We start from the raw sequence: 57671 nt of genomic DNA on the forward strand, positions 1-57671 counted from the left end.
ATAAAAGTGGCTTTTAGCAAGCCACCAACACTAAAAGGTACATCGCTCATTAGAGCAGTTAAAGTATAAACGGTAGCAGAAACAGCTGCGCCAATAGCAACTGCAACCAAAAAAGGAATTATTTCCCCACTAGGATCGGTATACATTAGTGGGTTGTTCAACACATACGCATAGCGGTTGTAGTTTTGGGTATTCTCCGGTTGCTGGATAAAATTATCGGGCATTAAGAAAGAACGTAAAACAGGATCATATAAACGACCGTTCATATGAATTAAGCCTACCTCAGAAAGGTGTTCATGACTCGTATAACCACGATCTAAGAAAAGCAATTTTGCAGCGGTACCATCTGTAGGTAAAACTATTGCTACTCCATTTTGTTGCAATTTAGCTAAATTTCCCCAAGCATCAAAATGACGGCGTTCTATGGCTAGTCCATTTTCATCAGAAATGGCAATAATACTGCCTAAATAATCGCGATGTAAGTAGTACTTTTTATCGACTATAGTTCCTGTCGCTAGGTTTTTTATTTTTTCTACATACAGTGGGGCACCATAGGCATCTCCTGCAATATAGGTACGAATGGTAATAGTTGTAGGGGTTTTAATAATCTCTACCGTACCATCATCAGTATAATCCTTAGTTTTAGTATATACTCCGGTAGTAGCTGGTGGTGTAATGGTAAAACCATAATTCATAGTTTGACGGGACAAATGCGAATTGTAAGCAAAAGTAGTACTTCCTTTATCACTCTCATTTATACTTATCGGGCTTTTGAACATGGTATAACTCACTACTTGTTTGGGTAATGTGTTGTAATAATTCTTCCCTTCGGGAGTAAGGACAATAGCACTCTTTCTGTAAATACCAGTTGCTACGTCTGTGTTATAATTTACTGAACCTAATTTATTGTTGGTGGTAATACGTCCTTTGTTATCATAGCTGTTAGAATCGCTAGTACCATTCAATGGATTCGTCCATTGCGTCAATCGATCCAAGTTGTCATAGATAAAACTTTCACTAGTGCCTAGTGTTAGGTTCTGGCGACTGTTTAATGTACCTTTTATTCCATTAAAATCATACGTATTATGCAAAATAGCTGTACTGGATAGCAGGTGTTTTTGTGAACTAAAATACCCATCAATTGTGTAGGCATTGGTAATGGCAATACCATTCCCTAGTGTCTCTGTCAACGATTGCATTTTTTCATTGGCGGTATTCCACTGCCACAATACGGCATCATTACCATCGGTAATTTTGTCCATAATGCCATTATAGGTGTTATAGTTATTCTTTGTCACCACAGTAGCCACCATCCCAGTAATCAATTCTTGAGTGGTACTGGTACTGGTAACAGGTCTGCTAAACGAATCGAATGTGATCGATTTAGATTGTGTAAATCGGCTGTTGGATTCACTGGTTGTTAACAAGCGATGCAAACTATCATAGCCATACGTGAACACATCAATACTAACTCCATTAGATTTTTTACTAGTCTCACTAGTAAGTTGATTTAATGAATTATAAACATAATCTGTTTCTATATCAGTGCCATCGCCAATTAATTTTTTCTTTATCAATTTACCATAAGCGTCATAGGTATTGGTTGTACTTCCTTTCGGAGTCGTTTCTGTCAAGGATTGACCAAAAGCGTCATAAGTATAGGAATAATTTCCAGCATTAGGATCATTCATAGCAATTTTATTACCCCATCCGTCAATACTAATTGTTACTTTATGTCCCTCATAATTAGATTGTTTTAATTGACCGTTAGCGTAGTACGTGAATGCAATTACACCACCTGGATCAGTAGTTTCTATTTTATTCCCCAAAGCATCAAGCGCTGCAGTGGTGGTTTTTCCATCATCAATACTTGCAGTTGTCAATCCTGAATAGGATAATGTTTGTATACGACCAGTAGGTGCAGTTACTTTTACGGGACGTTGTAAATAATCATATTCATAATTAGTAAATCTATTAGGGAATGAAAAATAGGGTTCACTTACCCATGATTTCCTTCCTAAAGCGTCATAAGAAACCATGGTTGAGATCATAGATCCAGCTGCCAATCCTTTTGTTGAGTTGCGCACTTCACGACCTAAAACATCATATTCTACAACAGATAATCCATTTAAATTATTGGTAGTGGTTGTAGTATATCCACCAGAACTTAATTTGTTATAGACTGTTGTTGTTGTAAGGGGTGTTGCTGAAGCATTTGATACCGATGAATTAATTAGTTTGCCCCAACTATCATAGCCATTAGTACTAACTACACCCATATAATTTGTTGATGATAGTACTTGGCCCAAAGTATTATAGGTAAACTGATTAATAAATCCTTGATGATCTGTTTTCTTTATAACGAATCGTTTAGAGTTGTCGTATTCATCAGTAATTGTTCTTGAAGCAACAGGACTTGGAGCGCCCGGAGCACTAATAGTTTTTGTTAGTAAATTCCCTAATGTATCATACGTCATATCTTCGACGAGAGCATAACCGGTATTATGACCCGTTTTTTCAGATTTGGATAATGTCGTTCCAGAATAGGTATACGTTTCACTAGTTGTTCTCGTATCGCCGGTGCTATTTGATGTTGAAGTAGCAATAGTTTTAGGACGTCCTACATAATAATTTGCCCCTACACCTGATGGGTTATTTTCATAGGTTGAGGTGGTGGTTGCTGTTCCCTGCAGGGCAGTGCCAATACTTTTTTTAGAAACTCGTTGTGTTTCTAGTCCATAATACGAACTAGAGTTGACTGAGCCGTCATAAGTAAAAGTATCTTCAGTTGTTACTCCAGTTAAATGATCAATTGTCGATTGTTTGTTCAATAAAACATTGTAAACTTTTGAGGCTGGATGTATATAAGTATCAAAAGTGTTCGTTTTGGTATTTAATAAATCTGTAGGTACTGCATCAAAAACAGTATTGGAATTAGTACTTGACCAAGAAAGAGTAGTTGCTCCTTTTAGTGTTATATCATTGTGTTGTGTTGACCAAATTTTTGAATCCGAATCTGATAAATACCAGCTGCTTCTAGAAGTCCGAATGAAACCAACAGTTCCGAAATTGAAGTTAGAAACATACCCTCTATATCTAAAATCCTGATATTTAGAAATCCCATTGATTGTAGCAGTTAATTTAGAGACCAAAAAACTGGTAGGGTTACGGATAATTTCAATGTTGGGATAGGTTACCGAATCACTTGAAGAATAAAAATCGGATGTCGCATTACCATAACTAGTATCACTTGCTTCCATTGGTTTATAATCAATAGTTTGCTTTATATTTCCACTAGCTGCAGTTACCGATATTAATCTATTTTCTTTTTCTACATTTTTATAGAATTGGTAATACTCAATTTTATTATGATGTCCTCTTACAAGTACAAGATCAGTATTGGCTCCATTGTATCTGAAATTTGAGGTTACTGGAATAGGTATATCTGGAGAGTCATTATCAAACAGTCCTGAATCATAATCATAATTGAACCCTGGATAATCTAGTTTCCCTAAATTATTTACATAGCTGGTTACGCGCCATTGTGTGTTATGATCATTTATCGTCCATTTTGGTTTGTAATATTTTCTCCAAACTCGTACAATGTCTGATTTACCATCTTTATTTACATCAATTGCATAATAACTACTAAAATCAGTTTGAGTACTATATGTTGTTCCTGTATTAGGCCAGTATTCAACTATATTGTGACTTTCTTTTGTGAAAAAATCACCACCAGATGTTTTTGGATTACTGTAATAAATATGCCACAAAGTATGCCCACTTCCTCCTTCTGAATGGGGAATCATAATATCCGTTTTCCCATCTCCATTATAATCTCCAAAAAGGATTTGTTTTGTGTCTGAATAACTGTCAATAATACCAAAACCTAGCAGTTCCAATTCGACCCATGGCGCAGCATTGAGCTGTTTAAAGCCTATTACTTTATAATTCCTGTTATAATCTATAAGTAAAATATCCGATTTGCCATCTGAATTAAAATCCATGACAAACTTTTTTCCACCCTCTAAAAGATTTCCATTAGGTATTAAAGCAAAATCTTTTTGTCCAATTGACGTGTTTGCATTAGGGTCCAAGTTAACTAGGTGAAAATCCAGTCCGTCATAATCAAAAGTTTCTGTACAATATTCATTTATTGGATAACCAGTATTATGGTCATACTCTGTATATTCGTATGTAGTGCTTCTCTGATTTCTTAAGCTTTCAATAAGAAATTCACTTATCCCATCTCCATTAAAATCACCCTCGAGGTAAGTATTGATTTTTTGTAAATTGGCTTGTTCTGCACAATAACCCTCTGAACTTGGATCTAAGAGCATTGTGTTATTGAAATTTAGACTTTTTGTATAATTCAAAGTTAAACCAGTAGCATTTAAATTATACGCTTTAAACTCAATACTATTCAGCGATTCTTTAACATAAAAAATGGACTGAAATTGATTCATTTTATTGTTTGTAAGAGTAGTTCCTATAAATATTTGGCCATCTTTGGCAGGCATATCAATAGGAGTATTTCCACTGTTTCCCAAGAAAAGGTTCGTGTACATTTTATCTTTTGCCGTAAAATCCAGTCTACCATCACCATCAAAATCACCTGCTAAATCTATTTTGTCAAAAGCTAAGTTGTTTACGTATGATTTTTCCTTTCTTTCTAAAAATCTAGGGCTAATGTCATATTCAAATTCAACTGGGTTTGATTCTTCATTTTGAGCATTAAGTTCTTTAATACTTTGTACCCTTTCGTATCCTAAAAAGTAATCTTCTATATGAGACAATTGATATTTTCTAAAAATAGTGTTGTTAGTTCGTACTTCAATATTATCTAAAATCTTAGAAGCATAAGAAGGGTTTCCACCAATAAAATCGCGCTCCACACGTTGTGAATTTTTAAAATTGAATACAATTGAATTTTGAAATGCAATTCCCGCACTGGGATTCCCGCTAAATGAAATACTTGAAATGTAAAGTTGATTAGTAGCATTATACACCACATTCATATAGTTATAATCAATTCTATTGCCATTCACATCCTCATAGCGCACAATATGCCAAGCTGTTACTGAAACTGCATTTTGATAAGTGCCATTTCCAGTACTCCCATACCATGACCTAGAGCCATCCGGTGCCGTAACGACAAAGAAAGCCATATTACCCTGAACAACATACTCAATTTTAGTATTGCTTTTGTATTCCGTTTCATAGGTAGATCCGCTTCCCCAATAAGCACCTGTTTTTATAAGTAAACGCTGACCATCTAAGGCTAATTTATCATCACTATCAAAATCTACCCCATCAACAAATCCATCAATGTCTCTTCTTGTAGCCATTCGAGTTATAGATGAAATACTATTGATACTCCACCCTTGTCCAGCAATACCTCCCCGAGCTCCACTAGAATAGGTAAGATTAATTACTGGAGCGACATTCATAATACTTGGGGGTACTGCGATGGGCAAATTAAAGGAAGCTGTTCCAGAATTAGAAATTTGTAATTCTCCCTTGGTATCTGTGAAATTCTGAGCCAAACAAAATTGTCCAAACAAGAAGAGTAAAAAATAAAGTTTTTTCATATTAAATTCTATTGGATATGTAAAATATTGTAAATTGTTTTTTTTGAAATATATAAAGAGTAAACGGTACTGAAGGATAGTAACTATTTCTTAATAATTTTAATACTCTTTTGTTCATCAGTATTATAACTAAACTGAACTACATAAAGTCCACTTGGATAACCTTGAAAACTGATTGACATTTGTTTGTCGGCAGGAACATACCTTTGTAGTAACGTGCCATTTATTGAAATTAATTTAATTTCAACTACTTTTTTATCTGGCACCAATTCCCAATTAAGATAGAGTTCCTCTGATACAGGATTTGGATAATAAGAAATCTGATCAATTTTTTGTAAGTCCTCTTTTTTTAATTCTTTTACTGGTTTAGCTGTAGTTCTAGCATTACAATTAATACATATTTCCCGCAAAACTTGATTCCCAGCCTGGTCGTAACTGAATAGTATTTTATCTTGTGCGAATGATAATAGTGGAAATAATAGCATTACTAATATGTAGTGTTTTCTCATAAAATTCATTTTGATTAGTTAAAAATGAACAAAAATAAAAAACTTCTAAAATAAAAAAGGGTAGTAAAACTACCCAAAATGTTAAATTTACAATTGTACTTTAAATCAACCCACGTTTTTTGGCTTCCTTTATAATTGCTTCATTAGAACCATTCTCAATATTCAAAATAACTTTTATTTTAGCTTTTCTTTTATTAACAGCACTTAGTGAAATCGGTAAATGCATTGGCAAATTCTTGGTAGCTATACCTTTACAAATCAATTGAATAATCATTAAATTCAGATAATCTAAAAATATATAATTGGATTTATTATGCTTTATTCTTTGTAAAATATGACTACTGTAAAATACTCCTCCATTAAGCACCTTTTGGAAAATAATACTCAGATCACTATAGTTTATATCTGCTTTTTCAACAATAGCATCAGGTTTAATATTTTTTAATAGACTTTCTAATTCTAAACTGTGAAGTTGTCCTGAGATAAATATAATTTTCGCATCAGGAAATTTTGACCGTATAATCAAAGCAATATCTTCACCATTTTTTAAATTAAGAGGCTCATACTCGGCCATACTGAAATCTAAAATAGCTAACCTCAAAATATTAAAATTTGGATCTGTTAAAGTAGTATAAGCATGATGCAAAGAATGAGATACAATAATATCGGTATATAGATTTAAACTATGTAATGCCATAATGTAACAATCCGTTACCAATTTATGGTCTTCTAAAAGTAAAATAGGTTTTGCCATGTGAGTAGTGAAGATTATCGTGTTAAAAAAAATTAAGTATTAGCGGATTAGATATGTTTAAATATTCAAATCAAAAATACTAATTTGAAATAAATCCCAATTGAAATTTGTAATAAATATTATATTTTGACACTGACTAATCTGTAAAATCTATTGTAGTACTGCGACATAATCTTAAATATCAACTAGTTGTTGAATGAAATAATTGAAAAGCCGTAACTATTCAGCCTGTTCTAAAAAAAACATAGTTATAAACAATTTTAACTTTTTGCTTTTAAAAAAACAGCTTTATTTTAAGTAATTGTTTATTACTTCTTAACAAGTATTCGCCTGATTTTAGTTGCTTTTTGTAGGTGTTTGTTTCCCTTGTGTCAAACAAATAGAAATAGAACACAGATAAAAAACGTATTGCTGAATTAGAGGTCAAAGTTACCCGATTAGAATCATTAGTTGAAAAATTACTTGATAAAATCGATGACCTAACGCATCGCAAAAAACAGTCGTAATAGTTCAGTTTCATCATCAAAAGACGAACTGCGAAGCACATCACGAAAGCCAAAATTAAATAGACCTTTAAAACCAAAAAAAATAGGCAGACAACCAGGTCACCAAGGCAATACTTTGGAAATGATTGCCAACCCAGATGTTGTCATTGAGCACCAACTAGAATTTTGCAATCATTGTGGTGATGATTTGTTTGATCAACTAGCACTATTTATGCTACGCAGACAAGTTGTTGACATACCACCGATTATTCCTGAATTTACTGAACACGGTATATTTCAAAAAACTTGTCCTTGTGGCTATCATACCAAAGCTTTGTTCCCTAGCCGAGTTAACTCGCCTACCAGTTATGAATCTAATATTCAAGCTACTATTGCTTATATGCATACTAGACAATACTTGTCATTTGAGAGAATGAGCGAGCTCTTCAGGGATGTTTGTAATATCCATTTTGGAATCATCAACAACGCACTTAAGATTACGGAAGAGCCCAATTACTTAACAGAACCGTAACCACAATAGTCAATAAGGCAAATAGATAGAATCGTCTTAGATTTTTGAAGGTGTCTTTGTCAACAGATGCTGTGGCTCTGTTTTTCATAAGCATGTCGATTTACAAACCAAGCGCTTCTTTTATCAAATCGAAATTTTCAGCGCTAAATTTTATTTTTAGGGCTTCCTGTTGTCCTTTTTCAGACATTTTATTCCAGGTTTTCAAGATAATATTTTTCATTTTCTCTCGGTCGTGTTTTTGAACAAAAGGATCCAAATAAAATTCCATAAACACCAAACAAATTACATCTTCAAGGAGTTGTGTTTCGATATCTTTTTTGAGTAATTTTTTTTCGATAAGGAAAGAAACCCGTGCAATAAATGCTGTGGAATATCCTGCTTTTTCTAAAATTTCAGCAGTGGTTTCAGCGTGAAATTTTTTCAAATCTTCGCGCCATTTTAAATAGCCCACTCGATCCATTGGGTAGGATTCTCGGGGCATTTTCCATCGGCAAATGTGTTGTGCTTTGGCCGAAATTTGAACAGCTTCGGATGCATTTGGATAAAAATCCATCAGCCTTTCGTACATTCGATTAGAGTACAATAGTTCCTTTGGCTGCGAAACAGAGTGGTCTGTTTCATGATTTGGATCTTGTGCATTTTCTGCATCAATCCATGCGCTGGCATTTTGGAATTGTAAGATTGTCATTTGAAAGGTTTAAAATCAAAGATACATAATTAATCCAAAAAGCCAACGAATACCTCGTCACCTACAATTTTTACAGAATAAGTCGCAATTTTTAGATCGTCTCCATTTAAATTGGTACCGTCCACAAGTGAAAAAGTTCTTTTGTACAAGTGGCAGGCTGTTTTGGGAATATCTCCCATAGAACCCAACATTCCTCTGGAAAGAGCCATTTTCATTTTATGAGGGCAGGCGTTCTGACGGGCATACCATTCTTTTTTGCGTTCAAAGTTGATGATGGCAATTTGCTTGTCTTTGTATTTGAGGCAACCGCCTCTATTGCTTGGAAAACCGCTTGTTTTTCTGGCCTTGAACCAAGTTTTTACATAAGTGAACGCTATCATAAGTGCGTCTGGACTCTTCTCCAAATACGGTAATTTGATGTTTTTCCTGTCCGGGTTTTGCAATAAATTTTTCGAAAAACTTGTATCCTAGCATGCCGTTTCCGACTACTGTTACTTTAATCATAATCCAATTAATTAAGTATTGTTACGTAAATACAAGTATTAATACTTATATAAATGTACTTAATTTAATTTTTTTATTCTACGTAATTTTAAAATTGAGTTTTTTATTTTTTAGCAATCCATCTTTCAAAGAATTCATAGGTTCGCAACATTTGATCCATTCGCTGTCTGTTGTCGCCATTGCGAGTGATTTCGTGTGTTGCTCCCGGATGGACTACATATTCAACAGGACGCCCCAGAACCTTGAGACTGCGATACATCATTTCTCCCTGAACGAATCCCGTACGACGGTCATTGCCCCCGTGAAAAATAATAAAAGGGGTCTTGATGTTTTCAACGTATGTCAAAGGGGATTCTCTCGCCAGAATTTCTTTCACTTTGGTTTCCCACGGATAGCCACCAAAATAATTAGGAACCAGTCTCCAGGCATTCCCTTCGCCAAAAAAGGTGTTCAGGTCGTATACGCCACGTTGTGCGCAGGCGGCTTTGAATCGATTGTCATGGCTGATAATCCAAGCCGTCAGGTAACCAGCATAAGAACCTCCGGTTATCAATAGTTTATCGGGATCAGCCCAGCCTTGATCGATAGTTTTATCTAAAGCGGTCAGCACATCGCTTGCAGGACCTTTGCCCCAGTCATTGATGTTACCCCGTAAAAAATCTAAACCATAACCGCCGGAACCCCTAGGATTGCTATATACGACACCATATCCTTTGCTACAAAAATATTGGTATTCGTGCCACATGCTTTCTTCACCTGGTCCCCACATAGCAGATGGCCCTCCATGAATTTCCAGCAACAAAGGGTATTTTTCTCCTGCTTGGTAGTTGGCAGGCTTCATTACCCAATACTCAATGGTCATCCCTAAATCGTTGACAAACGTTTTCTTTTCAGGGAAGGATAATTTTTTAGTTTGCACCCAATCATTAAAAGTACTGGCTTTTCTTTCTTTTTTGAAATCCGTAGTGGAAAAATACAGTTCGGATGGATTTGAAATCGCTGTTTTAGAATAAACAAGAGTTTTGTTAGCAATGTCAAAACTGCTAATGCCAATCTCACTGCTCGATAAAGAATCTACTTTTCTTGTGGCAATAGTGACTTTGTTCAGGACATTTCCACCATTGCTTTGTCCAGTGAAGTAGAGGTGTTTGTCATCAGTACTCCAAATGAGATTTGTTTTATTGCGATCAAATGGGATCGTTATAATGTCTTTTTCGGTTCCGTTTATTGGCATTATTGCTAAGGTAGGGACTGAGACGAAAGAAGTAGAACTAAAAAGAAAGGCAAGCCATTTTCCGGAATGCGATACGGAGGCATTGCTGTATCTTTTGTCCTTTTCGCCTAAGATCATTTTTAAATTAGTCCCATCACTATCCGCTAAATAAATTTCGCTTTCTAAAGAGCGATCCGGATTTTCTGCGGTGTCCATATCGCCCGAGAAAATGAGTTGTTTGCCGTCTGGAGTATAGTCAGCATTGGTAAAACTATAAAATCCTTTTGTGAGCAGTCGTGGCGCAGCATCTTTAGTCACATTGATATCAAAGAAATGGTTATAAGTCATTTCGGATGAGATAGCCGACTCACTTTGAAAGTTTAATTTGTTTAGGACGATTGCTTTTTTATCCATGGCATTTTTTTCAAGATAGGCTCTTATCTGGGATAAGCTCCCATTTGGGTTTGGTTTGTCGCTATTGGGTAACAAATGTTCATTATTGGTAAAACCAGGTTTTTCCATGGCCCAAGTTGGTATGTCATGTGATTTGTTTAGGGTAGAGTCTGCAATTAATTCTTGTAGAGAAAGACTTGATGAAAAAAGTATTTTTTTGCCATCTGGAGACCATTTTGGGTTGTTTGCGCCGTACTTATGGCTGGTCAATTGCATGGATTCTCCTCCATCTAGGGATAAAATAAAAACTTGAGATTTGTCTTCTACGGAGCGCGTAAAAGCAAGCTGCTTTCCGTCTGGACTCCATGCGGGTTTTGCAGCACCTTCTTTGCTAGTGGTCAACTGCAACGGAGTGGCTGTGTTTGCCGTGGATGCGCTATATATCTGGGTTCGATACTTATAATCCAGCGTACTAGTCTGGTCAGGCTCGATAGTGGTCAGGGTAAAGGCCACTTTTGTTCCGTCTTTAGTTAGTGTGACGTTGTTGATGGTTTTAATTTTTAGCAGATCTGTAAGGTGTACGGGTTCTGTTCCGTTTTGAGCAATAGTGGCTTGCAGCGTGGCAATAAAAAGCAGTAACAGGGAAATTTTTTTCATAGTGTAATGGTATCGCTAATTTTTATTTAATTCAAGAGAAAAGGCATACAGGCAACTAATTCTTGGTGTTACAATTTATCATAATTTGCTTGTTCCGGTAAAAAAGGAAGTTTGGTTTTTAGTAAATATAGGAAAAAAGAACAGTGTAGTCCGATAAAAACATCAAAATAAGAGTATTCTTCTCCTTGTTGTCATTACTCTTTGATAATTCTGAGAACCTTTTTTGTAAGGAAAGCAAGAAATAAATCTTTACAAGACGCCAAGATCAGTTGTAGTTGTATCATGGCCGCTGGGCGATGCTCGGTATGATTTTTGAAATCCGTATTGGAATACCTGTTTTTTCTTTCAATACAAATGTGGGCGAGAAAGCGACTGTGGGAGATGTTGCTGCCGGAAAAAAAATGCAAAGCTAAATTGTAAAAGGACCTCTTTTTACTCGGTCTTTATTTTTCAGGGGTATGTGTTATTCCTTTTATAAGCCTGGTTTTCCTACTTATTTAAAAAGTGTTTTTTGCAAACATAGAAGTGGAATATTTTTGTAAGAAAATTATTAAAAAGACAGGAAAGGGTTTGTGTGCGATTGTTTTTTTTGCAATTAGGCCTATTTGTTTTTAATTATAAAGAATATGGAGGCAATGCATTAAACGAGAGTGCGGGCTGTTTTTTATGGAGTTTGTACACGGAATAAAATATTTTTTTGGGAACAAGAGGGAACTACTGATTCCAGAAACGAAGGCGCTTTTTGAGGTCTTTTGAAGGGGGTTTTATTGCTGTACGAGTATTTTGTTTCTTGCAATACTGCTTTGAGCAAGGACGAAAGGAATGTGTTTTAGATCAAGTCTTGAACAAAGTTGTTTTTGATTTTGTATAAAAACAAAAAACCCACTCGTTTGAGTGGGTTTTGTGGTACCTCCAGTACCAATATTATGTAATTTTATAATCCTGTGTAGGATGGATGTTTTCGACAAATATACTAATAAATATAAGACTTAACGAAATATAATAAGGCTTAAATAATTACATACATTTACAATAATTTACAATTAATTACATTTTATAATACAGGTTTACTATATTTGTATTATGAAATTGTAAATTCGTATTATGGCGACCGTTCACTTTTTATATCGTTCAGTTAGAAATAAAGCAAGTCTTGAAGTTAGGCTTCAGCATACCCAAAGGAAAGATGATAATGTAAAAAACTTTCTTTGGAATGCAAAAACACAAATTGAAGTAACTCAAGATTTTTGGGAGAATCAATACAAAGCCAATAGCCGAGATATTGATATTAAAAACGAACAAAAAAGGATTAAGGGTTTATGTACCGAAATTGATAATTATATCATTGACAGCTTTAAAACTATCAATCCTGATACGGTTACAAATGATTGGTTTAAAACTATTATTCACAATTACTACAATCCTCCAATTGAAGAAATAAAAGAGCAAATTCCAGTTGAGTTAGTTCCTTACATAGATTTCTATATTAAACGCAAAACAGATATTTCTGTTAACACAGTAAGAAAATTAAAAGTTATCCAAAAATTAGTAAGCAGGTATCAAAGCACCTTAAAAAATTCTGTGTTAATTGAAAATGTTAACGAAGACTTTAAAAGCGATTTCGAAGTTTATTGCGTTTTAAATAAATATGCTCCCAACACTATAGCAACAGCCTTTAAATTTATCAAAGCGGTATGCAATCACGCAGGATATAACGGAAATAAAATAAGTCCACAACTCAAAGGAGTAAGTAAATCCTTTGTTTCGAAAGACGTTTTGCATTTGAATTTTGCCGAATTGGAAATAATAGAAAAAATTCCTAATGAAAAACTAACGGATAGTTTAGACAATACTAGGGATTGGCTTTCGATTTCCTGCTACACAGGACAAAGATTAAGCGATTTTATGCGTTTTGTTCCTGAAATGATAACAGGGAACAATATTAATTTTACGCAAAAGAAAACAGGTAAAAATATGACTATTGCATTACACCCAAAAGTTATTGGGATACTTGCTAAAAGAAACGGACAATTTCCTCTTGCTATTTCAGACCAAAAATACAATGATTATATTAAAGATGTTTGCGAGATAGCAGAATTTACCCAAAAAATAAAAGGGACAATGAAACTAGAAACGGCGCCAAAATCAAAAATATACAGGAACAAAACGGGAATGTTTAGAAAGTGCGATTTAGTGACCAGCCACATAGGACGCAGGAGTTATGCTACTAATTTTTATGAAATAATGCCAGCCTATTTAGTAATGAACAACACAGGACACACCACTGAACAACAACTACTTACATATTTGAAAGTAGATAGTAAGGCAAAAGCAAATGAAACACATCGATTTTACAAAAGCATTGATTAAAGAAGAGTAGTTACAAAAAGTAAATATAAACGCAGACAACCACCACAAGGCAAGACAATTTTATAAATTGAGTTACTGATTTTAATACTGTCACAGCCTACAATTAAATTTAAATAATCTATGTGTTTTTACTTTGATTGTCAAACGAAACAAATTAATTAGATTTGAATAGTAGATTTAGATAGCCCTATGAGGTAACGCAAGAGCAACAGGGCAAAGTTTAAAAAGATTTCGGAATCGGAATCGAAATCTAGACCCACCCTTCTCTAATTTTACGTTTCCATTTGTTGAAAGATGGACGTAAAATGATAGATAACCTCCCCCCTGAATATTACTCTATAAATAATTTATAAAGCAAAAACAGCATGGAATATACCGTTAAACTTAATGAGCAACAAGTAGAGCTTCTGAAATCGATTTTGGCTCAAATTGGACCAACACCGTTTATTGTTGCTCCGGCAAAGAAACCGAAGAAACTTTCTGAAGTAGAACAGACCATACAGAAAATGAGGGAATACCGAGCCAATAAAGCATCTAGAAAAAAGAAATAACAATAATAATTCATAACCTAAAAAACACAAAACCTTGAGAAATCTAAACCAAATTCAAAAAGAGTATTTAAAAACACAAAACCTTGAGAAATCTAAACCAAATTCAAAAAGAGTATTTAAAAACAGTAACCAACGTTGAGCAATGGAAAAAATTAAAAAAGCAGTTTAAAATAGTAAATAAAGAGATTGCCGGTTTAACGGATGATCAAATTTATTGCCTTGATAATACGGTTTATACCGATAGTGCTAGAAAGAAATTAATCAAAATATTTAGAGATGAAAACTTAATTATTAATCTTAATCAGTCGGTTAATTAGTATTTGACAAACCACACAATATAAAATCATCAGATGAATAATTATAAAAAAGAGCAAATTAATATTGATACAGTTTGTAAATATTCAAATGATGGTATTTTTAATGTTTTGAAAAATTACATTGATTATGAAGAAAAGATTTACGATGATGACGGCGACGAAGTTCCTTTATATCATAGACTTACTGTTGTATGCGCATTTACGGAGTATCTGACTAACGAAAAATTATTAAATCATACTCTTGATTTTTTAAAAACACACGATTTGATCAATGATATTGAAAATACTGGAATTGATTTAAGTTTATATTCTGAAAATGACAAAACAAAAATAAAGGCGATATATTACTCTTTAACTTCTTTGTACAAATTAAATATGAAAAATATAAAGTTTCCAAACTCTAAAAAGCCAAAACAATTAGATATAAAATTAAAAGAAAATCGGGTTATTGAACACAATCTACAAGAAGTACTAAATTCGATACGAATGAATAACGTATATCAATTTGAAGAAAGTATTTCAAAATACCCAATAAATACCCAAAAAAATGAAATTAACAAATGGATTAGGAGTGCTTTAAAAGTTGGTCGTTCTAAAGAAACAAAAATGTTTGATGAGGAAATAGATTATTTAAAAGATATAAGCGATCACTTAATAGAACCTAAAGCACATCAACAACAAGTACCTATCAATGAAAAAGAGCCAATGAAAGTTATTGCATTATTGCATTTTTATAATAATAAATTTATGACATTGGAGGAGGCTAATACAATAGCGAAAAAATATGATTACAATAGTAAAGAATCAGGACGAAAACTATTTCAATATTTTAGCTATTATTCAAATAGGACAAGTAGAATGTCAACAAATGAAAGTAAAAGATTCCTTAAAGCTAAAATTAAAATATTTGAAAGAGTTATAGAATTATTAACTGATGAAACCGCAATAGCAAAAGCAAATACAGAATTAAAACTTTTAGAAATTAAATACACAGATATAAATTAAAAAACTGTAATTCAGATACTTAAAAATTCGTAACTGGTTATAACTAGTTACGCCCCCACAGTTGGTTGCAATCTTTGTGAAACTTAAACACAAAGAACTATGAGCAATCCATTTGAAGTATTAGAAAAACGTTTAGAGAATATCGAAAGTCTTTTAGTCGATATTAAACACCCACCACAACAAAAAACAATCAACGACGAAGTCTTACTTGACGAAGACGAAGCTTGTGCCTTTTTAAAAACAAACAGCGTCACCCTTTGGCGATGGGTTAAGGCTGGTAAGATTAAAGTTTACAAATTCCACACAAAAAATTACTATAAAAGGAATGAGCTTTTAGAAACTATTACCCAACTTCAAAAATAAAGCGATGAAAGAGACCCACAACACCTCAGACACCGCTTTAAAAGACCAAAGCAAAGATACGTTTAATAACTATCGAAGACACTTAAACTTCCTTTTAAAAGCGTTAAAAAATTGTGAGCCAATAACTGGGAATTTGCTTATTAGGATAATAGAGAGATTGGATATTAATTCTAATTCTTTATTAAGATGAAAAATAAAACACCCAAAAGAATCGATTCAAGCAAAGCAATTGATAAAGCGGTAAATATTGCAACGATTGAAAGAACGGTTAATTCAACGGCTAATAAATACGGTTTATTCACTATTAAAACCGCCAACGAATGGATTGAAGAAGCTAAGAACAGACCTATTCCGAAAATGCTATTTAGTCAGCTTTGGTACGAGGGCGAATTATGTATTTTGTTTGCAGATACAAATTTAGGAAAATCTATTTTAGCAGTTCAAATCGGAAATAGTATAAGCAAAGGGGAGCAAATTAAAAACTTTGAAATTCAAACACAAAAACAGCCAGTTTTATACTTTGATTTTGAATTGTCAGATAAGCAGTTTCAAAATAGATATTCTAAAGATTATACAGATAATTACGACTTCGATGACAATTTTTTGAGGGTTGAAATAAACCCCGATTTAGAGTTACCAAATAATGTAGCATTTGACGACTATCTTATATTGTCAATTGAGAAAAGTATATTAAGTTCAAATGCAAAAGTATTGATTATAGACAATCTTACATATTTGAAAAGCGACAACGAGAAAGCGAAAGAAGCCTCGCCATTAATGAAAAAATTAAAGGAATTTAAGAGTAAATATTTACTTTCGATTTTAATATTGGCGCATACACCAAAAAGAGATTTATCAAAGCCGATTAGTAAGAACGATTTAGCAGGGAGTAAAGCTTTAATGAATTTTTGCGATAGCTCATTTACGATTGGGGAAAGTAACCAGGACAAACAAATAAGATACATAAAGCAGATAAAACAACGAAATTGTGAGCAGGTTTTCGACGCCGACAACGTTTGTGTTTGTCAGATAAGTAAAGAATATAATTTTTTGCAATTTGAGTTTGTTAGTCTTGGTAATGAACGTGAACACCTCAAACAATATACAGAGAAAGACAAAGACAATGTTATATCACAAGTAAAAGAATTAAGTAATCAGGGTAAAAGTCAAAGGGTTATTTCTTCCGAGATGGGGATTTCATTGGGTGCAGTAAATAAATATTTAAAATTGTAAAGTTAGTGTTCACGATGTTCACACCGTTCATACCTTGAACGCAGTGAACATTAAAATATAATTCTACGATACAATTCAGAAGACAAACAAATATATTTAGATTTGTAATAAAAAAAAGCCACTATTAAAAGTGGCTTTAAAATTTTTATTAGTATATAGCATTAAGCGATACCTTTTGCATCAGGTAAATTATTATGCATATCTTCATATCTTGTAACGTGATTTATTTTTTTAAGTTCTTCAATTACTTTTTTGAAACCATCATTAACAGCTACTTCAACTGCTCCTAAATTTCCTTTTGCATTTCCTCTTAAGTCAGACATTCTATTATCTATAGAGTCAAGACGAGCTAAGATCAATTCAAAACCATCAGTTAATTTATCTCCAATGTTTTCTACCTTACTTTCTAAAGCTATAATCTTTTGTTCAAGAACTTCCATCTATTGATTTATTGTTATTTAAATTATAAGTTAACTATCTAGTTATGTTATTATAGACGGTACAAATATATAATATAGAAACATTTGTTTATTCTCATAAATTAAAAATAATTCTTATTAACTTTTATTTATAATGATTATAAATAACTATCTAATAATTACCCAGTATTAAACTATGCATATTTAGTAGTAAAGTAATAAATTTTTTAAGGTATAACTATTATTATGATGGAGCTATATTTGTACTATTGGTGTAAACTAATATATAGTTACCTAAATTGTTTGTAATCAAACAAAATTAACTCGTAATGTGGAAAACCGTAAACACTTTGTCTTTCAATGATATACTTTTGAGTATTATTAATCTAAATCTAAAAAAATGAAAAAAAGTATTTTAATATTAAGTTTGTTAATCGTTTTGTTTTATGGTTGTTCTTCGTCAAATGATGATAATTCTACTACAAATGTAGTACCCGCAGCTCCAACAAATTTAAATGGTACATTTTTTTCAAATACTCAGGTAAATTTAACTTGGACTGATAATTCTTCAAATGAGACAGGCTTTAAAATTGAAAGAACAACTGGTGATGGGATTTGGTCAGTGATAGGTACCGTAAAGGCTGATATGTCAACATTTAGTGATGTAGGGCTAGCGTTTGATTTGACCTATTTTTATAGAGTTTATTCGTTTAATGTTATAGGTAATTCTGTTGACTATTCTAATATTGGTGCCTTTCAAACAAAAAATAGTTTATCGTCATTAACAACAAAATTAGTTACGGAAATAACGAACTCAACCGCAGTATGTGGTGGTAATATATCCTTAGAAGGAAGTTCAAACATAACCGCGAGAGGAATTGTCTGGAGTATTTCTCAAAATCCAACCATTGCTTTAACGACAAAGACAACCGATGGACTTGGAATTGGCAGTTATATTAGCAATTTAACAGGGTTATTGCCGGAAACTACTTACTATCTCAAAGCGTATTCAACAAACTCGGCAGGGACGTCTTATGGGAATGAGATTAATTTTAGAACTCTTGCACCCGAATTGCCAGTTATATCAACTACTGCTATTAGCAATATAGCTTCAGCAAGTGCTGTAAGTGGGGGAAATATTACATCAAGTGGGCGTTCAGGAATTACTGCAAGCGGAGTTGTTTGGAGTACCTTACACAATCCAACCATTGCTTTAACTACAAAGACAATTGGCACTTCATATTTTGGCAATTTTATTAGTAATTTATATGCTTTGTCTTTAAATACAACTTATTATGTCCGGGCGTATGCCACAAATAGTTTTGGTACTTCTTATGGCGATGAACAAAGTTTTACTACGATTTTATATTATACAAAAGGTAATGGAGTAATTGACGTCGATGGGAATGCATATCCTACAATAATAATTAATGGGAAAGAATGGATGCATAAAAATTTAAACGTGTCTAAATATCGTAACGGAAATCCTATAAAAAACATATCGGAAATAAACACTGGAAGTGAGGGGGCTTGGAGTTATTATAATAATGATAGCGCCAATGGGAATACTTATGGAAAACTTTACAATTGGTATGCAGTTGCTGACTCAAGAGGATTAGCTCCTCAGGGATGGCATATTGCTAGTAAACAAGAATGGATGGATTTGAGATCATTTTTAGGAAGTGCCGATTCGGCAATAAAAATGAAAGAAGCTGGAAGGGTTCATTGGCTTAATAATCAACTTGCTTACGAATTAAATTCAAGTGGATTTACAGCTCTTCCTGCTGGTAATATATTTTATTTAAGTGCTGGTTTTTCAAATATTAATTACGCAAGTTTTTGGTGGAGTTCAACTATTAGCAGTTCAAGTTCAAAAATATGGTATGCATTGATTGGTTCTAACGACTTTATGGAAATGTATGAAGATGGAAGTAGAGATGGAGGTAATTCTGTTCGTTGCGTTAAGGATTAAAAATTCAATTATTAATAGAAAACCCCACATAATTCAACACTCTAAAAGTTAAAATACAGTAATAATACAATTTTGAAATAAAAAAACCCTAACTACTTAATTAATAAGTGATTAGGGTTTTTTAAAGTGGTACCTCCAGGGATCGAACCAGGGACACATGGATTTTCAGTCCATTGCTCTACCATCTGAGCTAAGGTACCTCGCTATTATCTCACTTTGCTCTTATTTTAGTAGGAGTTCGATGAACTTGTTTGCGGGTGCAAATATAGTATGATTTTTAGTTTATCCAAAACAATTTTAAAAAAAAATCAATTCGTACCTTTGTCCCATCAAAAAAGAAATTATGATTTTAGTAGTTGATGTGGGAAATACCAGAATTAAAGCCGCTGTTTTTGAGGGTGCTATGCTTTTGGAGGTTTTTGTTTTTAGCCAAATTGAATTGGAAAAAAATATTAAAAATATTTTAAAAAACTTTAAAAAAACAACTGATTTGGTGGTTTCTTCAGTTGGAGATCTCGGAAAACAGCCGTTTTTAGCTTTCGATAAAGAGATAAAAGTGCATTTTATCTCGAATAAGGATTCTTTTCCGTTCCAAAATAAATACGCAACGCCACAAACTTTGGGAATTGACCGTATGGTTCTTGCTGCAGGGGCTACGCTCCGGTATCCGGATCAAAACCGGCTGGTCATTGATGCCGGAACTTGCATTACCTATGATTTTATAGATCAGGAAAATAATTATTTAGGGGGAGCGATCTCGCCGGGACTGCGATTGCGCTATGAAGCATTGCATCAATACACCGCAAAATTACCTTTATTGTCTCTGGGGATTCCGGAAGATTTGATTGGGAAATCAACTTCAGAATCGATTCATTCCGGAGTGGTAAACGGTTTAGTTTATGAGATTGACGGGTTTATAAATCAATATAAAGCACGGTATTTAAATTTTATAATAATTTTAACGGGTGGAGACACAGATTTTTTGGCTAAACGATTAAAAAATACCATATTTGCCAATTCAAATTTTCTTCTGGAAAGTTTAAACCAAACATTTCAACATAAAACCAAAAATGATTAAAAAAATTATAATAAGCGCCTGTTTGCTTTTATCATTAGTATCTTTTGCTCAAGAAGGAACAGCGTCCCCGTATTCTTTTTATGGAATAGGAGATGTTAGGTTCAAAGGAACGTTGGAAAACCGTTCGATGGCAGGAATAGCCATTGAACAAGACAGTATACACATGAACTTGCAAAATCCAGCCAGTTATGCAAGTCTTAAACTAACTACTTTTACCCTGGGTGGTACGCATGCGACCACAAAAATGAAAACAGATACTGAAGCTGCAAATACAAGAAGAACGACTCTGGATTACCTGGCCGTGGGTTTGCCTATTGGTAAGTTTGGGTTGGGTTTTGGATTGATTCCGTATTCATCAGTAGGATATAAAATACAATCTATTGCTACTGATCCCTCGCAAAACAGCAAGCGTTTCAATGGTACTGGTGGTTTGAACAAGGCCTTTTTAGGAGTAGGGTATAAAGTGACGCCAAATTTTAGTGTAGGTGCCGATGTGCAGTATAATTTTGGAAAAATTGAATCTAATAACCTTGAATTCATTAGTGGAGTTCCTGTTGGAACCAGAGAATTGAATACGATTGATTTGTCTGGCGTGAATTTTAATGTAGGGATGATGTATCAGACTAAAATCTATAAAAAAATCTCTTTTTTTAGTAGTGCAAATTATACGCTGGAAAATACATTGGTGTCTAAAAACAACAGGAATATTTCGACAGTGGTTTTTAGTTCAAATTTTGATGTGGTGGTTGTAGATGCGCTGGATGATGTAAAGGGCCAAGTGAATTTGAAAATGCCGAGTAAATTAGCATTAGCAGCAGGTTTTGGCCAGGCCAGAAAATGGCTCGTAGGAGTTGGTGTGACGCTACAGGATGCAGGATCCTTGGCAAATAATTTTAATTCAATGCCAAATGTTACCTACGAAAAGCATTCGAAATACAGCATTGGAGGGTATTTTATTCCTAATTACAACTCGTTTACAAGCTATACAAAAAGGATTACATACCGGGGTGGTTTGAGATTTGAAAAAACCGGAATGGTGATCAATTCAGAATCCATCGATGATATGGGATTAACTCTAGGCATTGGATTGCCACTAACAGGTCAGTTCTCTAATGTGAATATTGGATTTGAATTAGGCAAAAAAGGAACTACAGCATCTAATTTAGTTCAAGAAAACTACGCCAATGTAAGTGTGAGTTTTTCTCTTAATGACGAATGGTTTGTCAGAAGAAAATTCAACTAGAATAAAAAGAAGTGCTTTCTCCAATTTTTTCGTCCAGGCAAGCTTATGACAGTAGTCAAAAAATATTATATCAAATTAGGGGTCACGGTTTTTGCTGGAGCGCTTTTTTTGGGGTGCGAAAGTAATTTTAAGGAAATACAAAAAATAAATTTCTCCGAGTTTGTTCCCAGTAGTGATGCTGATATGGTAAATCTCAAATATACAGATTCAGGAAGGATTACATCCATTTTGATCAGCTCTAAAATGTTAGATTATTCTAACGTTAGCTTTCCTTTTACGGAATTCCCAAAAGGGATTGATGTTACTTTATTTGACAAAAAAGGGAAGAAAACATTTATCAAATCAAATTATGCCATTTCTTACAAAGGAACAGCAGTAATTGATCTGCAGGGAAAAGTAAGGATCTCTAATGAAAATGGACAGCTGTTAGAAACAGAGCAACTTTATTTTGATCAAAGGAATGAGTGGTTTTTTACCGAAAGAAGGTTTAAATTAACAGACCCAAAAGGTGTTTCAAATGGACAAGGAATCGATTTTAGCAAGGATTTCAAAGTGATTAATTCTCAAAAAATAACCGGCGAACTCGAAACCGCTGAATAACACAACACCCTATGAACTACTTAAAATACACACAATACGTTTATCTTGTTTTTGGAGCCTATTTTATTTATGATGGCTTCATAAAGTTAAATGCCGAGGAAGAAAATCCGTGGTTGAGTTTCATGTTTGCCGGATTAGCCGTTTTTATGTTTTTCTTTAGAAGAAAATTTGCTAAAAAGTTTGAAGACCGAAACAAAAAATCCTAATTCATGGAGATTAGTGTTATTTTTCTGTGTCTAATACTAAGTGCTTTTTTTTCAGGAATGGAGATAGCGTTTGTCTCTTCAAATAAAATATATCTTGAAATTGAAAAAAAACAAGGCGGTTTTGTTTCCAGAATACTGACAAAGCTTACTGAAAAGCCCTCCAAGTTTATCGTAGCCATGCTCATTGGGAATAATGTCACCATGGTGGTCTACGGTTTTTTTATGGGCGAATTATTGATGCGCTGGTTTGTTACTCTGGGGCTTCAGTTTTCGGATTTCTTGGATTTATTAATTCAAACCATAATTTCTACTATCATTGTGCTGATTACCGCAGAGTTCTTGCCAAAAGTTTTTTTTCAAATTTATGCCAATTTTCTATTTAAGTTTTTTGCAATTCCCGCCTATTTCTTTTTTAGTATTTTCTATTTTATAGCTGCATTTTTTATTTGGGTTTCTGATTTTGTTTTGATAAAATTCTTCAAAACCGAAGGCGATAATGTACAGCTTTATTTCAGTAAAATTGAGCTGGGGAATTACATTACGGAACAAATGAGTAGTGTTGAAGATGATGATGCCATGGATTCTGAAATTCTGATGTTTCAAAACGCATTAGAATTTTCAGGAGTCAAAGCCAGAGATGTGATGAATCCCCGTACTGAAATTATAGCCATTGACTTGTCGGATACCATCATAGATCTCCGAGAATTGTTTATAGAAACAGGCTATTCTAAAATAGTGGTGTTTCAAAATTCACTCGATGACATTGTAGGCTACGTGCATTCCTTTGATATGTTCAAAAAACCAGACAGTATCAAGGATATTGTGATTCCGGTAGAATTTGTTCCGGAAACAATCTTTATCAAAGATGCGATGAGTTTGCTGATCAAAAAACGTAAAAGTGTAGCTATTGTATTAGATGAATACGGCGGCACCTCTGGAATTATTACCGTAGAGGATATTGTGGAAGAGCTTTTTGGTGAAATTGAAGATGAACACGATTCAGATGAAGAATTGATTGAAAAAGAACTCGGTGATGGCGAATACGTTTTCTCAGCCCGGTTAGACGTCGAGTACCTTAATGATACCTATAAACTGGCTATTCCGGAAAGTGATTCGTATGGAACACTTGGGGGGTTTATTGTGAATTTTACTACCGAAATTCCTCAAAATGGAGCGGTTATCACCATTGGAGCGTATCGTTTTGTAATTGAAGAAGCAATAAATAAGAAAATAGAATTAGTAAATATGACCGTGCTAGAGTAGTTTTTTTTGTAAAATTGAAATTTCTTATAAAATAAAACGCTACTACTATAATTATTAATTAGATAATTGTATTTTCGCAACCTGAATATAAAAATTAACAACAATAAAATGGCATTATTACAAAAAATTAGACAACGTTCGCTTCTTCTGATCTTAGTTATTGGGTTTTGTTTATTAGCATTTATCATAGGTGATATATTTAGCAGTGGAGGTTTCAGCAGCACATCAAAAGATGTAGGAAGCATTGACGGGAAAGATATTTCATTTGAAGATTTTAGAGTTAAAGTGAGTAATGTTGAAAAAAGTGGTCAAGGAATTACTTCAACTGAAGCGGCTAACAGAGTATGGGAACAAGAAGTTTCGGTTGCTTTGCTAACGTCTGAATTTGAAAAATTAGGATTACGAGTAGGTGAAAAACACCTATTAGAAGTGCTGAAAGGCGATCAAAATATTGGTGGGAATCCATTGTTTTTGAATGCAGCCGGTGTTTTTGATATTGCAAAATTTAAAGAATATTTCAAAGCAAATCCTGCCCAAGCTCAGTTTTTGAAAGACAGAGAAAAAGATGCAGATCTTAATGCTAAATATCAAATATATACTACATTGATTAAAGCGGCCGTTTTTACAACGGAGAGCGAAGGCAAGTTGCAGTATGAGATGGAAACAAATAAAGTAAACTTTGCCTATGTTGCAGGATTATATTCAACAATCAAAGACAGTCAAGTAAAAGTGACTGATGCTGAAATTGTTGATTATATGAAGAAAAATGAAAAAAAATTCAAAGCAGACGAATCTCGTGAAGTAGAATATGTCTTGATCGAAGACAAAGCCTCACCAGCTGATGAAGCCGAAGTAAAATTAAAAATAAATGCATTGTTAGCCGGAACAGTAGTATACAATCAAGCTACCGGAAAAAATGATACCTTACCAGGATTCAGAGCAGCAACTAATACAATTGAGTTTGTGAATTCAAATTCAGATGTTCCTTATGATTCGTCTTATGTGGCCAAAAAAGATTTGCCTGCAATTGATGCAGATAAATTATTTAATCTTGCTCCTGGAGCCGTTTATGGGCCTTACATATACGGGAAATATTTCTGTATTTCAAAATCAATGGGAATGAAATCAGGGGTGAATGCAAAAGCAAGTCATATTTTGATCAGTTACGAAGGAACTCAAGTTCCAAATCAAAAGGAAAAAAGAACAAAAGAAGAAGCAAAAGCAAAAGCAGAAAGTATTTTAGCACAAGTTACTGCCAGTCCGGATAGTTTCTTGATGTTAGCTTTCACAGCTTCTGATGATTCGTCTTCGCAACAAGGGGGAGATTTGGGTTATTTTGGTCCAAACCAAATGGTAAAACCATTTAATGATTTTGTCTTCAATAGCAGTATTGGGAAAATAGGGTTAGTAGAAACGCCTTTTGGATTTCATATTATCAAAGTTACTGATAAGCAAGACGGAATTCGTTTGGCTACTGTAGCTCAGAAAATAGAAGCATCTGAGGCCACTTCAGATAAAATGTTTACTCAGGCAACTAAATTAGAAATGGATGCTGTGGACAAAGATTTTAACAAAGTTGCAAAAGATATGGGGCTTGTAGTAGCTCCGGCTGTTTCTGTAAAAGGGATGGACGAAAACTTTGGAACTTTAGGAAATCAAAGATCAATCGTTCGTTGGGCTTTTGAAAAAGGAGTAAAAGTAGGTACTGTAAAAAGATTTGAAGTGGCTAATGTAGGTCACGTAATTGCAAAATTAAAGAGTATTGACAATTCTGGTTTAGTAGCTGTTTCTGTGGCGAGACCTTATGTGGAACAAATACTAAAAAACAAGAAAAAAGCAGCATTGATAAAGGCAAAAATGACAGGTTCTTCGCTGGAAGCAATCGCGAAAGCAGTAGGAGCTACCGTACAACAAGCTACTGACTTGACAATGCTAAACACGATGTTGCCAGGTGTTGGTCAAGAGCCAAGTGTAGTAGGAAATGCATTTGCTTTAGCAGCAAATAAAATGTCAGCTCCAATTGAAGGAAACACAGGTGTTTATGTAGTGAAAAACAATAGCACTGTAAAAGCGCCAGCATTGAAAAGCCATGCTTCTTATGTTTCTAAATTAAAAGAACAAAGCGCTTCAGATGCTAATAGAGTAGTTCCTGCCTTGAAAGGAAATGCTAAAATTGAAGACAACAGACAGGAATTCAATTACTAGTCAAAGCGTAAGTAATCAAATAAAAAATCCCGATACATGCTGAATGTATCGGGATTTTGCTTTTCTATAGCTTTTTCTACAGCTATGATTATTGATACAAAAAATTATGGTAAGATCATTTCATCATAAAAAATGATAGTTTCATATCCTTTTGAAATAAAATAGTCAGTTGGATTTTCAATTGCAATTGCCATTACAAAATCGCCTCCCCAAGCTCCCAGGCTTTTTATCACGCCATTGAAATCTGGAAACAAAGACTCTTTTATCGTTTGTGTTTCCAGAACAATACTCATTTGTACTTCGTGTTTTTGTAGTGCTGCAGCAAAAGATTGAATTGTAGTCGCATTCAAAACTTCAGAGGTTATCACGTCATTTAAAGCAATCGTTCTCGGGAGATTATTCTTTTTATTCATATCGTAGGCTGTTATTGCGCTTTTGCTGCTTTGCTTTTTATTCAGATAGACAAAGTAAAGATTGTTAGTGAAATCCGGATTAAAAGATACTTTTTCAACAATAGGAGTACCTTTTTCCAAATGATAGACAATAGGGGTGTCGTTTTGTGCACAGGCAATATCATAACCACTACCTCCAAAACTGTTTTTAAGTAATGTAAAAGCATCGATGTCTAACCACTGAGCAATGTTGTTTATCAAAGTCGATGACGTGCCCAAACCCCAGCTTTTGGGAAAGCTAAGTTCAGTCGTGATTGTGTATCCCTCTGAATTTAAAATGAAACCCGGATTTAATTTGAATGCCTCGTGCAAAATAATCTTAAGTGTAGCCTTGACCGATTCATTTTTAGTTTGAACTTCCTTTGAAATATCAGAAAATAAAAGGGTGTCTTCAAACCAAATACTTCCATCTGCATCATAACTTTTCCAGATGATTTCCTTATTATTTCCCTTTTCTATAATGAGGTTTTGCCCCATTTTTGTTGGTAATGCAAACGCTTTGGCACCATCAAGAACCAGATATTCACCTGTGATTAAAAGTTTTCCGTTACTGTAAAATGTTTTCTTCATTGTCTTTGCGAGGAACGAAGCAACCTTATTCTTTGTTGCTTCAAGATAAAATTATTTTCTTAAACTTTCAATATAGGTGACCACAGCGCTATGCGAAACGGCATTTTTTCTAAAATGTTTCTGGATTAAAATGCGCTCTTCATCAGTGGCTTTAAGCTGATTGATGATGTTGTTCAAATGCATTTTCATGTGTCCTTCCTGAATTCCTGTGGTAGTCAAAGAACGCAAAGCGCCAAAATTTTGCGCCAAACCCGCTACGGCTACAAACTGCATTAATTCCTTGGCAGATGGTTTCTCTAACATTTCCAATGATAATTTTACCAATGGATGTAAGGAAGTCAAACCACCAACCGTTCCTACTGCTAAAGGGATTTCTAGCCAAAAAGTAAAAATACCATTTTCTATTTTGGCATGGGAAAGACTGGAGTATTTTCCGTTTCGCGATGCATAGGCATGAATTCCGGCTTCGACAGCGCGGAAATCATTCCCAGTTGCCAAAACTACCGCATCTACTCCGTTCATGATTCCTTTGTTATGCGTAACGGCTCTGTACGGCTCGACTTCGGCGATTTGTACGGCTTGCACAAATTTCTCTGCAAATTCTTGAGGATTTAAAATGTGTTTTTCTTCCAAGTCAGCAATCGGACAAGAAACTTCGGCTCTTACGATACAATTAGGAACGTAATTCGAAAGGATACTCATTACTACTTCAATCTCTTTTTCTGATTCGGTGAATAGACTATAGTTTTGGACCTCTTCTTTTAAGGTTTTAGCAAACTGTTCCAGACACGAATTGATAAAATTAGCGCCCATGCTGTCTTTGGTTTCAAAAGTGGCATGCAGCTGAAAATAATGGGGCAATAAATCGGTTTTGTCTTTTAAAATAATATCTAAAATTCCGCCACCACGTTTTTGCATATTTGTGGTAATCGACTCGGTTTCTGAAAAGAATTTATTTTTGTGTTGGACAAAAAACAAATTCAATTTTGAAACATCACCTTTATAAATAAAATGAACCTGACCAATTTTTTCAGTATTGATTACGGTTGCTTTAAATCCGCCACGCGTAGACCAAAATTTAGCAGCTTTTGCGGCAGCGGCAACCACAGAACTTTCTTCAATAGCCATGGGAATCGTGCTGTATTTTCCATTAATCAGGAAATTAGGAGCAACTCCAAGCGGTATGTAGAAATTGGTTATCGTGTTTTCGATGAATTCATCGTGTAATTTCTGTATTTTTTCATCAGAATTCCAGTAGTTTTTCAGCAAGGCGATGGCTTCTGTGGGTGTTGAAAAATATTGATCGGCAATCCATTTAATTTTTTCTTCTTTGGATAGTTTAGAAAATCCGCTAATGGCCTTATTCATTTTCAATTGATTATAGTATAATTAAATGCAAATATACGGTTTTAGCCGTTTTAGTAGCAATCCTATTATCCTCAATAAAAGGGGGTTTAAAATATTGTTTTTAAGATTTAACACATATAATGTGAAATTATTGTAAATTTTTCACTAAAATTGACGGTTTTTATATTTAAATAAATATCATGTATTCAAGAAAAATTATTGCATTATTTTTATTCGTTTGTTTTGCAGTTGCAGGGCAGCAAAAAATCACCATTGATGCCATTTATAACGGCACTTTTCGGGCGCAAGGCATGGATGAATTGCAGTCGTTGAAAAACACAAATCAATATACGGTTTTGAATACCGACAGACAGTCCAGAAGCATGCAGATTGATTTGTATGATTTTGCAACTTTAAAAAAAGTGTCCACATTAATAGATACAAAATCGTACGCCGAATTATCAGGAGGGATTGACAGTTATACGTTTGACGCTTCAGAAAAAATGATTCTATTGGCTTGCAATACCAATCAAATCTTCCGCCACTCCTTTACAGCGGATTACTATTTATATGACATTGCCAATAAGAAATTAAGAAAACTATTCGATTCTCCCGTTCAGGAGCCTACTTTTTCACCTGATGGGAAAAAGATTGCATACGCCAAAGAAAATAATCTGTATGTACATGATTTAGCTGCTGATAAATCAACTCCAATAACTACAGACGGACAAAAAAACAGTATTATTAATGGTATTACGGATTGGGTTTACGAAGAAGAATTTGCTTTTGTAAAGGCTTTTGACTGGAGTGCTGACAGCAAAAAAGTAGCCTACATACGTTTTGACGAAAGTCAGGTTCCGGAATTTTCAATGTCAATGTTTGGAAAAGACTTGTACCCAACGATGCAAACGTTCAAATATCCAAAAGCCGGGGAGAAGAATGCTCTAGTTTCTTTACATATTTATGATGTAAATTTGAATGCAGTAAAAAACATAAATCTTGGGAATTATAACGATTTTTATATTGCCAGAATGAAATGGACAAATGATGAGAATACACTATCAGCACAGGTATTGAATCGCCACCAAAACAATTTGGATTTGTTGTTTATCGATGGAAATTCAGGAGCTGTAAAAGTAGTTTTGAACGAAAAAGACAAAGCCTACGTTGATGTGACAGATAACTTGACTTTCTTGAAAGACAACAGTTTTATTTGGACCAGCGAAAAAGACGGTTTCAATCATATTTATTTATATGATAAAAATGGAAAATTGAAAAACCAACTGACCAAAGGAAAATGGGAAGTGACGAATTATTACGGTTTAGACGAAAAAACAAATACAGTTTTCTATCAGTCGGTAGAAAACGGATCTATTAACAGAGATGTTTATAGAATAGGTCTTGACGGAAAAAACAAAGTCCGTTTGTCACAAAATACAGGAACTAATGCGGCAACATTCAGTCCGAATTTCCAATACTACATCAATACGTTTTCTAGTGCGTCTCTACCTCCGACGTATACATTGAACGAGGCCAAGGCTGGAAAACAAGTTCAAGTTATTGAAAACAATGAAAATTTGGCAACAAAGCTAAAAAACTATGATTTACCGGCTAAAGAGTTTTTTGTTTTAAAGACAGCAAAAGGGAATGAGCTCAATGCTTGGATGATTAAACCAAAAGATTTTGACCCAACTAAAAAATATCCTGTTTTTATGATTCAGTATTCTGGTCCAGGTTCTCAGCAGGTTGTGAACGGATGGGGAAGTTCTAATGAATATTGGTTTATGATGTTGTCGCAACAAGGATACATTGTAGCTTGTGTTGACGGGCGCGGAACTGGCTTTAAAGGAGCTGATTTCAAAAAAGTAACCCAACTGCAATTAGGGAAATACGAAGTAGAAGATCAAATTGATGCTGCGAAAGTAATAGGAAATTACGCATTTGTTGATAAGGCTAGAATTGGTATATTTGGCTGGTCGTATGGTGGTTTTATGGCGTCTAATTGCATCATGAAAGGAAATGATACGTTCAAAATGGCAATTGCTGTAGCTCCTGTGACGAACTGGCGTTTTTATGACAGTGTGTACACGGAACGCTACATGCAGACCCCACAAGAAAATGCTAGCGGATACGATGATAATTCCCCAATAAATCATGTAGATAAATTGAAAGGGAAATTCCTTTTGATACACGGTTCAGGAGATGATAATGTTCACGTTCAAAACTCCATGCAGATGATGGAAGCGTTGATTCAGGCTAATAAACAATTTGATTCCCAAATTTACCCGGACAATAATCACGGAATTTATGGTGGGAAAACCAGAATTCAATTGTACACAAAAATGACTAATTTCATCAAAGAAAATTTATAACAGCGCTTTATGACGAACGACGCATTGATTAAAAAAGATTTTTTTGGACATCCAAAAGCGCTTTTTATATTGTTTTTTACCGAAATGTGGGAGCGCTTCTCCTTTTATGGAATGAAAGCCTTGTTGATTTTTTATCTGACAAAGTACCATTTGTTTTCGGATACTTCGGGGAATTTATTAATTGGTAGTTACGCTGCTTTAGTGTATGCCGTTCCAGTGTTAGGAGGTTTTATTGCTGATAAATATCTGGGATTTAGAAAAGCCATTGTTTTTGGTGGGATTATGTTGGTGTTGGGTCATATAGGAATGGCTTATGAAGGAAATGCTGCCACACAATCCATTACCGGCGCAATTACACGGGACGAAACCGCCTTGCAAATATTTTACTTTTCATTATCGTTAATCATTGTCGGGGTTGGTTTTCTTAAAGCCAATATCTCTTCATTAGTGGGAGAATTATATGAAAAAGGCGATAAACGAAGAGATTCTGGATTCACGTTGTTTTATATGGGAATCAACTTAGGATCTTTTATGGCTACGCTAATATGTGTTTGGTTGGGCGAAACGTACGGTTGGAGTTATGGTTTTGGTGCAGCTGGTGTCGGAATGTTTTTTGGACTATTGACTTTTATTTCCGGCAGAAAATTATTGATGGGAAAAGGAGAATCAAACAACCCTTCTTTCCTAGAAAACAAATTGTTTGGATTTAAAAATGAGTGGTTGATTTATATTGGAAGTGTTTTGTCAACGGTATTGTTTTGGCAAATGGTCCAAAATCACGATGCAGTTTCATGGGCTTTAAAAATTGCGGGTGGAATTTCTTTTATTTATATTGTTTATTACGCAGCTACACAACTCGATGGTAAAGCACGTGATCAGTTGATTGCGTTAACTATTCTGATCGTATTTACTATTGTCTTCTGGGCATTGTTTGAACAAGCGTATACTTCCATGAATTTATTTGCTGACCGGATTTTAGACCGAACTATATTTGGTTATGAAGTTTCTGCCGGGCAGTTCTTAAGTTTTAATGCCTTGTTTATAATATTGCTAGCGCCTGTCTTTGCTTGGATTTGGCCGAAATTAGGGAAATACAATCCGAATACAGCTGTAAAATTTGCATTAGCATTAGCATTAGTAGGACTAGGCTTTGGAGCATTAGTGATGGGAATAAACCTTTCTGGTGCTGGAAAAGTAGCAGCGATTTGGCTAATATTGGCTTATTTTTTACATACTTGTGGAGAATTGAGTTTGTCACCAGTAGGACTTTCTGCAGTAACTAAATTATCTCCGGCAAAAATCGTTGGGTTCATGATGGGCGTTTGGTTTTTGGCAACAGCCAGTTCTGAATTTATTGCGTCTATTTTAGCAAATATTGCTTCGGTAGACACCTCAAATGGTACAGCACCTGATTTAAATTTAGCAAAGCAGAGTTATTTAGTGCTTTTTGAATATTTATTTTATACGGGTCTTGGTTTTGGGGTTGTTTTACTGCTGCTTTCACCAGTAATCAAAAAATTAATGCACGGAGTTGATAAGGAATTAAACAATTAATAGGATGAGTGAAAATACAACAGATCAATTTTTTAAGAATACCGTTTTAGGACATCCTGCGGGATTGTTCGTTTTGTTTTTCACAGAAATGTGGGAACGATTTTCATTCTACGGAATGCGTTCTTTGTTGATATTATTTTTAACCGCTTCCTTTACAGATGGTGGTTGGGAATGGACTCGCGAAAATGCTTCTGCCTTATTTGGATCCTATGTAGGATTGGTTTATTTGTCCACAATGTTAGGGGGGTATTTTGCGGATAAAGTAATTGGTTTTAGATGGGCTGTTGTTGTTGGGGCAAGCTTAATGACTTTAGGGCATGCTTCTATGGCTGTTGAAACAGAATTTTCTATTTATTTAGGATTAGTATTGTTGGTTTTTGGGAATGGTTTTTTCAAACCCAACATGACCTCTATCGTATCTGAAATGTACAAAGACCGTCCTGAAAAGAAAGATGGCGCGTACACTTTGTTTTATATGGGAGTTAATGCCGGAGCGTTCTTTGGGATTTTACTTTGCGGTTATTTAGGAGAAAAAGTGGGTTGGACTTACGGTTTTGGTTTAGCCGGAATTTTTATGTTCTTTGGAATGTTGCAGTTTTGGCTGTCTCAGGATATCTTTGGAGATATTGGTTTAAAACCAAATAAAGAAAGCAAAGCGAAAGCAGAAGCATTAGATACTGACAAAAGAAATCCTTTTTCGCCAATACAATTGGCAGCAATAGCCTTCTCTTCTATATTAGCATTATTATGGCTTATAAATGATCCTGCTTCAAAAATATCCGGGGGCAAAATAAATATTTTTTCTTTCTTAGGTCCTAATGGAAATGCGATTGCAATTGTTTCAGCTCTACTTGTATTTATTTTATTGTTAATCTATAGATTTACTCAATATTCTAAAATTACTAAAGAAAAATTAATAGCAGTTACCTTTTTTGCCTTTCTTACCATTTTCTTTTGGGCAATTTTTGAGCAGTCACCAAATAGTTTGACCATTTTTGCCAGTGATTATACGGATCGTGTTTTAACAGGCAATTGGAGTGTGGTGTTTTTAGTGATTAATTCGTTAATTACTATTTTACCGTTGGTTATTATTACCGGGGTTTTAATTTTATTATTTAAGCAAACATTTAAACTTTATGCTGTTGCAAATATGATCCTTAGTGTCAGTTTTATAATTATTTGGGGAATAGCACTATGGATGTTGACTAAAGATTATTACACTGCGGGTTATCTTACTTTATCAGATTCAACATTGCAAGCATTGAAAATTGATAAAGTAACTACTGCATTGACAGAAGTTCCTGCCACTTGGTTTTCTACTTTAAACTCGTTATTCATTATCTCTTTGGCTCCATTGTTTTCAAAATGGTGGGAAAGTAAATACAATCCTTCTGCAAATTTAAAATACGGAATCGGAATGGCATTGCTAGCGCTTGGTATGGCTTGTGTCGCTTTTGGGGCAAGCGGAATCGAAGCGGGTGCAAAAACAGCTTCAGTAAGTATGATCTGGTTGATTTTAGTTTATCTTTTCCATACAATGGCTGAGCTGTGTATCTCACCGGTAGGATTGTCGTATGTAAGTAAATTAGTTCCTGCCCGTATGATTGCCTTTATGTTTGGAGTTTGGTACTTAGCAGTAGCAATTGGTATGAAAGGTGCAGGTATGTTTGGTGAAAATATAGATAAAATCGCCAATGAACACGGATTGAGTTACTTCTTTTGGATGTTGACTATTATCTCTATTGTAGTTGCTTTGTTCTCTGTTTTGATGACTCCAATAATTAAGAAATTAATGCATGGTGTTCGATAAATTTTAGGCATCATTTTTGATTTGTCCACCGTAAAAAAATAGATATGAAGAAAGGTATAATAACGTTGTTATTGTTAGTTGGTTCGTTTGCTGCTGAAGCACAAGAATTAGTGTGGGAGACTAATGTCAATAAGGCTCTTGAAGTTTCAGCCTTAACTAAAAAACCATTATTAATGTTTTTTACCGGAAGCGATTGGTGTGGTTGGTGCATCCGGTTACAAAAAGAGGTCTTGAAGACTCCTGAATTTGCAGCTTGGGCAAAAGAAAATGTCGTTTTGGTCGAATTAGATTATCCAAGACGAGTACCACAGACTGAAGAGGTAAAAAAGCAGAATAATGAATTACAACAAATTTTTGGCATACAAGGGTTTCCAACTATTATACTCGCAAACAGTACTACAAAAGAAGGGAAAGTCAATTTTGAAGGTATTGGCAGTACGGGGTATGTAGCCGGCGGTCCAGCAGCCTGGTTAGCAGTTGCAAATGGTTTTTTGAAAAAATAAAATATTAATTCAATTTATAAAATCCCTTTTCGCCTGTTGCGTGAAAAGGGATTTTCTGTTTCTCGCAACTGGCTTTCCATTGTTTTTGTATGGATTTAAAGTTGGACGCATCAGCCACAACTAATTTTGGCTTCATTATTTGGAGTAGGCGGTCCATATTTATTTTAGAGGATTGTGTCAATACAATAACATCCGGATTGATGTTTTTGGGATACACTCCGGAATGGTCTACAATAAATATTTTTTCGCCTTTAAAATACAGGAAATTTCGGAGTTCTTTTTTCTGTCGTAAAGTGCTCAGGTTTCCAATGCGATAGGATTTTATAAGACTGTTTTCTTGTGCCGTTTTTAAAAGACTGTCATTGGCGTAAACAATGATATTTACTCCATTTCGTTCAGTGATCAAGGTATTCTTTCGGCTGTTGAAAACAATAAATTCCTGCTCGTTTTGCACGTTCCAATGGGTTGTAAAACAAGAAAATTGCACAACTATAATACAAGTTAAAGCGATTGCTAATTTGTGGAAAGTAGGTTTTTTAAACCAAATGACAAGGCTTATTAGAGCTAAATAACTGCTGAGTAACAGGTATAAATTAAGCGGAATATCTTGAATTATAAACTGTTCTATCGAAGCTATTGCGTTGATAATCTTGTTTAAATAGTAAATACTGGTTTCCAGCAGGTGGGAGAGAAAAACCGGAATAAGGTCAAATGCGGCCAAAATCATTACCAAAACGCCTACTATCATTATGAAACTCAGTACTGGAATAATGATTAGATTGGTCACAAAAAACAAACCCGGAAACTGATGAAAATAATAAATACTCAGGGGTAAAGTACCTATTTGCGCCGCCAAGGAAACGGTGAGAATGTTCCAGACGTATTTTGAAGCTTTGTTTTCTGGTTGCCACACAGAGGCCAAAAGAGGTTGCAGCCAAATAATGAAAAACAAAGCAATGTAACTCAACTGAAAACCAACGTCAAATAGAAACGAAGGCTCAAAAAACAAAATCAATAACACAGAAACTAATAAAGTATGGTAAATATTGACGCTTCTGCGCAGATGATTCCCAATAGCCACAAAGGAAAACATAGTCACCGAGCGAACTACTGATGGTGCTAAACCTGCAATTATACCAAAAATAGACAAAGATGCCAGAATAAGGAGTAGTTTAAGGAACGAGCCCTTTTTTGTATTTGGAATCGGCTTTAGAATATAAGTTACAAAAAGCAAAATGAAGCCAATATGCAGTCCTGAAACGGATAAAATATGTACGGCTCCTGCATACTGGTAATCCCGCATGATATCAGGTGAAATATCTTGTTGTTGCCCCATGATCAGAGCAATGGCAACATTCAATTCCGTTTTATTGAAGTTGTTTTTTTCTAAATTCCGAATAATTCGCGTTCTCAATTTTGAAGAATAGTACCAGATATTTTTCGCTGTTTTATTTCCAATTTTTATTTCATCACCAGCAGCAAACAGTTGTGCATAGATTTGTTTGTTTTCAAGGTATTTGCCGTAGTCAAATTGATTCGGATTCATAGGTTGTTTATTCCTTGACAACGTGCCTTTGATTAGCAAAGGGGTTCCTGCTGCAAATACGGGGTTTAAATGATTTTTTTGAACGTTAAGGAGCAATCGGCCAGACTGTTCTTTTTCATTAATATGGTTGACAAGGACTATATAACGGTCGCTAAATAAGGAGCTTTTCAGCTTTTCTCTAACAACAACAGAAATAGAATGAGGCTGCTCAAAAGCATTTGTATTGTGGGTGTAGTTGTCCTTTTGAAAATAATCCGTGTGGGTTACTTGTGTAGTGGTTCCAATGATAAAAGACAAAAAATAAGTGGCAATACCAAAATAAGCGGTACGGGTGTTGCTTTTTTTGGATAAAAAAAACAACACCCCAAAGAGACTCATAGCGGTTAAAAGTATAACAATGACTGCTGCTAATGGAGGATGCAGGTAAAAAGCGAAAAGAAGTCCTGAAACAAACCCAATTGTTATTCTTGCCAAAGGAAATTGTAGTACTTTCATGACTCTAAAGTACATATTTTTAGTACGTAACGAATTTATTTTTTTTGAAAATAGGTAGAAATAGAAACACAGGGATTAGTAATGAAGAACTCGAGCTATAAAACCCTGTTGAGTTGAGCAAATCTGGTTTTGTAATACACTTCTTTTGTGGAGGAAATCATAACGCCTCTTGAGGTCGACGCATGAATGAATTTTATCTCGTCTTCATTGACTTCAATGACTATTCCTACGTGGTTTATTTGTCGGTTTCTATTGGTTTTAAAGAATATCAGATCCCCTTTTTTAGCTTTTTCTTGTTCATGATCTAAAATAACACCGTGTTTTGATTGTTGAATCGAGGTGCGAGGTAGACTTATTTCATTTGAATCAAAGATGTTGACCATCAAGCCGGAACAGTCAAAACCTGATTTTGTTGTCCCGCCATACCTGTATTTCACCCCAATATTTTCAGCAGCGGCATCGATTAATTGTTCGACCAGACGTTGTGCTTTCCTTTTTTCGGATTGAATGGATTGCTCTTTTGGGTCTGCTTTTTTCGAGTTGGTTATCGGGGAAGTTGATTTACAAGCCGTAAAAAAGGTAAGAACCAATACAAGAAATAGAAAATGTTTCAAAAGAGTGTAATTTTTTTGTAAAGGGAGCTATTTATAAATAAGAGATAATCTACAGTAAATCAGACACGATGAGTTTTGCTGTTTTTTCACTAGCGCCAATGCCACCTAATTGCTGTTCTAATAACGCATATTTTTCTAAAAGAGTATTGCGGTGGTTGATTTCTAATATTTTTTTGAGTTCTTCTCGAATGCGTTTTGGATTGCATTGCTCTTGAATTAGTTCGGTCACCACCTCCTCATCCATAATTAAGTTGACTAATGAGATGTATTTCAGGGTAATAATTCGTTTAGCAATTTGGTAGGAAGCCCAGCTGCCTTTGTAGCAAACTACTTCCGGCACTTTGAAAAGCGCTGTTTCCAGTGTTGCCGTTCCTGAGGTTACTAATGCAGCTGTTGCATTACGCAGTAAATCATAGGTTTTATTAGAAATGAATTTAATGTTTTCTTGAGTGATGAATTCTTTATAGAAAGAAAATTCCTGACTTGGCGCCCCTGCAATCACGAACTGATAGTCTGGAAAATCATTTGCCACACTGAGCATGACTGATAGCATTTTAGTTATTTCCTGTTTTCGGCTACCGGGTAAAATTGCAATTATCGGTTTGTCGTTTAATTGGTTTTCTGTTCTAAAAAGGATTGAATCAACTTCGGGTTGGTTGTGGATGGCATCAATCAGTGGATGCCCGACAAATTCTACCGGAAAATGGTGTTTGTCTTCATAGAATTTTTTTTCGAAAGGCAAAATCACATACATTTTATCAATATCACGCTTGATAGCTGTAATTCTGCTTTCTTTCCAAGCCCAAATTTGTGGAGAAATGTAGTAGTGCGTTTTCATTCCTAACGCTTTTGCCCATTTTGCAATCCGTAAATTAAAACCAGGATAATCAATGAAAATAAGGATGTCCGGCTGAAATTCAAGAATGTCTTTTTTGCAGACTTTGATGTTGCTTAAAATAGTTTTCAAATTAAAAATTACCTCGATAAAGCCCATAAAAGCTAATTCTCGGTAATGTTTTACTAAGGTTCCGCCTGTTGTATTCATTAAATCGCCTCCCCAAAACCGAATGTCAGCTTTAAGATCTTTTTTATAAAGCGCTTTCATTAAATTAGAACCATGCAAATCGCCTGAAGCTTCCCCTGCTATAATGTAGTATTTCATGTTTGTTGGATTAGAAAGGTATAAATTCAGCATTTAAATTTATAAATTCAGGTCTGTTATAAATGGTATGTCAATTTACAAAGGTAAACTAATAAGCCTTCTTAAATAAACAAAGTGAGTACTGTCATTAGTATGATGGCCAATACGACACCACGCGCCATCATTTCTTTATTCATTTTTAGCAGAATGCCAAAGGCTATCAACGTAAGGATGGATCCCAGTGTGATGATTTTTCCTAAATTTCCCTGCGCTTTTATGATCTGAATTCCAATGATAAACTGGAAGTCAGTAAAAAAGGTAATAAAGAGATAGCAACCAACTAGTGTAGTGAAAAATCCTATCAAAATTCCCCAGACTAAATCGTTCTTATTCATTCCATTTCCAGGTATTAAGTTGCTGTATGGCATGATGTGCTGTTAAGTCAAATTGAACTGGAACAACTGATATGTATCCATTTTCGAGCGCCCATTCGTCTGTGTCTTCGCCTTTGTCCTGATTGACAAATTCTCCTGCCAGCCAATAGTAATCCCTTCCTTGCGGTGTTTTTCTTTTATCAAATTTTTCTACCCAAAGTGCTTTGGCTTGGCGACAAATACGAATTCCTTTGATGTCCTTTTCGTTTAATTTTGGGAAATTAACATTTAAAACGACCCCTTCTGGAAGTCCATTTTCTAAAACTTCTAAAGAGATTTTGCGTATAAAGGTTTTGATCGTTTCAAAATTGGCGTTCCAGTCATAATCTAAAAGAGAGAAGCCTATAGCTGGAATTCCCTCTATTCCTGCCTCGACTGCCGCACTCATGGTTCCGGAGTAAATTACATTTATGGATGAATTTGAACCATGATTGACACCGGAAACACATAAATCTGGTTTTCTTTTTAGGATTTCATTTACAGCCAGTTTCACACAGTCCACTGGAGTTCCGGAGCAGCTGTACTCTAAAAATGGATCACTATCTTTAGAGATTTTATTCAAATACAACATGCTGTTTATGGTAATGGCATGCCCCATGGCACTTTGTGGATTGTCAGGAGCAACCACGACGATTTCGCCTATTTCTGCCATAACGGCAATTAAGGCTCGAAGTCCCGGTGCCGAAATTCCGTCGTCATTCGTTATTAGAATTAAAGGTCTTGTTTTTTTCATTATATCTGTTTGTAAAAAGATTGATTATTTTTGATTTTCGGAGTATATGTAATCCCCCTGAATGAAATCACTAAACAAAATATAAAAATAGGTTATGTTGGTTGATTTAACTTAAAATAATAAAAACAATTTATATCTTTAACAAAAATTTATGGGGCTACTGCTGCGGTTGGCATAGTTTTTACCATAATTTAGATTAAAAATTCATGAATACAATTCTTAGCTTTATGAAAAGAAATTATAAAATCATACTTGTTGTTGTATGCCTTTCGTTAACATTGTTTGCTTTTAAATATAATGCATCAAAAGAGAACGACCCTGAAAAAGATAAATTGCTCTTAGAGTTATTGACTTTTGTAATCCAGAAGGGACATTACAGTCCTGCCGATATTAACGATACTTTTTCAAAAGGAATCTATAAAGATTATATTGAGGCTTTAGATCCATCTAAACGTTTTTTCCTGCAATCCGATATCGATGAATTTTCGAAATTTGAGTTGTTGTTAGACGATCAGTTGTTGAATAAAGACTTGTCTTTTTTTAATCTTACCTATGATCGTTTGATGAAAAGAATGGAAGAGAGTAAAAAGATTTATAAGGATGTCTTGAGTGAGCCTTTTGATTATTCTGTTGATGAAAGCTTTAATATAGATTATGAAAAGGCTCCCTATGCTAAGAGTGCAAGTGAATTAAAGGATAAATGGCGTAAGCAAATTAAATTATCAACTCTTTCTTCTCTGGTAGATCGTTTGGCTTTACAAGAAAACAAGACTAATGAGGCAAAACTGGATGCTGCAATACTGAAAAAAGAGGAAAAATTAAAAGAAGAACTTTCTAAAGAAACAGCAAAGGACAGCACGGTAACCCCAGATAAACCAAAGACTTTTGAAGAATTAGAAAAAGAAACCAGAAGAAATTCTGGAAAATCATTAGATGAATATTTTGGGTTTATAAAAGATTTGGATAGAAATGATTGGTTTTCTGTGTATATAAATTCTATTACGGCTCGTTTTGATCCGCACACGAATTATTTTGCTGCCGAAGAAAAAGAACGATTTGATGTAAGTATAAGCGGAAAGTTAGAGGGAATTGGTGCCCGTCTCCAAAAGAAAAATGATTTAACTGAGATTTCGGAACTTATTTCCGGTGGTCCCGCATGGAGAGGGAAACAACTGGAAGCAGGAGATTTAATAATGAAAGTAGGGCAGGGCTCCGGAGTTTCAGTTGATGTTGTTGGGATGCGGCTTGATGATGTGGTAAAGAAAATTAAAGGACCAAAAGGTTCGGAAGTCCGACTTACAGTTAAAAAAGTAGACGGAACAATCAAGATTATTTCTATTATCAGAGATATTGTTGAAATTGAGGAAACGTACGCCAAGTCAAGTATCGTGAATAAAAACGGGATGAAATATGGGATAATTTATTTGCCTAAATTCTATATTGATTTTGAAAATAAAGACGGTAGAGATGCCGGTAAAGATGTTGCTATTGAAGTCGAGCGACTGAAACAATCCGGTGTTGATGGAATTGTTCTTGATGTTCGCGATGACGGAGGCGGATCATTATCCACGGTTGTAGATATTGCAGGCTTATTTATTGAGCAGGGTCCCATTGTTCAAATTAAATCAGCAGGAAGAAAAAAAGAAGTGTTGTACGATCGAGATAAAAAAATAGAATGGGATGGCCCTTTAGTAATTATGGTGAATAGTTTTTCTGCCTCAGCTTCTGAGATCTTAGCAGCTGCAATTCAAGATTACAAAAGAGGAATTATAATTGGGAGCAAACAAACGTACGGTAAAGGAACCGTTCAAAATGTGATTGACCTGAACCAGTTTGTGCGCAGTAGCTCCGTTGGGGATTTAGGTGCTATTAAGACCACCACACAAAAATTTTATAGAATCAACGGTGGTTCTACTCAACTAGATGGGGTACGAAGTGATATCGTTATGCCGGATCGTTATGCCTACTTGAAAATGGGAGAGCGCGATATGGATAATGCAATGCCTTGGGACAAAATTGATCGGGCTGACTACAGTGTTTGGACTAATAATGACAACTTTAATCAGGCGATAACAAATAGCAAAAACCGTATTAGTAAAAATGCACAGTTTCAATTAATTGAAGAGAATGCGAAGTGGATTGATAGTAGAAGCGAGGAGAATGTGTATAGTTTGAATATTGATACATTTAAAATCGCACAATCTGAAATTGAAGAAAAAGCTAAAAAATACAAACCAATTGTAGATTACAAAAATCTACTTACGTTTACTTCACTGCCTCATGAAGCAGATGCAATTAATAAAGACGCTTCTTTAAAAGAAAAAAGAGAAAGATGGCATGAAGCTTTAGCAAAAGATATTTATGTTGAGGAAGCACTGAATGTATTAGAAGATTTGCAATCAAAAGCAATTTCTAAAAAAAGCATTCCTGTTAAAATTAAAAAAGATAAATTAGCGAAATCTTAGGTAGTTTTTCAGCAAGTTTCAGTCAATAATAATAGAAAAACCCTGTACATTCTTAAGAACGTACAGGGTTTTTCTATTTGGGTAATTGTTTTTTCGAGTTTTGTAACTCAGTGAAGGAGACTAGATAAGTAAATCAATGCTGTTTATCTATCAATTTAGTGTGCTAAAATGTTACTGAAAAAGACCGGATTTATTGCAAATTACCATCTGAATTTTGGTATTAACGTATAACTTTAGGATTCAATTCAATGTAACAATAAGATAAATATATTTATTGTTTAGGTCTTTGATTCAAAAACAAAGAGTAATAATCCATAGTGAGGTTCGTGGATTACTTTTGTCTTAAATTTGTCAAATTACCATTCATTTACTTTATTGGCATCCATTTTTATAAATATAAAAAGCAATATTGTAAAACCCCAAAGACCGGAACCTCCGTAGGAAAAGAAAGGTAAGGGTACGCCTATGGTGGGGAAAATACCGGCTACCATGGCTATGTTTACAAAGAAATGAGTAAAAAGTACGCCTGCAACACAGTAACCATATACTCTGCTAAACTTTGTTTTTTGTCTTTCGGCAAGGTATATTATTCGAAGAAGTAAACAGGCAAAAAGGGCGATTACAGCCAGAGAACCCAGAAATCCCCATTCTTCGCCTACAGTTGTGAAGATGTAATCCGTGTGTTGTTCCGGTACAAAGCCACCTTTGGTTTGTGTTCCTTCTAGGAATCCCTTTCCAAACCAGCCTCCAGATCCTATGGCTATTTCGGATTGATTGGTGTTGTATCCAATTCCTTTGAGGTCAACAGTTTTTCCTAAAAGAATATTAAAACGATCTCGGTGATGTTGTTTGAACAGGTTGTCAAATACATAATCTACAGATAGCACAAATCCAGAAATCAGGGCAAAGATAATACTGCTCAAAACAATATTTCGGTCTGCCAGTCTTGATTTGAAATGAACCAATATTATAATTGCTAATCCAATAAGTATTACATATTCTGGTTCTAATAATAAGGTAAACACAAATAAAAGAATTGTAATAAATCCAGTCCAAACATACCAAGCCGGAAGTCCTTCACGATACAAAACAATGATGAATATGCTGTATATCAATGCGCTTCCAGGATCTGGCTGAGGCAAAATGAGTAGCACAGGTAGGAAGATTATGGCAAGAGCCTGTATTTGTCTATTGACTTCTTTTAAATTAATTTGTGTGTCACTCAAATATTTGGCTAATGCTAATGAAGTGGCTGCTTTTGCAAATTCAGAAGGCTGGATCGTGAAGCTTCCAATAGCATACCAGCAACGTTGACCAGCAATTGTTTTGCCAAATAAAAACAGCCCGGCTAATGTGAGTAGTGATACTCCAAAGATGATACTCGCATATTTCTCATAAAATTTCCCGTCAACCGAGAGTATTATGAATATTAATGGAATGGTCAATACGATGAAGATCAGTTGTTTTTCATAGGTGTCTTGCATCGAAGACATAGAGGAGGAATAGATATTTAACCAGCCCAAAATAACTAATACCGCATAGATGATTATGCTTATCCAATCAATATTATTTGTGATACTTTGGTTTTTCATTACATTTAAATAACTTGTTTTTTTACTTTTGAGGTATCTGTTTTAATCCTTACGGCAGGAATTGTTCTTTTATTTAAAAGCGAGTCACTAATGCGTAATTGCAATTTGACTGCGTCAGAAAGTCCACCTAATTTGGCATATTGACTTTGTAAGCTTGTTGCAAGTATTCTTTTTTCCAGATCTATCCTTGTAATTTTTTGTCTTAGGTATTTTTCAATCATCAAACTGGCAATTGGTCCGGCTATTGTTGATCCAAAGCCCCCATTTTCAACCATGATAGCAATGGCAATTTTAGGATTGTTTTTTGGTGCAAAAGCTACGAATATGGAATGATCTTTAAGTTGAATTCTTTTGCCTCCAATTTTAGCAAAATTTTCAGCTGTACCGGTTTTACCACAAATATCTATTCCTTCGACTTTAAGTGCGCTAGCAGTCCCCATGTTGTACACATCAAACAAACCGCTAATTATGGGTTTGAAGTGTTTTTTGTCGATGGTAGTGGTGTGTTTTGTCGTGAATTTTTTATCAATTTTGTGGCCTTCAATTTTTTTGATGATGTGAGGGGTGTAATAATAACCTTCATTTGCAACAGTTGCCATCATGTTAGCAAGTTGTATGGGTGTCATTAGAACTTCGCCCTGTCCTATTGAATTAGAAACGATCGTGGTACTTCTCCACCCTCCATTTGGATAGATGCGTTTGTATGTTTTAGAATCCGGAATATTTCCTCTTTTACCTGTTGGTAAGTCATATCCCATAAATTGTCCCAGTCCAAAGCTTTTTATGTGGTTGCTCCAAACATCAACAGCTGTGGCCGGTTTTGTATATTTGTTTATTGTCTTCATATACGCTGTGGCAAAATAGGAATTGCAAGATTCATATATACCTCTGTGCAGCTGAAGAGAACCTCCTCTACAATGGCATCTCATAAATCGACCTCTTGCATAACTAAAACCATTATTGCAGGATACGCTTGTGTTTTCATCTATTACACCTTCTTGTAGAGCAACTAAGCCAGTTAAAATTTTAAACGGTGATCCTGGCGGATATTCAGCTAGTAATCCTCTGTCATACAGTGGCTTTGCTATTGAATCATGGTATAGTTGGGTGTAGTTTTTAGAGCGTTGTCTTCCTACCAATATTCCTGGATCATAAGAAGGAGCGGTTACCAGTGCTAGTATTTCGCCAGTGCGAGGTTCTATAGCAACAATTCCGCCTCTTTTATTAATCATCAATTCCTCTCCGTATTTTTGAAGTTCGGCGTCAATAGTAAGATTTATATCTTCTCCTTGCACGGCTATAGTGTCGTATTTCCCTTCTTTATACGAGCCAATTTCCCTATTGTATTTGTCTTTTTGAATGTATTTAACCCCTTTTACCCCGCGTAAAAGATCTTCATAGCTTTCTTCAACTCCCTGTCTTCCAATTAAATCACCGCTATTGTAATATGGATTTTTGGCTACTAGTTTTTCATTTACCTGAGTGATGCCCCCAAAAACATTGGCTCCAAAATTTACTTCATAATCACGAAGGGAACGTTTTTGAAAATAAAAACCTTCATATTTTCTTATTTTTTCTTGAAAAGCTGCAAATTCACTTTTATTCAATTGTGATAAAAAAACAGAGGGTAACCGCGGACTATATATTCTAGCTTTTTCAATTCTTTTAATGAAATCTTCTTTTGAAATTTTCAACAATTGACAAAGTTCTAAAGTATCTGTGTTTTTTAATTCTCTAGGAATGACCATAATGTCATAAGATGCTTGGTTCGCAACCATTAATACGCCTTTACGGTCATAGATGTAGCCTCTTTCAGGATATTCATATTTTTTTTTAATTGCGTTATTTTCAGATTTTAACTTTAAGGTGTCATCCACTATTTGCAAATAAAAAATACGCAATATTAGTAAAGAAGTAGCAAGAATGATTAGGGAAGGCAATAGTGCTTTTCTCATCTTTTATTAGGCTTAATAAGGTATATTATAATTATGCAAATAAGGAGTGTGAATATGGTACTCAATAAAGTTCGTAATACGACATCTAAAATAAAGCTAAATTGAAAAGCTTCCAGCAAAAACATCGTAAAATGATGAATGGTAACCGATAGTAATAAAAAAGAAAATCTTTCTGGGGTTAATACATCATTCAGTTTTATAGTTTGGTATTCATAACTTAACCCAAAGGAAAACTTAAAAACAGAAGGTCTAAAGTAGGCTAATACTAAGCATGCGGTCGCATGTGTTCCTCCAGAATTACTGAACATATCCATTACAAGTCCAAGTAAAAAACTAGCAATTAGTAGTCCTGATTTATTTCCATTTACGGGATAAAGTATGATAAATAACACGTAAGGAAATGGGCTTATATACCCAAAAAAATTCATGTTATTAAATATAATAATCTGAATTGCTAATAACAAAAGGAATCGGGAAATATTGACTAACAGTGCGCTATTCATCCTTATTTCCTTTTTCTAAATTAATAATTTCTTCACGATCTTTGCGCGTAATAATATAAACGTGACCTAGATTTGTCATATCGTTAAATAATTTAACATTTATGGTGTAATAATTAGTCTGATTGTCTATTTCTATTTTGTCTATAGTTCCTATATTAACGTTTTCCGGAAATATTACAGATTGCCCCCCTGTTACAATGGTATCTCCTTTTCTAATAGCGGCTAATCTAGGAACATCTATCAATTGTACAAAGCCAGTACTTTTTCCGTTCCATATCAAAGATCCAAAATGATTGGATTTTTTGATTTTAGCATTAATTTGAAATTTCTTATTTAAAATGCTAATCACAGTTGCATAATTAGGTGAGGTATTTTCTATGATTCCTATAATTCCTAAGCTGTTTATAACGCCCATGTCTGGTTTCACACCTTCTAGTTCTCCTGAATTTAAGGTTAAATAATTTTCGTGAGTACTATAAGAATTGTGTATTACCTTAGATACTAATATATCTCCTGATTCGATCCCTTTTAGACTGTCTAGTTTTTTTATTGCAGTGGTATCTTTTTTGTTAAATATAAGACTCTTTAATTTTGCGTTTTCAAGCGCGAGTGCTTCATTTTCAGTTTTTAAATTCAAATATTCATTAAGGTTGTTTACCTTTTCATAGACACCTCCGCTTAGAAAATTTGCAGAACTAATTATTTTACTTCTGTGAAAGGAGTGGGATTGAATGGTAAGGGATAATGAAATACCCAAAAGCAGCAAAAACAGTAACCGATTACTGTTTTTAAAAATAAAATTAAATATTTGCTGCATTTTCTAACGGTATAATATAAATAGCTGTCTGTTTTATTTTGGAATCTAATAGTTGTTGCTGGATGCTATCTCAGTCCTGTAAATTGACAAGAGTAGCTATAACAAATTACTTGATTAAAATACTTTTAAATTTAGCAATGTTTTTTAGTGCCATTCCTGTCCCTCTTACTACAGCTCTTAACGGATCTTCTGCAATGTAAACTGGTAAATCAGTTTTTTGTGAAATTCGCTTGTCAAGACCTCTTAACATGGAGCCTCCACCGGCAAGGTAGATTCCTGTGTTGTATATATCGGCAGCTAGTTCTGGGGGAGTTTGTGATAACGTTTCCATAACGGCATCTTCAATTCTTTGAATTGATTTGTCTAATGCTTTTGCAATTTCTCGGTACGATACTTCTACCTGTTTTGGTTTACCAGTAAGTAAATCTCTACCTTGAACGGACATGTCTTCAGGAGGTGTTTCTAAATCTTCTATTGCTGCGCCAATTTGAATTTTTATTTTTTCAGCTGTACTTTCTCCAACAAAAAGATTGTGTTGGGTACGCATATAATATACGATATCATTTGTGAATACATCGCCAGCTATTTTTACTGATTTGTCACAAACAATACCACCTAAGGCGATTACGGCAATTTCAGTTGTTCCACCACCTATATCTACAATCATGTTTCCTTTTGGTTGCATAATATCAATACCAATACCTATTGCTGCTGCCATAGGTTCGTGTATTAGGTATACTTCTTTACCGTTTACTCTTTCACATGATTCTTTTACGGCTCTCATCTCCACTTCGGTAATGCCAGAGGGAATACAAACGACCATTCTTAACGCAGGAGTAAACATTCTTTTCTTTAGCGCGGGTATGCTTTTGATAAACATACTTATCATTTTTTCTGAAGCATCAAAATCAGCAATTACACCATCTTTCAAAGGGCGTATTGTCTTAATGTTTTCATGTGTTTTACCTTGCATCAAGTTGGCTTCTTTGCCCACAGCAATGATTTTACCAGAAACTCTGTCTCTGGCAACAATTGATGGACTGTCTATTACAACTTTATCATTATGTATGATTAAAGTATTAGCGGTACCAAGGTCTATCGCGATATCCTCAGTCATGAAATCAAAAAATCCCATAAATTTTTTGGGGTTAAAATGTTATAAATTTGAAACGCACAAAGTTAAACAAATTAATGTTTAAAATGACGCGTTCCCGTAAATACCATTGCAAGTTTATTTTCATTGCAATAGTCAATGCTCAAATTGTCTTTGATGGATCCGCCTGGCTGAATTACCGCAGTAATACCTGCTTTTTTAGCTATTTCAACACAGTCTGGGAAAGGGAAAAATGCATCACTTGCCATTGAGGCTCCATGTAAGTCAAATCCAAAATTTTTAGCTTTTTCTATCGCCTGTACTAAGGCATCAACTCTGGATGTTTGTCCTGTACCGGATGCAATAAGTGTTCCGTTTTTAGCAAAAACAATCGTGTTTGATTTGGTGTTTTTACAAATTTTGGAAGCGAAAATTAAATCCTGAATTTCCTGTTCAGTAGGAGCTGTTATGGTAACGGTTTTTAAGGCTTCTTTATTGTCAGTTACCGTATTTCTTTCTTGAATTAAAAGTCCGTTCAAGCAGGTTCGTACCGTTTTTTGGGGTAACGCAACCTCGTTCTGAACTAATAGGATTCGGTTTTTCTTTTCTTGTAAAATAGTCAGGGCCTCAGTATCATATTCGGGGGCAATGACCACCTCACAAAATAATTTGTTTATCTCTGTTGCAGTCGCTGCATCAATTTTAGTATTGGAAATTAAAACACCTCCAAATGCAGATGTCGGGTCACAAGCTAATGCGGCTAAATAGGCCTCAGTAATAGTTGTTCGTGTCGCTAAACCACAAGCGTTGTTGTGTTTTAATATGGCAAATGTAGGGCCGTCATTGTTGAATTCAGCTATCAAATTTACAGCCGCATCTACATCTAACAAATTATTGTATGATAATTCTTTTCCGTGCACTTTGTTGAACATGGCCTCAAAATCTCCAAAGAAAAATCCTTTTTGATGTGGGTTTTCACCGTATCTCAGCACTTGACCGTTAGGAATACTTTCTTTGTAAATGGTTTCGTCAGTATTAAAATAATTGAAAATTGCAGTGTCATAATGCGATGAAACATGAAATGCTTTTGTTGCCAATAATTTTCGGTCTTCCAATGTTGTGGCGCCATTTTGATCGATAATTAAATCTAAAAGCAAGCCGTATTGATCTACCGAAGCCACAATTACGGTATCCTTGAAGTTTTTTGCAGCAGCACGAATTAAAGAAATACCACCAATATCTATTTTTTCAATGATGTCTGCTTCACTTGCTCCTGAAGCAACCGTTTTTTCAAAAGGATATAAGTCAACAATGACTAAGTCAATTTGTGGAATGTTGAATTCTAGCATTTGTTGTGCATCACTCTCATTATCTTGGCGATTTAGTATTCCACCAAAGACTTTTGGGTGTAATGTTTTTACTCTTCCACCCAAAATAGAAGGGTAAGAGGTCACATCTTCAACGGGTATTACGGGAATTCCTAAATTTTTTATAAAATCCTCAGTCCCTCCAGTAGAATAAAGTGTAACATTTTGACTGTTTAGTTGTCTTACTATAGGTTCTAATCCTTCTTTTGAAAAGACGGAGATTAATGCAGATTGAATTGTTTTAGTTGTGCTCATTATGTAGTTATAGTTATAAAATGCAAAAATAGTTTTTTAATGTCAAAATTAAGCCATTTGAAATTGAGATAATTGTAATTTTTACGGCTATTGCAACGGGAAACATAAAAATAGCGCTTTCACAATGTAACGAAACGATTTTTCATTAGGTTTCTGATTAATATTTATAGAATTTTACTTAACACTAAATAGATTGTATGTTAGTTTACCTTCGATTATTAAAAGAGAGTTTTAGCTTTGCGATGAATGCATTGCGCAACAATAAGTTACGAACGCTGCTTTCTTTGTTAGGCGTTACTATTGGGATTTTTTCTATTATAGCGGTACTCGCTGCTGTAGATTCTTTGGACAGAAAAATCACTAAAGATTTGAGTAGTTTAGATAAAAATACGATTTATTTGATGAAATTTTCTTTCGGGCCTTCGGAAATTCCACAATGGAAAAGAGAACAGTTTCCTAATGTGAAGTATGATGAATACACCTATATGAAAGGTGCAATGACTAACACGGATCAAATGGCCTATCAAATATTTATTAGAAGAGAATCTATTAAATTTGATTCAAAAACAGTTAGTGATGTCAATATAGTTCCTGTTTCTCAGGAATTTATAGATATTCAGGGCCTTGAGTTTGAAAGCGGACGATTTTACAATGAATCCGAAGCCAATTCCGGAGCTACAGTTGTTGTTTTGGGGAATGAAATTGCAAAATCACTTTTTGATGATGTAGAACCCATTGGAAAAAACGTGCGGTTGTATGGAAATCGTTTTACGGTCATTGGGGTTTTGAAGAAACAAGGAGCGGGTTTGTTTGGGGATAGTAATGACACCTCAGCTTATATTCCAGTCAATTTTGTGCGACAACTATACGGGGATAATAATACTGCTTTGACAAATGTTATTATTTTTAAACCTGAAAATGGAGCTGACATGGCAGCTTATAAAGAAGAAATAGCACAAAAATTAAGAAGCTTTAGGGGATTGAAAGCAGGTGAAATAGATAATTTTTTCATTAATGTTTTTTCTGGATTTACTGACCTTATTGATGGTATCCTTGGGCAAATGAATCTTGTAGGATGGGTTATCAGTGGCTTTTCTCTGCTTGTAGGTGGTTTTGGAATTGCTAATATTATGTTTGTTTCTGTAAAAGAGCGTACGAATTTGATTGGGATCCAAAAATCATTGGGAGCCAAAAACAAGTTTATATTGTTTCAGTTTTTATTTGAAGCGATAATATTATCAGTTATTGGTGGTTTGATAGGATTGCTCTTAGTTTGGATTATTACTCTTATTGTAACAAAAGCCTTAGACTTCGAGTTTGTCTTAAGTATGGGTAATATTGTCCTAGGAACAGGATTAGCGGCTATAATTGGTCTAATATCCGGAATTCTACCTGCAATTGCAGCTTCTAAATTAGATCCGGTGGAGGCTATTCGTACCGGGATATAAAAAACTCAGGTTTTAGTAATCCTCTTTTGTAAACACTTAATTTTAAATATAATGGCATAACAAAAAACAGCTTCCAATATTTTTTTGGAAGCTGTTTTTTGTTATAAAGAGAATGTAGCGCAAATATAAAGTCCCAATTGCTTGGGATTTTATTTATCGAATATCATTGTTCTGAATCAAATCAATGTACAAGTTGATCTTGTCTTTCAATTCTTTTCTTGGTGTGATAAAATCTAAGAAGCCATGTTCGAGTAAAAACTCAGCAGTCTGAAAACCTTCTGGTAAATCTTTACCAGTTGTGTCTCGTACTACCCTTGGGCCAGCAAATCCTATTAATGCGCCTGGTTCAGATATGTTGATGTCACCTAGCATCGCGTATGAAGCAGTTGTTCCTCCAGTTGTAGGATCTGTACATAACGAAATATAAGGCAGTTTTGCTTCGGCAAGTTGTGCTAACTTAACAGATGTTTTGGCTAATTGCATTAATGAATAAGCAGCTTCCATCATTCTGGCTCCACCTGATTTTGAAATCATGACAAAAGGCAAGTTGTTTTTGATGGCGTGATCAATTCCTCTCGCAATTTTTTCACCTACAACTGCACCCATAGAACCACCAATGAAGGCAAAATCCATACAGCAAATAACTAAATCTTTACCTTTTGATTTTCCAACTCCCGTGCGTACTGCATCCTTGAGTTTGGTTTTTTCCATTACATCTTTCAAACGATCTGCATATTTCTTGGTATCAACAAAGTGCAAAGGATCTTTAGAAGTCATATTCTTGTCTAATTCAACAAATTCATTGTTGTCAAATAAGATTTGAAAATATTCAGCACTTCCAATTCTGACATGAAAACCATCTTCTGGACTCACAAATAAGTTGCGAGCTAGTTCATCGGCATCAATGATTTTTCCGGTTGGAGATTTGTACCAAAGTCCTTTTGGAATATCCATTTTGTCTTCGGTAGCGGTAGTAATCCCTTTTTCTTTTCTTTTAAACCAAGCCATTTCTTTAGTATTCAGTGTTCAGTAATCAGGTATTCAGTGTTTTGTAATCAGTTTTAGTGTTCCATTATCAGCATTTGAGATCTGAACACTAAAAACGGACCACTATTTTTATAATGTATTCACATTGTTCAAGTCAGCAAATGCTTGCTCAAGTCTTGTGTTGAAAGTAACTTCACTTTCACGCAACCATTTTCTTGGGTCGTAATGTTTTTTGTTTGGAACATCAGCGCCTTCTGGGTTTCCAATTTGAGTTTTCAAATAGTCAATATTTTTAACCATGTAATCACGAATTCCTTCTGTAAATGCAAATTGCAAATCAGTATCGATATTCATTTTTATTACCCCGTAGCTGATCCCTTCTCTTATTTCTTCTAATGTAGAACCAGAACCACCGTGGAAAACGAAATCTACTGGATTAGATCCTGTATTGAATTTATTTTGAACAAAATCCTGAGAATTTTTCAATATTTTTGGAGTCAATTTTACATTTCCGGGTTTGTACACTCCATGTACGTTTCCAAAAGCAGCAGCAATTGTAAATCGTGGACTTACTTTTGAAAGTTCTTCGTATGCGTAAGCAACTTCTTCCGGTTGTGTATATAATTTAGAACTATCTACATCAGAGTTGTCTACACCATCTTCTTCACCACCTGTGATTCCAAGTTCGATCTCTAATGTCATTCCCATTTTACTCATTCGTTCTAAATAGCCTTTGCAAATTTCGATGTTTTCTTCGATAGGCTCTTCAGATAAATCAATCATGTGAGACGAAAACAATGGTTTTCCGGTTTTAGCAAAATGTGCTTCGGAAGCATCTAATAGGCCGTCTATCCAAGGCAATAATTTTTTCGCACAATGGTCAGTATGTAAAATTACAGTTGCTCCATACGCTTCCGCCATGGTGTGAATGTGTAAAGCTCCTGCAATTCCACCAGCGATAGCTGCTTTTTCACCAACATTCGAAAGTCCTTTACCTGCATTAAATTGTGCTCCTCCATTAGAAAACTGAATGATAACAGGAGCATTAAGTTTTGCTGCAGTTTCAAGGACACCATTGATTGTATTTGATCCAGTAACGTTTACTGCCGGAAGTGCAAATCCTTTTTCTTTTGCGTAATTGAAAATTTCTTGTACTTGATCTCCTGTAGCTACGCCCGGTTTAATAGTATGTGCCATTGTGTTTTTTTTAGTTATTTTTTAGTTTTTAGTTTTGCAAAAATAAGAATTATTTAGCATTAGAACGGGTAATTTATTCCAAAATTTAAAACAGAGTTTCCGAAATTATATTCTTGAAACCATCTTTTACGGGTTTCGTTGGCAGGATTATAGGTTTTAAATCCTAAATCAAAACGAATTACAAAAAAACTCAGGTCATATCGAAGGCCGAATCCCGTGCCTAATGCAATGTCTTTTAAGTCGCTGAAACTGGTAAATGTTGATTTCTCATCCACCACATTATCCAATACGTTCCAAATGTTCCCGGCATCAGCAAAAAGGGCTCCTTTTAAATTGCCTAATATTTTAAATCTAAATTCACCACTGATGGCAATTTTCATGTTGGCTTCATTAAAATCATCTACAGCTCCGCTACTCCCGGGACCTAAGCTGTATGGTTGCCAGGCTCGGTTGTCATTTGAGCCCCCAGAAAAATAACTCCTTGAAAAAGGAATGTAATTTGAATTCCCAAATGGGACTGCAATGCCAAAAAAGGATCGAAAGGCAAAGATCTTTTCTTTAGATAAATCCCAATGTTTGATGTATTCAAATTCTGTTTTTAGGTATTCAGAGTATTCTAAATTAAATATCTCATAATTACCGGTGACATTTTCTTTTTGATTTGTCGTTTTTGCAAAAGCTGACAATAGTGTTCCCGCTGATTCTATTTTTGTTCTAAAGAGATAAAAATCATTGTCTAATAAGTCTTTCTTTGTTGTTTTTGAAAACGTAAAACTTGTAGCGAGTATAAAATCGTTTTCCGTAAGTCGGAGTCTTCTTTCCTCAATGCTTTTTACACTTTCTATATCAGCACTTTCTAATGGTTTTAAGAAACTCGCATTGCCTGATAAGACATCACGGGTAAATCCAGTTGTGCCTCTTTCAATGACTAAATTCCTATCGATATCATTGTTGTAGTAGTTAGGGTTGGTGTTGTATTGCTTCCCTATGGCATTCAATGCTCTGTAAGAAGAGTTGTAAACAAAGAAATAATTATTGGGATTTAGATTGCGAACAAACTGGGTGTTGAACAGGTCAAATCGGGCAGTATGGTTTCTTTTTGGAGTCCAATTGTACGATAGTGCTCCCGTGAAATTTTCTTTGTCTAACCCCAGATTTCTTTGTTTTGCAAAACCGACTGTGATTAGTGTGGAGGGAATCATGCTTTTTGGAATGATTTTTTCAGTGCTAAAGGGAATGAAAATTCTAGGAATATTTAATTTTAAATCCAACCCGTACTCGGATACATTAAAAAAATTATTATTTGGATTGGCAAGATCTTGTGAGGAACCTATATTGCCACGGGCTGCAATTTCCAGTGTTTCAGCACCATTAAAAACATTTCTGATTGTTTCTGAAACACTCAATCCGATACCAAAATCCTGAATGTTAGAATGGGTAACATCTAGTGTAGTCCCAAAACTATATTTTTTGCGGGGAGTCAGGTATACTTTAGCGATCAGCGATTGTGCAGTACTGTCTCTTTTGTCAACTTCATATTGTATGGAGGGGTAGTTGAATACTTTGAGGTTGTTCAGGTAGCGTGTGGTCAAGACTGTTTTGTAATCAGCATACAAACCTCCCTTTGTAATGAATATGGCGTTAGTTATCGCGCGAGGTTTGTATTTTAATTTTTGATGGCTGTATAAATTGAAGTTTTTGTAGGTTGTACTATCTGTAATAGTCCGGTTGTTATTCTCTGAGGAATAGTCCGTATAAATATTTACATCACTTATTTTATAAATTTTAAAAGGCACCGTTTTGCTAGAATCCTGATCTTGGTACGAATAATTATTAATGACCAGGTTTATATTTGCTTGATTTACTTTTTTAATCGTGTCAATATCAAAAGTAACGTAGTTGGACTGAAAATAATAGGCTCCGTTATTTCTGAAATGAGTGGTAATTCGGTTTTTTTCATTCTCAAAATCTTCTGTTTTGTATTGATTGCCTGATTTTAGAAAGGTATTGGATTTATTGGTTTGGTATAAAGAGTCTAATGCTGGAGTTAAAATAGTGGTTTTTAAAGTATCTAGGAAAAAGGCATTTCCGGGCGTTATGGCGTATTTTATTTTAGCTTTTTTAAGGCTCAGGGTGTCTATGTTGTAATTTGCATTTACATTAAAATAGCCATTGTTGAAATAGTAATATTTCAATCGCAATACTGATTTGTCAGCTCTTTCTTTGTCGATAATTACAGGAGGCTCTCCTGTTTTTTTTAAAAAATTATGGATGCCATAATATAAAAAAGACTTTCCGAGTCTGTTGACTTGTTTTTCAGACAGCCATTTGGATTGTCTTTTGTATTTTTCGGGATTGTTAGCAAACTTAGCCTGATAGGTTGAATCTGGATTTAGATTGGCAAGATTGTAAAGGTTCAAGCGCAAACGATAGCCCAGCAAGGTACTGTTTGGTTTTTGATACAACTGATTAAAAATAGTTTCCTCCTTAATGGATTTGCCATTGGCCTCGATTTCATTTTTTGTAAGCAGCAATTTCCCGTCAGGAACTCTTTTTACAGCGTCACAAGCGCAAATTAGTATTGCAATTACAATAAATGCAGTTATTTTTGTAGAAATTTTTTTCAAGTGTTCTAAAATATTTAATTCAAAAGTACATTATTTTATGGTTAGTAAAAACCAAATAAAGCTTATAACGAGTTTGCAGCAAAAAAAATATAGGATAGCCAATAAATTATTTTTTGCCGAAGGTGTCAAAGGAATTGAGGAACTATTGGATTCTAATTTTGAATTGGAACATTTGTTTACCACCCAAAATGATTTTGATTCGGTAAGCCAAGAAAAAAAAACCATTATTTCAGAAAATGATTTAAAAAAAGTTACAGCATTGGCTACTCCGAATACATGTTTAGCCGTTTTTAAGATGCCAGTAGAAAAATCAATTACTGAAACCGGTTTGATTCTAGCGCTTGATTCTATTCGGGATCCTGGAAATTTAGGGACTATATTGCGTTTGTGTGACTGGTTTGGGATACAACAAGTCTTGTGTTCAAAGGAAACGGTAGATCTGTATAATCCAAAAGTGGTTCAGGCAACCATGGGCTCCATTGCCCGGGTGAATGTTAATTATGTTGATTTGAATGTTTTTTTAGCGCAGACAAAACTTCCAATTTTTGGGACCTTCATGGATGGAGAAAATATTTATAAAGCAACTCTTCCTCAACAGGGAATTATTATCATGGGGAATGAAGCTAATGGAATTTCTCCGGCTCTTGAAAATGAGGTCCACAACCGACTCACAATTCCTCGTTTTGGGAATCTTCAAAAAACGGAAAGTCTGAATGTAGCTGCAGCAACAGCAATTGTCTTAAGTGAGTTTTGTAGAGGCTGATAGCAACGCGCAGTCATAGTTTACGGGAGAACTTAAAACGGCCAAACTACTTTTTAATGGAAAGTAAAATTAATTAAAATGGCTCTGGTCTTTAAGGCTTCAATGTTTCCTGTCCAAGGACTGCTGGGGTCATTGTCTCTAATTAGTTCGTCATTAAGTCCAAAAACACCTCTTATGGAAGGCGAAAATATAAAATATTCGGAAAAAAGGTCAATTCCAAAGCCTAATTCATAATTAGTAGTCCATGATTTAACTCGAAAGCGTTCCTGCAAATTATCATCCATCAACTTAGAGTTGCTGGATAAGTTTAAAGTAGCTGACAATCCTCCCACTAAATAGGGGCGAATATTGCCCGTTCTTAGGGAGGAAAATTTCAACAATAAAGGAAAATGAATGTACGTGCTGTTCACTTCTCTAAGCGCATCGCCACTGTTTGAAAAATTAGGATAATACAAGTCTCTTTTTGTGTAATACAATCCAGGTTCAAATCGCAAGTTAATGTATTCCTGTAATTTTACATCACCAATAATTCCCACATTGAAACCGGTTGTTTTTTTGACCAGTATATCAGGGCCTTTCATTTTATAATCAATTTTAAAATCATAGGAATTGAATCCTAAGTAAAAGCCATAATAAACTTTCTTTTTTTGAAAATTTTCCAAATTAACAATGGGATCTTTGCTGAAAATAGTTCGAGACTTTTGGGCGTATCCGTTTAGAATAAAAGCAAAAAAGAGTAAGGCAATTATTTTTTTCATGTTATTTTTTAGAAGCTGAGTAAATGGTCGCCACACCAAAGGTTTGCGGTAATGCTACAACATCTATAAACCCAATTTCTCTTAAAATATTGTTTAACGCCTCGCCATAAGGAAAAGCGGCA

At 34.7% G+C, this 57671-nt stretch carries 46 protein-coding genes and 1 tRNA gene (1 of these 47 running past the window's edge); 21 read left to right on the top strand and 26 right to left on the bottom strand.

Features of this window, described 5'->3' with window-relative positions; translation table 11 throughout:
- The 3 genes from EKL95_RS12120 to EKL95_RS12130 all read right to left on the bottom strand — a co-directional run.
- Positions 1-5591, bottom strand: a 5591-nt coding sequence (locus EKL95_RS12120) for an RHS repeat-associated core domain-containing protein (protein ID WP_126554903.1), incomplete at its 3' end; no start/stop codon positions are given.
- Between the two features lie 83 nt (positions 5592-5674).
- Entirely contained in the window at positions 5675-6100 is a 426-nt protein-coding gene (locus EKL95_RS12125) for a T9SS type A sorting domain-containing protein (RefSeq protein ID WP_233584083.1), read from the bottom strand.
- Positions 6101-6200: 100 nt separating this feature from the next.
- The gene (locus tag EKL95_RS12130) at positions 6201-6854 is read right to left on the bottom strand and encodes a response regulator transcription factor (protein WP_126554905.1); all 654 of its coding nucleotides are present in this window, start codon (positions 6852-6854) and stop codon (positions 6201-6203) included.
- Between the two features lie 621 nt (positions 6855-7475).
- Here EKL95_RS12130 and EKL95_RS14965 point away from each other — a divergent pair.
- Positions 7476-7871, top strand: a complete 396-nt coding sequence (locus EKL95_RS14965; RefSeq protein ID WP_126554908.1) for an IS66 family transposase zinc-finger binding domain-containing protein — start codon at positions 7476-7478, stop codon at positions 7869-7871.
- Positions 7872-7971: 100 nt separating this feature from the next.
- Here EKL95_RS14965 and EKL95_RS12135 read toward each other — a convergent pair whose 3' ends face one another.
- The 3 genes from EKL95_RS12135 to EKL95_RS12150 all read right to left on the bottom strand — a co-directional run bounded on the left by EKL95_RS12135 (position 7972) and on the right by EKL95_RS12150 (position 11326).
- Positions 7972-8559: a DUF4202 domain-containing protein gene (locus EKL95_RS12135; RefSeq protein ID WP_126564300.1), complete on the bottom strand. Its 588-nt coding sequence runs from the start codon at positions 8557-8559 to the stop codon at positions 7972-7974.
- Positions 8560-8588: 29 nt separating this feature from the next.
- Positions 8589-8939 (bottom strand): nitrite reductase (NAD(P)H) small subunit, encoded by a 351-nt coding sequence (locus EKL95_RS12140; RefSeq protein ID WP_126564301.1) that lies wholly within the window; start codon positions 8937-8939, stop codon positions 8589-8591.
- Between the two features lie 227 nt (positions 8940-9166).
- Positions 9167-11326, bottom strand: a complete 2160-nt coding sequence (locus tag EKL95_RS12150; protein WP_126564303.1) for an alpha/beta hydrolase family protein — start codon at positions 11324-11326, stop codon at positions 9167-9169.
- A 1104-nt stretch (positions 11327-12430) separates the two neighbouring features.
- On the opposite strand from EKL95_RS12150, the gene EKL95_RS12155 reads away from it, so the two are divergent.
- From EKL95_RS12155 to EKL95_RS12180, 6 genes are all read left to right on the top strand, one after another.
- Positions 12431-13696 (top strand): phage integrase SAM-like domain-containing protein, encoded by a 1266-nt coding sequence (locus tag EKL95_RS12155; RefSeq protein WP_126564304.1) that lies wholly within the window; start codon positions 12431-12433, stop codon positions 13694-13696.
- A 365-nt stretch (positions 13697-14061) separates the two neighbouring features.
- A complete protein-coding gene (locus EKL95_RS12160) occupies positions 14062-14247 on the top strand; it encodes a hypothetical protein (RefSeq protein WP_126564305.1) in 186 nt (61 codons plus the stop codon).
- Positions 14248-14330: 83 nt separating this feature from the next.
- Complete coding sequence (locus EKL95_RS12165) at positions 14331-14564, top strand: hypothetical protein (protein WP_126564306.1); 234 nt, start codon at positions 14331-14333, stop codon at positions 14562-14564.
- A 33-nt stretch (positions 14565-14597) separates the two neighbouring features.
- On the top strand, positions 14598-15569 hold the full coding sequence (locus tag EKL95_RS12170; RefSeq protein WP_126564307.1) for a hypothetical protein: 972 nt from the start codon (positions 14598-14600) through the stop codon (positions 15567-15569).
- Positions 15570-15668: 99 nt separating this feature from the next.
- Positions 15669-15932, top strand: a complete 264-nt coding sequence (locus EKL95_RS12175) for a helix-turn-helix domain-containing protein (RefSeq protein ID WP_126564308.1) — start codon at positions 15669-15671, stop codon at positions 15930-15932.
- A gap of 186 nt (positions 15933-16118) precedes the next feature.
- Positions 16119-17165 carry an AAA family ATPase gene (locus EKL95_RS12180; RefSeq protein WP_126564309.1) on the top strand — a complete coding sequence of 349 codons (1047 nt, stop codon included), beginning with the start codon at positions 16119-16121 and terminating at the stop codon, positions 17163-17165.
- Between the two features lie 161 nt (positions 17166-17326).
- Here EKL95_RS12180 and EKL95_RS12185 read toward each other — a convergent pair whose 3' ends face one another.
- Positions 17327-17605, bottom strand: coding sequence for a hypothetical protein (locus EKL95_RS12185; protein ID WP_126564310.1), 279 nt, complete (start codon positions 17603-17605; stop codon positions 17327-17329).
- A gap of 379 nt (positions 17606-17984) precedes the next feature.
- Here EKL95_RS12185 and EKL95_RS12190 point away from each other — a divergent pair, with 379 nt between their 5' ends.
- Complete coding sequence (locus EKL95_RS12190; RefSeq protein WP_126564311.1) at positions 17985-19556, top strand: FISUMP domain-containing protein; 1572 nt, start codon at positions 17985-17987, stop codon at positions 19554-19556.
- A 127-nt stretch (positions 19557-19683) separates the two neighbouring features.
- Here EKL95_RS12190 and EKL95_RS12195 read toward each other — a convergent pair.
- Positions 19684-19756: transfer RNA gene (locus tag EKL95_RS12195), tRNA-Phe, on the bottom strand.
- A 143-nt stretch (positions 19757-19899) separates the two neighbouring features.
- Here EKL95_RS12195 and EKL95_RS12200 point away from each other — a divergent pair.
- From EKL95_RS12200 to EKL95_RS12225, 6 genes are all read left to right on the top strand, one after another.
- Positions 19900-20634, top strand: a complete 735-nt coding sequence (locus EKL95_RS12200; protein ID WP_126457481.1) for a type III pantothenate kinase — start codon at positions 19900-19902, stop codon at positions 20632-20634.
- The gene (locus tag EKL95_RS12205; protein ID WP_126564312.1) at positions 20627-21877 is read left to right on the top strand and encodes a hypothetical protein; all 1251 of its coding nucleotides are present in this window, start codon (positions 20627-20629) and stop codon (positions 21875-21877) included. The genes EKL95_RS12200 and EKL95_RS12205 overlap by 8 nt, the downstream gene beginning before the upstream one ends.
- 45 nt (positions 21878-21922) lie before the next feature.
- Positions 21923-22477 carry an LPS export ABC transporter periplasmic protein LptC gene (gene lptC / locus EKL95_RS12210; protein ID WP_126457479.1) on the top strand — a complete coding sequence of 185 codons (555 nt, stop codon included), beginning with the start codon at positions 21923-21925 and terminating at the stop codon, positions 22475-22477.
- An 11-nt stretch (positions 22478-22488) separates the two neighbouring features.
- On the top strand, positions 22489-22683 hold the full coding sequence (locus tag EKL95_RS12215) for a hypothetical protein (RefSeq protein WP_126457478.1): 195 nt from the start codon (positions 22489-22491) through the stop codon (positions 22681-22683).
- A 3-nt stretch (positions 22684-22686) separates the two neighbouring features.
- A complete protein-coding gene (locus EKL95_RS12220) occupies positions 22687-23946 on the top strand; it encodes a hemolysin family protein (protein ID WP_126457477.1) in 1260 nt (419 codons plus the stop codon).
- Between the two features lie 108 nt (positions 23947-24054).
- A complete protein-coding gene (locus EKL95_RS12225; RefSeq protein WP_126564313.1) occupies positions 24055-26151 on the top strand; it encodes a peptidylprolyl isomerase in 2097 nt (698 codons plus the stop codon).
- A 104-nt stretch (positions 26152-26255) separates the two neighbouring features.
- On the opposite strand, the gene EKL95_RS12230 is transcribed toward EKL95_RS12225, so the two are convergent.
- Complete coding sequence (locus EKL95_RS12230) at positions 26256-27173, bottom strand: GYDIA family GHMP kinase (protein WP_126554923.1); 918 nt, start codon at positions 27171-27173, stop codon at positions 26256-26258.
- A 51-nt stretch (positions 27174-27224) separates the two neighbouring features.
- The gene (locus EKL95_RS12235) at positions 27225-28541 is read right to left on the bottom strand and encodes a hydroxymethylglutaryl-CoA reductase, degradative (RefSeq protein WP_126564314.1); all 1317 of its coding nucleotides are present in this window, start codon (positions 28539-28541) and stop codon (positions 27225-27227) included.
- A gap of 179 nt (positions 28542-28720) precedes the next feature.
- Between EKL95_RS12235 and EKL95_RS12240 the strand changes: the two genes are divergently transcribed.
- From EKL95_RS12240 to EKL95_RS12255, 4 genes are read left to right on the top strand one after another with little or no spacing between them, the layout of a single operon-like run.
- The gene (locus tag EKL95_RS12240; protein WP_126562111.1) at positions 28721-30892 is read left to right on the top strand and encodes a S9 family peptidase; all 2172 of its coding nucleotides are present in this window, start codon (positions 28721-28723) and stop codon (positions 30890-30892) included.
- Between the two features lie 9 nt (positions 30893-30901).
- Positions 30902-32446, top strand: coding sequence for a peptide MFS transporter (locus EKL95_RS12245; RefSeq protein ID WP_126457472.1), 1545 nt, complete (start codon positions 30902-30904; stop codon positions 32444-32446).
- Between the two features lie 4 nt (positions 32447-32450).
- On the top strand, positions 32451-34256 hold the full coding sequence (locus EKL95_RS12250; protein WP_126554931.1) for a peptide MFS transporter: 1806 nt from the start codon (positions 32451-32453) through the stop codon (positions 34254-34256).
- 44 nt (positions 34257-34300) lie between these two features.
- The gene (locus EKL95_RS12255; RefSeq protein ID WP_126564315.1) at positions 34301-34759 is read left to right on the top strand and encodes a thioredoxin family protein; all 459 of its coding nucleotides are present in this window, start codon (positions 34301-34303) and stop codon (positions 34757-34759) included.
- Positions 34760-34763: 4 nt separating this feature from the next.
- Here the strand turns inward: EKL95_RS12255 and EKL95_RS12260 are convergent, their stop codons facing one another.
- From EKL95_RS12260 to surE, 5 genes are all read right to left on the bottom strand, one after another.
- On the bottom strand, positions 34764-36800 hold the full coding sequence (locus EKL95_RS12260) for a ComEC/Rec2 family competence protein (RefSeq protein ID WP_126564316.1): 2037 nt from the start codon (positions 36798-36800) through the stop codon (positions 34764-34766).
- A gap of 95 nt (positions 36801-36895) precedes the next feature.
- Positions 36896-37414, bottom strand: a complete 519-nt coding sequence (locus tag EKL95_RS12265) for a C40 family peptidase (protein WP_126564317.1) — start codon at positions 37412-37414, stop codon at positions 36896-36898.
- A gap of 49 nt (positions 37415-37463) precedes the next feature.
- Positions 37464-38576 (bottom strand): lipid-A-disaccharide synthase, encoded by a 1113-nt coding sequence (gene lpxB, locus EKL95_RS12270; protein ID WP_126564318.1) that lies wholly within the window; start codon positions 38574-38576, stop codon positions 37464-37466.
- Between the two features lie 101 nt (positions 38577-38677).
- Positions 38678-38950, bottom strand: coding sequence for a hypothetical protein (locus EKL95_RS12275; RefSeq protein ID WP_126564319.1), 273 nt, complete (start codon positions 38948-38950; stop codon positions 38678-38680).
- Positions 38943-39722: a 5'/3'-nucleotidase SurE gene (gene surE / locus EKL95_RS12280; RefSeq protein ID WP_126457467.1), complete on the bottom strand. Its 780-nt coding sequence runs from the start codon at positions 39720-39722 to the stop codon at positions 38943-38945. Before surE ends, EKL95_RS12275 begins: the two co-directional genes overlap by 8 nt.
- Positions 39723-39928: 206 nt before the next feature.
- On the opposite strand from surE, the gene EKL95_RS12285 reads away from it, so the two are divergent.
- Positions 39929-42187 (top strand): carboxy terminal-processing peptidase, encoded by a 2259-nt coding sequence (locus tag EKL95_RS12285; RefSeq protein ID WP_126562107.1) that lies wholly within the window; start codon positions 39929-39931, stop codon positions 42185-42187.
- A 356-nt stretch (positions 42188-42543) separates the two neighbouring features.
- On the opposite strand, the gene rodA is transcribed toward EKL95_RS12285, so the two are convergent.
- The 6 genes from rodA to purH form a co-directional block, all read right to left on the bottom strand.
- Entirely contained in the window at positions 42544-43779 is a 1236-nt protein-coding gene (gene rodA, locus EKL95_RS12290; RefSeq protein WP_126457465.1) for a rod shape-determining protein RodA, read from the bottom strand.
- Positions 43780-43784: 5 nt separating this feature from the next.
- Positions 43785-45734 (bottom strand): penicillin-binding protein 2, encoded by a 1950-nt coding sequence (gene mrdA, locus EKL95_RS12295; protein WP_126564320.1) that lies wholly within the window; start codon positions 45732-45734, stop codon positions 43785-43787.
- Complete coding sequence (locus EKL95_RS12300; RefSeq protein WP_126564321.1) at positions 45731-46237, bottom strand: rod shape-determining protein MreD; 507 nt, start codon at positions 46235-46237, stop codon at positions 45731-45733. The genes mrdA and EKL95_RS12300 overlap by 4 nt, the downstream gene beginning before the upstream one ends.
- Positions 46230-47054, bottom strand: coding sequence for a rod shape-determining protein MreC (mreC, locus tag EKL95_RS12305; protein WP_126516126.1), 825 nt, complete (start codon positions 47052-47054; stop codon positions 46230-46232). The genes EKL95_RS12300 and mreC overlap by 8 nt, the downstream gene beginning before the upstream one ends.
- A 106-nt stretch (positions 47055-47160) precedes the next feature.
- Positions 47161-48189: a rod shape-determining protein gene (locus EKL95_RS12310; protein ID WP_126452939.1), complete on the bottom strand. Its 1029-nt coding sequence runs from the start codon at positions 48187-48189 to the stop codon at positions 47161-47163.
- A gap of 53 nt (positions 48190-48242) precedes the next feature.
- Complete coding sequence (gene purH / locus EKL95_RS12315; RefSeq protein WP_126564322.1) at positions 48243-49769, bottom strand: bifunctional phosphoribosylaminoimidazolecarboxamide formyltransferase/IMP cyclohydrolase; 1527 nt, start codon at positions 49767-49769, stop codon at positions 48243-48245.
- A 197-nt stretch (positions 49770-49966) separates the two neighbouring features.
- On the opposite strand from purH, the gene EKL95_RS12320 reads away from it, so the two are divergent.
- The gene (locus EKL95_RS12320) at positions 49967-51217 is read left to right on the top strand and encodes an ABC transporter permease (RefSeq protein WP_126564323.1); all 1251 of its coding nucleotides are present in this window, start codon (positions 49967-49969) and stop codon (positions 51215-51217) included.
- Positions 51218-51370: 153 nt separating this feature from the next.
- Here the strand turns inward: EKL95_RS12320 and accD are convergent, their stop codons facing one another.
- The 3 genes from accD to EKL95_RS12335 form a co-directional block, all read right to left on the bottom strand.
- Positions 51371-52225, bottom strand: a complete 855-nt coding sequence (accD, locus tag EKL95_RS12325; RefSeq protein ID WP_126452945.1) for an acetyl-CoA carboxylase, carboxyltransferase subunit beta — start codon at positions 52223-52225, stop codon at positions 51371-51373.
- Positions 52226-52333: 108 nt separating this feature from the next.
- Complete coding sequence (gene fbaA / locus EKL95_RS12330) at positions 52334-53401, bottom strand: class II fructose-bisphosphate aldolase (RefSeq protein WP_126516129.1); 1068 nt, start codon at positions 53399-53401, stop codon at positions 52334-52336.
- Positions 53402-53460: 59 nt separating this feature from the next.
- A complete protein-coding gene (locus EKL95_RS12335; protein ID WP_126457457.1) occupies positions 53461-56028 on the bottom strand; it encodes a BamA/TamA family outer membrane protein in 2568 nt (855 codons plus the stop codon).
- A gap of 37 nt (positions 56029-56065) precedes the next feature.
- On the opposite strand from EKL95_RS12335, the gene EKL95_RS12340 reads away from it, so the two are divergent.
- Positions 56066-56791, top strand: a complete 726-nt coding sequence (locus tag EKL95_RS12340) for a TrmH family RNA methyltransferase (protein ID WP_126457456.1) — start codon at positions 56066-56068, stop codon at positions 56789-56791.
- A gap of 53 nt (positions 56792-56844) precedes the next feature.
- On the opposite strand, the gene EKL95_RS12345 is transcribed toward EKL95_RS12340, so the two are convergent.
- Both EKL95_RS12345 and ubiE read right to left on the bottom strand, forming a co-directional pair.
- Positions 56845-57549, bottom strand: coding sequence for a porin family protein (locus tag EKL95_RS12345; RefSeq protein WP_126457455.1), 705 nt, complete (start codon positions 57547-57549; stop codon positions 56845-56847).
- 1 nt (position 57550) lies between these two features.
- On the bottom strand, positions 57551-57671 hold the 3' end of the coding sequence (ubiE, locus tag EKL95_RS12350) for a bifunctional demethylmenaquinone methyltransferase/2-methoxy-6-polyprenyl-1,4-benzoquinol methylase UbiE (protein ID WP_126564324.1). It continues 611 nt past the right edge of the window; 121 of the gene's 732 nt are visible here — the last part of the coding sequence; its start codon lies off the right edge, out of view; the stop codon is at positions 57551-57553.

The organism is Flavobacterium sp. LB2P53, assembly GCF_003970305.1.
Classification (GTDB): domain Bacteria; phylum Bacteroidota; class Bacteroidia; order Flavobacteriales; family Flavobacteriaceae; genus Flavobacterium.

Excerpts from the sequence above, each read along its gene's own strand:
- EKL95_RS12125 (WP_233584083.1), bottom strand. The coding sequence starts at position 6,100 with ATGAGAAAACACTACATATTAGTAATGCTATTATTTCCACTATTATCA.
- EKL95_RS12130 (WP_126554905.1), bottom strand. The coding sequence starts at position 6,854 with ATGGCAAAACCTATTTTACTTTTAGAAGACCATAAATTGGTAACGGAT.
- EKL95_RS12135 (WP_126564300.1), bottom strand. The coding sequence starts at position 8,559 with ATGACAATCTTACAATTCCAAAATGCCAGCGCATGGATTGATGCAGAA.
- EKL95_RS12140 (WP_126564301.1), bottom strand. The coding sequence starts at position 8,939 with ATGATAGCGTTCACTTATGTAAAAACTTGGTTCAAGGCCAGAAAAACA.
- EKL95_RS12150 (WP_126564303.1), bottom strand. The coding sequence starts at position 11,326 with ATGAAAAAAATTTCCCTGTTACTGCTTTTTATTGCCACGCTGCAAGCC.
- EKL95_RS12155 (WP_126564304.1), top strand. The coding sequence starts at position 12,431 with ATGGCGACCGTTCACTTTTTATATCGTTCAGTTAGAAATAAAGCAAGT.
- EKL95_RS12160 (WP_126564305.1), top strand. The coding sequence starts at position 14,062 with ATGGAATATACCGTTAAACTTAATGAGCAACAAGTAGAGCTTCTGAAA.
- EKL95_RS12170 (WP_126564307.1), top strand. The coding sequence starts at position 14,598 with ATGAATAATTATAAAAAAGAGCAAATTAATATTGATACAGTTTGTAAA.
- EKL95_RS12175 (WP_126564308.1), top strand. The coding sequence starts at position 15,669 with ATGAGCAATCCATTTGAAGTATTAGAAAAACGTTTAGAGAATATCGAA.
- EKL95_RS12180 (WP_126564309.1), top strand. The coding sequence starts at position 16,119 with ATGAAAAATAAAACACCCAAAAGAATCGATTCAAGCAAAGCAATTGAT.
- EKL95_RS12185 (WP_126564310.1), bottom strand. The coding sequence starts at position 17,605 with ATGGAAGTTCTTGAACAAAAGATTATAGCTTTAGAAAGTAAGGTAGAA.
- EKL95_RS12190 (WP_126564311.1), top strand. The coding sequence starts at position 17,985 with ATGAAAAAAAGTATTTTAATATTAAGTTTGTTAATCGTTTTGTTTTAT.
- EKL95_RS12200 (WP_126457481.1), top strand. The coding sequence starts at position 19,900 with ATGATTTTAGTAGTTGATGTGGGAAATACCAGAATTAAAGCCGCTGTT.
- EKL95_RS12205 (WP_126564312.1), top strand. The coding sequence starts at position 20,627 with ATGATTAAAAAAATTATAATAAGCGCCTGTTTGCTTTTATCATTAGTA.
- lptC (WP_126457479.1), top strand. The coding sequence starts at position 21,923 with ATGACAGTAGTCAAAAAATATTATATCAAATTAGGGGTCACGGTTTTT.
- EKL95_RS12215 (WP_126457478.1), top strand. The coding sequence starts at position 22,489 with ATGAACTACTTAAAATACACACAATACGTTTATCTTGTTTTTGGAGCC.
- EKL95_RS12220 (WP_126457477.1), top strand. The coding sequence starts at position 22,687 with ATGGAGATTAGTGTTATTTTTCTGTGTCTAATACTAAGTGCTTTTTTT.
- EKL95_RS12225 (WP_126564313.1), top strand. The coding sequence starts at position 24,055 with ATGGCATTATTACAAAAAATTAGACAACGTTCGCTTCTTCTGATCTTA.
- EKL95_RS12230 (WP_126554923.1), bottom strand. The coding sequence starts at position 27,173 with ATGAAGAAAACATTTTACAGTAACGGAAAACTTTTAATCACAGGTGAA.
- EKL95_RS12235 (WP_126564314.1), bottom strand. The coding sequence starts at position 28,541 with ATGAATAAGGCCATTAGCGGATTTTCTAAACTATCCAAAGAAGAAAAA.
- EKL95_RS12240 (WP_126562111.1), top strand. The coding sequence starts at position 28,721 with ATGTATTCAAGAAAAATTATTGCATTATTTTTATTCGTTTGTTTTGCA.
- EKL95_RS12245 (WP_126457472.1), top strand. The coding sequence starts at position 30,902 with ATGACGAACGACGCATTGATTAAAAAAGATTTTTTTGGACATCCAAAA.
- EKL95_RS12250 (WP_126554931.1), top strand. The coding sequence starts at position 32,451 with ATGAGTGAAAATACAACAGATCAATTTTTTAAGAATACCGTTTTAGGA.
- EKL95_RS12255 (WP_126564315.1), top strand. The coding sequence starts at position 34,301 with ATGAAGAAAGGTATAATAACGTTGTTATTGTTAGTTGGTTCGTTTGCT.
- EKL95_RS12260 (WP_126564316.1), bottom strand. The coding sequence starts at position 36,800 with ATGAAAGTACTACAATTTCCTTTGGCAAGAATAACAATTGGGTTTGTT.
- lpxB (WP_126564318.1), bottom strand. The coding sequence starts at position 38,576 with ATGAAATACTACATTATAGCAGGGGAAGCTTCAGGCGATTTGCATGGT.
- EKL95_RS12275 (WP_126564319.1), bottom strand. The coding sequence starts at position 38,950 with ATGAATAAGAACGATTTAGTCTGGGGAATTTTGATAGGATTTTTCACT.
- surE (WP_126457467.1), bottom strand. The coding sequence starts at position 39,722 with ATGAAAAAAACAAGACCTTTAATTCTAATAACGAATGACGACGGAATT.
- EKL95_RS12285 (WP_126562107.1), top strand. The coding sequence starts at position 39,929 with ATGAATACAATTCTTAGCTTTATGAAAAGAAATTATAAAATCATACTT.
- rodA (WP_126457465.1), bottom strand. The coding sequence starts at position 43,779 with ATGAAAAACCAAAGTATCACAAATAATATTGATTGGATAAGCATAATC.
- mrdA (WP_126564320.1), bottom strand. The coding sequence starts at position 45,734 with ATGAGAAAAGCACTATTGCCTTCCCTAATCATTCTTGCTACTTCTTTA.
- EKL95_RS12300 (WP_126564321.1), bottom strand. The coding sequence starts at position 46,237 with ATGAATAGCGCACTGTTAGTCAATATTTCCCGATTCCTTTTGTTATTA.
- mreC (WP_126516126.1), bottom strand. The coding sequence starts at position 47,054 with ATGCAGCAAATATTTAATTTTATTTTTAAAAACAGTAATCGGTTACTG.
- EKL95_RS12310 (WP_126452939.1), bottom strand. The coding sequence starts at position 48,189 with ATGGGATTTTTTGATTTCATGACTGAGGATATCGCGATAGACCTTGGT.
- purH (WP_126564322.1), bottom strand. The coding sequence starts at position 49,769 with ATGAGCACAACTAAAACAATTCAATCTGCATTAATCTCCGTCTTTTCA.
- EKL95_RS12320 (WP_126564323.1), top strand. The coding sequence starts at position 49,967 with ATGTTAGTTTACCTTCGATTATTAAAAGAGAGTTTTAGCTTTGCGATG.
- accD (WP_126452945.1), bottom strand. The coding sequence starts at position 52,225 with ATGGCTTGGTTTAAAAGAAAAGAAAAAGGGATTACTACCGCTACCGAA.
- fbaA (WP_126516129.1), bottom strand. The coding sequence starts at position 53,401 with ATGGCACATACTATTAAACCGGGCGTAGCTACAGGAGATCAAGTACAA.
- EKL95_RS12340 (WP_126457456.1), top strand. The coding sequence starts at position 56,066 with ATGGTTAGTAAAAACCAAATAAAGCTTATAACGAGTTTGCAGCAAAAA.
- EKL95_RS12345 (WP_126457455.1), bottom strand. The coding sequence starts at position 57,549 with ATGAAAAAAATAATTGCCTTACTCTTTTTTGCTTTTATTCTAAACGGA.